Origin of the sequence: Photobacterium rosenbergii (genome assembly GCF_003026455.1) — a bacterium.
Lineage (GTDB): Bacteria > Pseudomonadota > Gammaproteobacteria > Enterobacterales > Vibrionaceae > Photobacterium > Photobacterium rosenbergii.
Window position 1 is genome coordinate 1 of the sequence record NZ_PYMB01000011.1, and the last position, 57,671, is coordinate 57,671.

Annotated in this window: 50 protein-coding genes (1 of these 50 running past the window's edge); 29 read left to right on the top strand and 21 right to left on the bottom strand. The window is 46.4% G+C overall.

The genetic code is table 11. The features are described from left to right. The 10 genes from C9J01_RS18690 to C9J01_RS18735 all read left to right on the top strand — a co-directional run. The coding region (locus tag C9J01_RS18690; protein ID WP_201797839.1) for a 2-keto-3-deoxygluconate permease at positions 1 to 179 on the top strand (179 nt) is incomplete at its 5' end. Beyond that, a complete protein-coding gene (locus tag C9J01_RS18695) occupies positions 172 to 1,410 on the top strand; it encodes a four-carbon acid sugar kinase family protein (RefSeq protein ID WP_107299657.1) in 1,239 nt (412 codons plus the stop codon). The genes C9J01_RS18690 and C9J01_RS18695, both read left to right, overlap by 8 nt. After that, positions 1,407 to 2,387, top strand: a complete 981-nt coding sequence (gene pdxA, locus C9J01_RS18700) for a 4-hydroxythreonine-4-phosphate dehydrogenase PdxA (RefSeq protein WP_170114921.1) — start codon at positions 1,407 to 1,409, stop codon at positions 2,385 to 2,387. The genes C9J01_RS18695 and pdxA overlap by 4 nt, the downstream gene beginning before the upstream one ends. Before the next feature lie 6 nt (positions 2,388 to 2,393). Continuing rightward, positions 2,394 to 3,182 carry a DeoR/GlpR family DNA-binding transcription regulator gene (locus C9J01_RS18705; RefSeq protein ID WP_107299658.1) on the top strand — a complete coding sequence of 263 codons (789 nt, stop codon included), beginning with the start codon at positions 2,394 to 2,396 and terminating at the stop codon, positions 3,180 to 3,182. 348 nt (positions 3,183 to 3,530) lie between these two features. Beyond that, positions 3,531 to 3,845, top strand: coding sequence for a hypothetical protein (locus tag C9J01_RS18710; protein ID WP_107299659.1), 315 nt, complete (start codon positions 3,531 to 3,533; stop codon positions 3,843 to 3,845). Continuing rightward, positions 3,842 to 3,979: a hypothetical protein gene (locus tag C9J01_RS29650; RefSeq protein ID WP_158264562.1), complete on the top strand. Its 138-nt coding sequence runs from the start codon at positions 3,842 to 3,844 to the stop codon at positions 3,977 to 3,979. The genes C9J01_RS18710 and C9J01_RS29650 overlap by 4 nt, the downstream gene beginning before the upstream one ends. 508 nt (positions 3,980 to 4,487) lie before the next feature. Next, positions 4,488 to 5,003, top strand: coding sequence for a type II secretion system protein (locus C9J01_RS18720; protein ID WP_107299661.1), 516 nt, complete (start codon positions 4,488 to 4,490; stop codon positions 5,001 to 5,003). Positions 5,004 to 5,264: 261 nt separating this feature from the next. Continuing rightward, on the top strand, positions 5,265 to 6,647 hold the full coding sequence (gene melB, locus C9J01_RS18725) for a melibiose:sodium transporter MelB (RefSeq protein ID WP_107299662.1): 1,383 nt from the start codon (positions 5,265 to 5,267) through the stop codon (positions 6,645 to 6,647). Positions 6,648 to 6,741: 94 nt separating this feature from the next. Then, positions 6,742 to 8,862 carry an alpha-galactosidase gene (locus C9J01_RS18730; RefSeq protein ID WP_107299663.1) on the top strand — a complete coding sequence of 707 codons (2,121 nt, stop codon included), beginning with the start codon at positions 6,742 to 6,744 and terminating at the stop codon, positions 8,860 to 8,862. Positions 8,863 to 9,177: 315 nt separating this feature from the next. After that, positions 9,178 to 10,515 (top strand): PTS sugar transporter subunit IIC, encoded by a 1,338-nt coding sequence (locus tag C9J01_RS18735; RefSeq protein ID WP_201797840.1) that lies wholly within the window; start codon positions 9,178 to 9,180, stop codon positions 10,513 to 10,515. Positions 10,516 to 10,787: 272 nt separating this feature from the next. On the opposite strand, the gene C9J01_RS18740 is transcribed toward C9J01_RS18735, so the two are convergent. From C9J01_RS18740 to C9J01_RS18755, 4 genes are all read right to left on the bottom strand, one after another. Beyond that, complete coding sequence (locus C9J01_RS18740) at positions 10,788 to 12,776, bottom strand: alpha-amylase family protein (RefSeq protein WP_107299664.1); 1,989 nt, start codon at positions 12,774 to 12,776, stop codon at positions 10,788 to 10,790. A 141-nt stretch (positions 12,777 to 12,917) separates the two neighbouring features. Beyond that, the gene (locus C9J01_RS18745; RefSeq protein WP_107299665.1) at positions 12,918 to 14,213 is read right to left on the bottom strand and encodes a sugar MFS transporter; all 1,296 of its coding nucleotides are present in this window, start codon (positions 14,211 to 14,213) and stop codon (positions 12,918 to 12,920) included. Between the two features lie 129 nt (positions 14,214 to 14,342). Next, positions 14,343 to 15,992 (bottom strand): signal transduction protein, encoded by a 1,650-nt coding sequence (locus tag C9J01_RS18750; RefSeq protein ID WP_107299666.1) that lies wholly within the window; start codon positions 15,990 to 15,992, stop codon positions 14,343 to 14,345. Positions 15,993 to 16,020: 28 nt separating this feature from the next. Continuing rightward, positions 16,021 to 17,619: an FGGY-family carbohydrate kinase gene (locus tag C9J01_RS18755; RefSeq protein WP_107299667.1), complete on the bottom strand. Its 1,599-nt coding sequence runs from the start codon at positions 17,617 to 17,619 to the stop codon at positions 16,021 to 16,023. 209 nt (positions 17,620 to 17,828) lie between these two features. On the opposite strand from C9J01_RS18755, the gene C9J01_RS18760 reads away from it, so the two are divergent. Next, the gene (locus C9J01_RS18760; protein ID WP_107299668.1) at positions 17,829 to 18,806 is read left to right on the top strand and encodes a LacI family DNA-binding transcriptional regulator; all 978 of its coding nucleotides are present in this window, start codon (positions 17,829 to 17,831) and stop codon (positions 18,804 to 18,806) included. A gap of 212 nt (positions 18,807 to 19,018) precedes the next feature. On the opposite strand, the gene C9J01_RS18765 is transcribed toward C9J01_RS18760, so the two are convergent. The 3 genes from C9J01_RS18765 to C9J01_RS18775 all read right to left on the bottom strand — a co-directional run bounded on the left by C9J01_RS18765 (position 19,019) and on the right by C9J01_RS18775 (position 22,905). Continuing rightward, positions 19,019 to 19,828, bottom strand: a complete 810-nt coding sequence (locus tag C9J01_RS18765) for an alpha/beta hydrolase (protein ID WP_107299669.1) — start codon at positions 19,826 to 19,828, stop codon at positions 19,019 to 19,021. 612 nt (positions 19,829 to 20,440) lie between these two features. Further along, positions 20,441 to 21,895, bottom strand: coding sequence for a hypothetical protein (locus C9J01_RS18770; RefSeq protein ID WP_107299670.1), 1,455 nt, complete (start codon positions 21,893 to 21,895; stop codon positions 20,441 to 20,443). 35 nt (positions 21,896 to 21,930) lie between these two features. Then, positions 21,931 to 22,905: a hypothetical protein gene (locus tag C9J01_RS18775; protein ID WP_107299671.1), complete on the bottom strand. Its 975-nt coding sequence runs from the start codon at positions 22,903 to 22,905 to the stop codon at positions 21,931 to 21,933. Positions 22,906 to 23,445: 540 nt separating this feature from the next. Between C9J01_RS18775 and C9J01_RS18780 the strand changes: the two genes are divergently transcribed. Further along, complete coding sequence (locus C9J01_RS18780) at positions 23,446 to 24,018, top strand: tyrosine-type recombinase/integrase (protein WP_107299672.1); 573 nt, start codon at positions 23,446 to 23,448, stop codon at positions 24,016 to 24,018. A 146-nt stretch (positions 24,019 to 24,164) separates the two neighbouring features. Here C9J01_RS18780 and C9J01_RS18785 read toward each other — a convergent pair whose 3' ends face one another. Together C9J01_RS18785 and deoC (C9J01_RS18790) are read right to left on the bottom strand one after the other, a co-directional pair. Continuing rightward, positions 24,165 to 24,800: an alternative oxidase gene (locus C9J01_RS18785; RefSeq protein WP_107299673.1), complete on the bottom strand. Its 636-nt coding sequence runs from the start codon at positions 24,798 to 24,800 to the stop codon at positions 24,165 to 24,167. Positions 24,801 to 24,898: 98 nt separating this feature from the next. After that, a complete protein-coding gene (deoC, locus tag C9J01_RS18790; protein WP_107299674.1) occupies positions 24,899 to 25,675 on the bottom strand; it encodes a deoxyribose-phosphate aldolase in 777 nt (258 codons plus the stop codon). Between the two features lie 234 nt (positions 25,676 to 25,909). Here deoC (C9J01_RS18790) and C9J01_RS18795 point away from each other — a divergent pair, with 234 nt between their 5' ends. Both C9J01_RS18795 and C9J01_RS29655 read left to right on the top strand, forming a co-directional pair. Then, on the top strand, positions 25,910 to 27,325 hold the full coding sequence (locus tag C9J01_RS18795; RefSeq protein WP_107299675.1) for an aminotransferase-like domain-containing protein: 1,416 nt from the start codon (positions 25,910 to 25,912) through the stop codon (positions 27,323 to 27,325). 77 nt (positions 27,326 to 27,402) lie between these two features. Further along, positions 27,403 to 27,543, top strand: coding sequence for a hypothetical protein (locus tag C9J01_RS29655; RefSeq protein WP_158264563.1), 141 nt, complete (start codon positions 27,403 to 27,405; stop codon positions 27,541 to 27,543). 101 nt (positions 27,544 to 27,644) lie between these two features. On the opposite strand, the gene C9J01_RS18800 is transcribed toward C9J01_RS29655, so the two are convergent. Further along, positions 27,645 to 28,214 (bottom strand): TetR/AcrR family transcriptional regulator, encoded by a 570-nt coding sequence (locus C9J01_RS18800; protein WP_107299676.1) that lies wholly within the window; start codon positions 28,212 to 28,214, stop codon positions 27,645 to 27,647. 150 nt (positions 28,215 to 28,364) lie between these two features. Between C9J01_RS18800 and C9J01_RS18805 the strand changes: the two genes are divergently transcribed. After that, positions 28,365 to 28,676: a hypothetical protein gene (locus C9J01_RS18805; protein WP_107299677.1), complete on the top strand. Its 312-nt coding sequence runs from the start codon at positions 28,365 to 28,367 to the stop codon at positions 28,674 to 28,676. Between the two features lie 78 nt (positions 28,677 to 28,754). Here C9J01_RS18805 and C9J01_RS18810 read toward each other — a convergent pair whose 3' ends face one another. After that, the gene (locus C9J01_RS18810; protein ID WP_107299678.1) at positions 28,755 to 30,056 is read right to left on the bottom strand and encodes a hypothetical protein; all 1,302 of its coding nucleotides are present in this window, start codon (positions 30,054 to 30,056) and stop codon (positions 28,755 to 28,757) included. 291 nt (positions 30,057 to 30,347) lie between these two features. Here C9J01_RS18810 and C9J01_RS18815 point away from each other — a divergent pair, with 291 nt between their 5' ends. From C9J01_RS18815 to C9J01_RS18830, 4 genes are all read left to right on the top strand, one after another. Continuing rightward, on the top strand, positions 30,348 to 31,766 hold the full coding sequence (locus C9J01_RS18815) for a hypothetical protein (protein ID WP_107299679.1): 1,419 nt from the start codon (positions 30,348 to 30,350) through the stop codon (positions 31,764 to 31,766). A 313-nt stretch (positions 31,767 to 32,079) separates the two neighbouring features. After that, the gene (locus tag C9J01_RS18820) at positions 32,080 to 32,877 is read left to right on the top strand and encodes a hypothetical protein (RefSeq protein ID WP_107299680.1); all 798 of its coding nucleotides are present in this window, start codon (positions 32,080 to 32,082) and stop codon (positions 32,875 to 32,877) included. A 428-nt stretch (positions 32,878 to 33,305) separates the two neighbouring features. Further along, positions 33,306 to 34,382, top strand: a complete 1,077-nt coding sequence (locus tag C9J01_RS18825; RefSeq protein ID WP_107299681.1) for an alpha/beta hydrolase — start codon at positions 33,306 to 33,308, stop codon at positions 34,380 to 34,382. Beyond that, on the top strand, positions 34,379 to 35,431 hold the full coding sequence (locus tag C9J01_RS18830; protein WP_107299682.1) for a hypothetical protein: 1,053 nt from the start codon (positions 34,379 to 34,381) through the stop codon (positions 35,429 to 35,431). The genes C9J01_RS18825 and C9J01_RS18830 overlap by 4 nt, the downstream gene beginning before the upstream one ends. A 61-nt stretch (positions 35,432 to 35,492) precedes the next feature. Here the strand turns inward: C9J01_RS18830 and C9J01_RS18835 are convergent, their stop codons facing one another. Continuing rightward, positions 35,493 to 35,984 carry a VOC family protein gene (locus C9J01_RS18835; RefSeq protein ID WP_107299683.1) on the bottom strand — a complete coding sequence of 164 codons (492 nt, stop codon included), beginning with the start codon at positions 35,982 to 35,984 and terminating at the stop codon, positions 35,493 to 35,495. Positions 35,985 to 36,365: 381 nt separating this feature from the next. Then, positions 36,366 to 37,307, bottom strand: coding sequence for a DMT family transporter (locus C9J01_RS18840; protein WP_107299684.1), 942 nt, complete (start codon positions 37,305 to 37,307; stop codon positions 36,366 to 36,368). Between the two features lie 195 nt (positions 37,308 to 37,502). Here C9J01_RS18840 and C9J01_RS18845 point away from each other — a divergent pair, with 195 nt between their 5' ends. From C9J01_RS18845 to C9J01_RS18850, 3 genes are all read left to right on the top strand, one after another. Beyond that, complete coding sequence (locus C9J01_RS18845) at positions 37,503 to 38,561, top strand: bifunctional transcriptional activator/DNA repair enzyme AdaA (protein ID WP_107299685.1); 1,059 nt, start codon at positions 37,503 to 37,505, stop codon at positions 38,559 to 38,561. Between the two features lie 242 nt (positions 38,562 to 38,803). Then, positions 38,804 to 38,938, top strand: a complete 135-nt coding sequence (locus C9J01_RS30060) for a hypothetical protein (RefSeq protein ID WP_261397010.1) — start codon at positions 38,804 to 38,806, stop codon at positions 38,936 to 38,938. A 244-nt stretch (positions 38,939 to 39,182) separates the two neighbouring features. Beyond that, entirely contained in the window at positions 39,183 to 39,803 is a 621-nt protein-coding gene (locus tag C9J01_RS18850; protein ID WP_107299686.1) for a TetR/AcrR family transcriptional regulator, read from the top strand. 34 nt (positions 39,804 to 39,837) lie between these two features. Here C9J01_RS18850 and C9J01_RS18855 read toward each other — a convergent pair whose 3' ends face one another. The 3 genes from C9J01_RS18855 to C9J01_RS18865 all read right to left on the bottom strand — a co-directional run bounded on the left by C9J01_RS18855 (position 39,838) and on the right by C9J01_RS18865 (position 42,367). Then, positions 39,838 to 41,145, bottom strand: coding sequence for an ABC1 kinase family protein (locus tag C9J01_RS18855; RefSeq protein WP_107299687.1), 1,308 nt, complete (start codon positions 41,143 to 41,145; stop codon positions 39,838 to 39,840). Positions 41,146 to 41,536: 391 nt separating this feature from the next. After that, entirely contained in the window at positions 41,537 to 41,995 is a 459-nt protein-coding gene (locus tag C9J01_RS18860; protein ID WP_201797841.1) for a hypothetical protein, read from the bottom strand. Between the two features lie 9 nt (positions 41,996 to 42,004). Continuing rightward, the gene (locus tag C9J01_RS18865; RefSeq protein WP_107299688.1) at positions 42,005 to 42,367 is read right to left on the bottom strand and encodes a DUF6152 family protein; all 363 of its coding nucleotides are present in this window, start codon (positions 42,365 to 42,367) and stop codon (positions 42,005 to 42,007) included. A 558-nt stretch (positions 42,368 to 42,925) separates the two neighbouring features. On the opposite strand from C9J01_RS18865, the gene C9J01_RS18870 reads away from it, so the two are divergent. From C9J01_RS18870 to C9J01_RS18885, 4 genes are all read left to right on the top strand, one after another. Then, positions 42,926 to 43,360 carry a TetR/AcrR family transcriptional regulator gene (locus tag C9J01_RS18870; protein ID WP_107299689.1) on the top strand — a complete coding sequence of 145 codons (435 nt, stop codon included), beginning with the start codon at positions 42,926 to 42,928 and terminating at the stop codon, positions 43,358 to 43,360. A gap of 102 nt (positions 43,361 to 43,462) precedes the next feature. Further along, a complete protein-coding gene (locus C9J01_RS18875) occupies positions 43,463 to 43,783 on the top strand; it encodes a hypothetical protein (protein WP_146157094.1) in 321 nt (106 codons plus the stop codon). Between the two features lie 206 nt (positions 43,784 to 43,989). Continuing rightward, positions 43,990 to 46,131 (top strand): glycoside hydrolase family 2 protein, encoded by a 2,142-nt coding sequence (locus C9J01_RS18880; RefSeq protein WP_107299691.1) that lies wholly within the window; start codon positions 43,990 to 43,992, stop codon positions 46,129 to 46,131. Positions 46,132 to 46,295: 164 nt separating this feature from the next. Continuing rightward, on the top strand, positions 46,296 to 48,668 hold the full coding sequence (locus tag C9J01_RS18885) for a GH36-type glycosyl hydrolase domain-containing protein (RefSeq protein WP_158264564.1): 2,373 nt from the start codon (positions 46,296 to 46,298) through the stop codon (positions 48,666 to 48,668). 107 nt (positions 48,669 to 48,775) lie between these two features. On the opposite strand, the gene C9J01_RS18890 is transcribed toward C9J01_RS18885, so the two are convergent. From C9J01_RS18890 to C9J01_RS18910, 5 genes are all read right to left on the bottom strand, one after another. After that, complete coding sequence (locus tag C9J01_RS18890; RefSeq protein ID WP_107299693.1) at positions 48,776 to 50,968, bottom strand: beta-glucosidase; 2,193 nt, start codon at positions 50,966 to 50,968, stop codon at positions 48,776 to 48,778. A 9-nt stretch (positions 50,969 to 50,977) separates the two neighbouring features. Further along, positions 50,978 to 51,496: a hypothetical protein gene (locus tag C9J01_RS18895; protein WP_107299694.1), complete on the bottom strand. Its 519-nt coding sequence runs from the start codon at positions 51,494 to 51,496 to the stop codon at positions 50,978 to 50,980. Between the two features lie 199 nt (positions 51,497 to 51,695). Further along, a complete protein-coding gene (gene xylA / locus C9J01_RS18900; protein ID WP_107299695.1) occupies positions 51,696 to 53,015 on the bottom strand; it encodes a xylose isomerase in 1,320 nt (439 codons plus the stop codon). A gap of 215 nt (positions 53,016 to 53,230) precedes the next feature. Beyond that, positions 53,231 to 54,691 carry a xylulokinase gene (xylB, locus tag C9J01_RS18905; RefSeq protein WP_107299696.1) on the bottom strand — a complete coding sequence of 487 codons (1,461 nt, stop codon included), beginning with the start codon at positions 54,689 to 54,691 and terminating at the stop codon, positions 53,231 to 53,233. A gap of 129 nt (positions 54,692 to 54,820) precedes the next feature. Beyond that, positions 54,821 to 55,672 carry a helix-turn-helix transcriptional regulator gene (locus C9J01_RS18910; RefSeq protein ID WP_107299763.1) on the bottom strand — a complete coding sequence of 284 codons (852 nt, stop codon included), beginning with the start codon at positions 55,670 to 55,672 and terminating at the stop codon, positions 54,821 to 54,823. Positions 55,673 to 55,841: 169 nt separating this feature from the next. Between C9J01_RS18910 and deoC (C9J01_RS18915) the strand changes: the two genes are divergently transcribed. From deoC (C9J01_RS18915) to rbsD, 3 genes are all read left to right on the top strand, one after another. Beyond that, entirely contained in the window at positions 55,842 to 56,543 is a 702-nt protein-coding gene (deoC, locus tag C9J01_RS18915; protein WP_107299697.1) for a deoxyribose-phosphate aldolase, read from the top strand. A gap of 61 nt (positions 56,544 to 56,604) precedes the next feature. Continuing rightward, positions 56,605 to 57,519 carry a ribokinase gene (locus tag C9J01_RS18920; protein ID WP_107299698.1) on the top strand — a complete coding sequence of 305 codons (915 nt, stop codon included), beginning with the start codon at positions 56,605 to 56,607 and terminating at the stop codon, positions 57,517 to 57,519. A 9-nt stretch (positions 57,520 to 57,528) separates the two neighbouring features. After that, a protein-coding gene (rbsD, locus tag C9J01_RS18925; protein ID WP_107299699.1) for a D-ribose pyranase crosses the window boundary here: on the top strand, positions 57,529 to 57,671 show its start. It continues 352 nt past the right edge of the window; the window shows 143 of its 495 coding nt (coding positions 1–143); its start codon is at positions 57,529 to 57,531; the stop codon falls past the right edge of the window.

The following is a 57,671-nucleotide window of genomic DNA, read 5'->3' on the forward strand; positions in this document are numbered from 1 at the left end:
CTATTGCCCTTGCCGATCCGAGTATGGCAGCAGCAGCACAGGCAGCAGCGCCGCTGATCGCAGCTTCAGTGATCACAACCGTTATCCTGACTCCAGTTCTGACTTCGTATGTCGTGAAGAAAAATAGCCAAGGCGGCCAACAGGGCAAGGAAGAGAAAGGAGTAGAAGCCAATGCCTAAGCTCATCGTAATAGCCGATGATTTCACCGGCTCTAATGATACCGGTGTTCAGCTTGCAAAGAGAGGAGCTACTGTTGCAGTCGCCCTCGCCGGTAAGCCTATCACTTGTGATATCCCTGTCATCAATACAGAGAGTAGGGCAACGGCACCAGAAATTTCAGCACAGGCCGTTAAAGCTGCTGTAAGAGGGAATGCCAGCGAAGATACCAAGGTCGTTTTCAAGAAAATTGATTCAACCTTCAGAGGGAACATAGGTGCCGAAATCGAAGCGGCCACAACTGCTTTTGAAGCTGAAATCATCATTGTCGCCGGTGCAATACCTGCGGCAGGCAGAACCACGGTAGGCGGCAAGTGTCTGGTAAACGGTGTTCCGGTCGCAGAAACCGAATTCGCGTCCGATCCCAAAACACCTGTCAAGTCTTCGCTAATCGCCGAGATCATAGCGAGCCAGTCAGCATTGCCATGTCGAAATGTATCACTAGTTCAGATCAGGGCTGGGCAGTTGAATACTGAAATTGAAGGCGCGAGTAACACAGCGGCTCCACAAGTCATCATCGCCGATGCCGAGACAGAAGATGACTTAGCCATTATTGGCAAGGCCATTGAGGCTGCCAACAAGAAAACAGTCCTTGTCGGTGCGGCTGGGATTGCCGGCCAACTACCGCGTTCACTGTTTATGAATACTAACCCATTGCCGGTTTTGGTGCTTGCCGGTTCGATGAGTGAAGTGACGCAGAATCAAGTCCAACACTGCCAACAAAGCGGACTCCAGACGGTGGATATCGACGCACAGGATATCTATCGCCATCACGACAGAACCCTGGCTAATGCCTTAGAGCATGTTGCCTCAGTGATCAAAGCAGGCAAGAGTTGCGCGGTACGTACAGCAGCCGATCAGGCTGAACGACAGCGTGCGCAGGCATTCTGTGAGCAACAGGGGATCAGCGGTACAGAGCTTGGAAATGCCGTCGCCGGTTTCCTTGGCAAACTTGGCAAGTCGTTGATGGAAAGCTACCCGCTATCAGGTGTCCTGTTTACTGGCGGTGATATCGCCACCGCCGTCGCGACAGAAATAGGTGCCGACGGATATGTCATTAAAGGCGAGGTACTCCCGTGCATCCCGCACGGCCATTTTACCGAGCATAGCACTAAGGTGGTCACCAAGGCCGGCGGGTTCGGCTCTATTGACGCCATCGAGAAAATAATCAGCTATCTACAGGAAAAAGAATGAAAGTAATCGGTATTACTATGGGGGATGCGGCTGGCATCTCCCCTGAAATAACGCTCAAAGCCTTCGAGAATGTGGCGACGAAGAACATGCCATTGGTGATTTTTGGCTGTGCAGAAACCTTCCGCCGCCAGAATCAAATAATGGCGATCACCCAAAGACCGTTAGTCTGTATCGATAATATCGCCGATGCTGACTTCTCGAGTGAGAATATCCATATCATCGACGTGCCATTGGCCGACCCAGCAGCCCTGGAAATCGGGATGGTACAGGCACAAGCAGGTGCTGGCGCTTACCGCTGTATAGAAAAAGCGACCGAGTTCGCGATGCGTGGGGAGATCAGCGCGATTGCAACGGCACCGCTTAATAAGGAGGCGCTACACCTGGGCGGATACCACTATGCCGGACACACCGAGATGCTAGCCGAGCTGACCGGTACCGAGGACTTTGCCATGGTCCTTTATACCGACAAGCTTAGGGTTATCCACGCAACTACCCATATATCACTGCGCAAGATGCTCGATACTCTTAATCCGGTGCGGCAGAAAACAGTGGTCAAGATCGCAGAGGACTTCCTCGCCAAGATCGGAGAACAGGGGGCGCCAATTGCTGTCGCGGGGATTAATCCACATGCTGGGGAAAATGGTCTGTTTGGCCAAGAAGAGCTTGAAATTATCAACCCTACCGTTAAGCAGATGAAGGAGGCGGGCAGTAATGTTTATGGCGCTATCCCGCCGGATACTGTTTTCCTACAGGCCTATGAAGGGAAATATGCCATGGTCGTAGCCCAGTACCACGACCAAGGGCACATCCCGCTGAAGCTGATGGGATTCCATGATGGCGTTAATATCACTGCTGGACTGCCGTTTATCAGGACATCAGCCGATCACGGTACAGCGTTTGATATTGCAGGCAAAAATGTAGCAAAATGCGACAGTATTCTTGAGTCAATCAAGCTCGCAGTCAAGCTAGCAGGATAAGCCTACGTGCAACAATCAAAAAGAACGGATGTCATTCTCGAACACGTCAAAAAACACAAGCATGCTACTATCCAGGAGCTGGTCGACATCACCAGCTCCTCTGCAGCAACTATCAGGCGTGATGTAAACAAACTGGCCGAGGACGGGCAAGTATATCGTCATCGCGGCGGTATATCCTTCGGCCGCTCTATTAGTCGGCAGCCGACCACCGCAGAGAAGATGGATGAAAACCTCGCCGCTAAGAAAGCGATTGCTGTTGCGGCACTTGGGCATATCAAGGAGGGAATGACGGTTTTCCTTGATGCGGGCACAACCAGCTTCGAACTGTCCAAACTGCTTATCAATCGCCATGATGTCACAGTGATAACAACAGATCTACGTATCGCCTTTTACCTTTCCGAAGCAGGCAACAACCAGATCATTATCGCCGGCGGCAATATCGATAACTGCAGCCAATCAGTGGTTGGAGACTACAGTGGGTACCTTCTGGACAATATTATTCCAGATATCTGTTTCTGTACCTGCAGCGCCTTTGATACCAACAATGGTGTAACCAGCCCGACGCAGGAAAAAGCATTTCTAAAAAGGAAGCTTGCCACGCTAGGTAAATCCAACATATTGCTGACCGATAGCAGTAAACTCCACTGTGTGGGAACCCATCGTATCGCACCGCTTTCCACCTACGATCTCTTGATTTCAGACTCTGATATGCCTTCACATGTGCAGGCTGACATAGAAGAAGAAGTCGCTATCGAATTAGTGCAGTTCGAAAGACCAGGCTTCGAGAGCAAATAACCCGAGTCAAATCTACCTACACGCTCCAACTCTGTGGACAGCTGATTTATGGAATTGGAGCGTACAAACTTGTCCACTACCGGCCACCGCTTCCCACCGAAGACAAAGTTATACCGACCCGAAAACACTGGGCTGACGATAGATTTCCACAATATCGGTGGATAAAAATCGCTTGGAACATTTTGATGTTAAATATAAATGGACGTTGTATGACGGTTTACTGCGAAATGCAGGCTGCAGTTCTCATGAATAGTCATATTGCAGAGTTGCAAAAATAACATACACTGACCTTTAAAGTGTCTTTGTTAGTTGCTAGTATATGCTCGCAAAATGAACAGAGAGAGCGCGATGAAAGATGCCATTCTTTCTACCCTGAAAGAAAAGTTAACCCATTTACCCGATATCGCTGTCCGAGTTGTCGAGCGCGAGCGTTCTGGAGACTTTATTTACATTACTCACCTGGTACGAAATGGCCAGACGATGAAGGGGCATTGGAATATAAATCACTTTAACTTATGGCACCGCCGTGAAGTGATGACGCAGGAAGGGTTGCAGATCCATGAAACTGCAACGAACTACCAACTTCATAATACCGAGGATGCCGAGCGGTTTTGCGAATGGTTCCTGGCAGGCATACAGCTTCTACCGTCTAGAAAGAAATGAAGAAGCTCATTAATTCAATTAAGTACAAGGTTATCGATGTGGCAGCCTTGGCGACGGTAACTACTTTGCTACTGGTCCTGGTTATTGTGATTAGCCTGACCCTGTCACGGTGGTTAAAAATGCTGGTTGAATGAATCTTGTAATTTCCATAGGGCAACCAGCAGAAGATTCAACATGTTCAAGTAATAGCTTGTTCATGACAAGAGCCCAAGGGTAACGGGAAGTACCCCTTTAAATTTAAGGATGATTATTCACTCTTTAATGACAATAGGTTTACGATTTCCCATGAACACCTTTGAACAACATATAGCGAGAGGGATTAAGCTCCAGTCTTCAACCTTTCAGTCCATGGCTTCTCACCCCACCCAAAAGGCTCAGCTTAATCGGAGTGTTAAAGTTAAGGCGAATACATTATTGGCCTTTACCAAGAGAAACTTCTTAGCCGAGTACAAGGGTAATATACGTGGATAAGCCAAACCATATCGCCAAGTGCGAATGCAACATCAGTGGGATGGTTCGAATCCACCGTAAGTGGTACCACAAGTTGCTTGGTTACCGTTCGTTGTATCAATGCCAAGCCTGCGGAAGAGTGAAGCCACTGAGGCATTCCGGCTAGCACCTAACACTTTTACGGTTATATAGATGAAACAAAAAGGGTTTACACTCATTGAATTAGTCGTTGTTATTCTGATTGTTGGCATACTTTCAGTGACTGCCAGCACAAAATTTCTAGGCGTTTCATCGGATGCCAGAACAGCGACGATGGAAGGCGTTAAAGGGGCAATTCAAAGTGCTGTTGATGTTACCTATGGCAAGCTCGCCACGTTAGGCTACGAGAACAACCCGGCTTTGTTTGCCTATGGTGATAACTATCCGGATCTAACCGAGTGGTGTGAGCTTTGCTATTTCATCTATGGCTACCCTGGCAATATGACTTCAACCTTCCCGAAGATCATGGCCGGGGTCGCACAAGATAATTCAGAAGAAATCCAAGTTGGCACCGGCGGCGAGGGAATGGATGCTGCTTCTATCTATTTCAGTTTTCCAGATAACTTCGAAGGCCATCGGCTTAAAGTTGATAACTGCTATGTACAGTATGTGCCGCCGATCCAAAACAAGACCAAGGAGTATTCGGTGAGGGTGGTGCCTTGTAAGTGATCCTCGGGATTGCGCTGAAAACTTAATAGTTTCAAATTACTTCTACATTCTTCCTTTATCCTCTGACCATCGTTGTCTCCATCCCTGCCTCTATAAGGCATTTTTCAACACTATGGATAAACGTCACAAAAATCACTTCCCCATTGTGGCCATCAATAAAATTTGAGATTGCGCACATACAGCTCAATCTTTAGCTAATACCATTAGCTAACTCGAGTTAGCAAGCAATCAAAAAGAATTACATCCATCAATGGAGTTTTTATGAATAGTACGGAATCTAGTAGCAAGGTCAGTTTAGCAACCAAGCTTTCCTTTGGCTTCGGGGGCTTTGGCAAAGACTTTGGTATGTCGGTCGTCAGTGTCCTACTGCTGTTTTACTACACCGATGTTGCTGGCGTTTCACCAATCTTTGTTGGTACTGTTTTCCTCGTTGCCCGTATCTGGGATGCTGTAAATGATCCGATGCTCGGCTACATCGTCAACAATACCAAGACACGTTGGGGCCGCTATAAGCCCTGGATATTTTTCGGTAACCTGCTGAATGCTGGCTTTACCATTGCACTCTTTTCTGCCCATCACTTCACTGGCACAGCCCAGCTGATCTTTATCGCAATTACCTATATTGGCTGGGGCATGACCTATACCATGCTAGATGCGCCTTTTTGGTCTCTTATCCCGACTATTACCCTCGATAAAAAAGAACGTGAAAGACTGATGCCTTACCCACGTTTGTTTGCATCGGGTGCATACTACTTTGCCAGTGGTATGGGTATTGTGGCTGTTAACAAGCTTGGGCAGGGTGATGATGCACACGGCTTCTTCCTTTATGCGGTCATCAGTGCGGTGCTTGCTATAGCAAGTGCGACAGTCACTTGCCTGTGGACGAAGCAGTCAGTCAAAGATGATCCATCACAACAGAACACTATCAATATTAAAGAGGCCATCAAATACCTGCTTAAGAATGATCAGTTCGTTGCATTACTCTCTGTCGCACTGATATTCAATATTGCAAACGGCTTCTTTAATGGCTTGCACCTTTACTTTTACAAATATGTACTCGGTGATGAGACCTTGTTCTCCACATTCATGGTGCTAACTGGCGTTTTCGGTATTCTCGCGATCATTGCATTCCCTAACCTGGCGTCAAGGTTTGGCAGAGCTAAGCTGTTCTCTGCATCGTTGCTGCTCCCAGCGGCATCGTCAGCCATATTGTTTATCACTGCGAACTTTGCTCAGTCGAGTCAGATCCTGATCACGTTAGCTGGTGCACTGGCTGGGATATCAACGGGGCTGTACTGGCTGATGATTTTCCTAATGATTGCCGATACGGTGGACTATGGCGATTTGAGGCTGGGTAAACGCTGTGAAAGTGTTTGTTACTCGGTCCAAACTTTTGCTGTTAAATGTACCGGCGCCTTCACTGGCTTCTTGGTTGGGGGATCTCTAGCCATCATCAATTACGTGCCGAATGAAGTTCAAACACCAGAAGCCGTTACCGGGTTACAGCTTCTATACCTTGCACCGTCAGCGTTGTGTATCGTGGCTTATATTGCATACCGTAAGTTCTATACACTCAATGGTGCTGTATTGGACTCTGTCCAGCATGAACTCGAAGGCAAGTACAACCCTGCTGCAGCGTCGTGACACCCCGTTAGAAATATCGTTTCCAGCCAGCTTGCTGCTGCAGGCTGGCCTTTCGTTGAAAACCTAAATCTCCCGCATTATGGAGCACACAATAATGAAAAGCGCATTCATTCACCTGGCCAGTCGTCACACTAGCCTGGTTATTAAAAATGACGGCAGAATGCCTGAAGTGATGTATTGGGGGAAACGGCTTCCAGACGAAACTGACTTAGCTCCTTTGGGTATGACCCTTAGCCGTCCGATCCCTGGGGGGCGCATCGATAGCGATACCGCGTTATCACTTTGTCCCGAACTAGCAACTGGCCTATTTACTTCTCCTGGCTTAGAAGGTAGCCGCAATGGCAGTTGTTGGGCACCTTCATTTATGGTTGTTGATGCTGAAATCACGCCGCAGTCAGTAACATTTACCTGCCGAGATAAGATTGCAGAGCTCAGCCTGGTTATCGATATTACCCTCGATGAAGAATCAGATGTCTGCCAGTCTCGCTTACGTCTGCACAATGATGGGCAAACCGAGTATCAGCTACAGAGACTGTCACAAACGCTACCCGTGAAGGCTCAAGCGCGTGAGCTCATGTACTTCCATGGCCGCTGGACACATGAATTCCAGACTAAGCGAATGAACTTAGAACAAGGGGCATTTACTCAGGAAAACAGGCGGGGAAGAACCTCTCACGAACGATTCCCGGCTATTGTGGCCGGCCAGACTGGGTTTAGCGAAACTCACGGTGAGCTATATGGCTTTCATCTGGGCTGGAGCGGCAGCCACCGAATTCATGCAGAAGTGATGAGCGATGGGCGGCGCTTTGTTCAAGCCGGGGAATTATTGATGCCCGGTGAAATGACGATCATGCCTGGTGAGAGTTATGAAACCCCTGTTCTTTACAGTTGCTATAGCCCAGATGGCCTCAATGGGATGAGCCAACGGTTCCACCGCTATGTCCGCCAGAATATCGTGCATTTTGATCACCAGGCAAAACCTCGTCCGGTCCATCTCAATACGTGGGAGGGTATCTACTTCGACCATGACCCCGACTACATTTTGCAAATGGCCGAAACGGCGGCAGATTTAGGCGTCGAGCGATTTATTATTGACGATGGTTGGTTCCGTGGTAGAAATCATGATCGGGCAGGGCTTGGGGATTGGTTCCTTGATCAAAGCAAGTATCCACAGGGGCTGCAGGCTATCGTTGAGTGTGTCAAACAACAGGGAATGGAGTTTGGCCTCTGGTTTGAACCCGAGATGGTAAACCCTGATTCCGATCTATACCGCAGCCATCCTGACTGGGTATTAAAGACCGAAGGCTACGAGCAAGTGACTGTCAGAAATCAGTATGTACTCAATTTACAAAAGCCAGAGGTATTCGATTATCTATATGGCTGCATGAATAGCTTACTCAGCGAGTACGACATACGCTATATCAAGTGGGATATGAACCGCGAATTGGTTCAAGGTACCCACGACCAGCATGCAGCTAACCACGGCCATGTGAAAGCCTTCTACCGGTTGATTGATCAACTCAGAAAAGCCCATCCACAGTTGGAAATTGAGACCTGCTCCGGGGGCGGCGGGCGAATTGACTATCAAGTGCTTAGTAGAACTCATCGATTCTGGGCATCAGATTGCAATGATCCCATTGAGCGCCAGTCGATTCAAAAGGGAGCAAGTTATTTCTTCCCGCTGGAAGTAACCGGTGCGCACATTGGTGCTGGACATTGCCATACAACAGGCCGGACCCACAGTGATGGGTTCCGGGGAATGACTGCACTGTTTGGCCACATGGGGGTAGAGCTGGATCCTGTCAAGGCGACGGAGCAGGAGAAGGCCACAATGAAAAAATACATCTCGCTGCACAAGTCTTTACGTACGCTGCTCCATACCGGAGAGCATTTTAGATGTGATACCGACCACCAGGACACGCAAGCATGGGGGGTGATCAGTTGCGATAAAAAGCAGGCAGTCGTGATGTTTACCCAGATAGCGTTGGCAGAATATGCCCTTGCTGCACCATTAATTATCCCTGGGTTGGATGACGGCCTGAACTACCGAGTGACATTGCTGGAAAATAGCTCGGGTGATCTTTATATGAAACAACTGCCTTTGTGGATGGAAGAGCCGACGATCGTCAATGGTGCACTTCTGGCACAAGCGGGATTGATGATGCCTGCAATACAACCTGAAAGCGCCATCTTAATTAAGCTGGAAGCTGTCTAAGCAATAACATTGACGTGCAGCGGCTTTAGGCTGCTGCACATTCTTCTCTTTTATCTCTCCTCAAATAAGCCTTCAATAGCGGCGCTTGCCAAATTCAAAACACCGCAAACACTCCCTTCTCACAAAATGCATCCTGACAATTCAGGCCTGTATAAAAAATAGACATTGCGCACATAAGGGATTTTAGAATGTTTGTATCATATTGCTAACACGTGTTAGCACTGAGCTTCAGTGTTTGTGGTGAGGTATGCCAATTTTCGAGATCTATTGTTCTCCAGTGGTCAATCCAAAAGACTTAAAATAAAGGGATAGATAATGAGTAGCTCAATTGAAAAGCTCGGTGTGTTTATGGAGCGCCATGTTCAGCCGATAGCCGCTAAGCTTGAAAAACAACCCCATATCGCGTCAATCAGGGATGGTTTTATTTTGGTCCTGCCGTTTTTGATAATCGGTAGCTTCATGTTGATATTGCTGTGCCCCCCATTTAACGAAGATACAACGAATTCATTTGGGCAAGCATGGTGGGCATTTGCAGATAGTGCCGGCCCTGCCATGTGGCGTATCTTTCAGATGTCCTTTAACGCAATAGCAATCTTTGTGTCTGCCAGCATTGCGTACAACCTCGCAAAAAAATATAAGCGGGAGCCGTTACCGGCGGCATTTCTTTCTCTTATGACTTTCTTTCTGATTTGCGGCCCCTATGAAGGTGACCAAATGAGCCTGGCCTTTGTTGGTGGCTCCGGTCTCTTTCCTGCTATCTTTATCGCGTTCTATACCGTAGAGATCACCCGTTTACTGGAACGGCTTGGCCTATACATTCGTTTGCCAAAAGAAGTGCCGTCAGCCGTTGCTGAGTCACTCAATATCATCATCCCGGTATTGGCTGTACTTTTAACTCTTTACCCAGTAACGCTGTGGATTGAAACCTCCACGGGTTTGCCCGTTCCACAACTTATCATGGATGCAATGGCACCGTTGATCCAAGCTTCAGACTCACTCGTCGCCATTGTACTGGTCGTGCTAGCGACGCATTTACTTTGGTTTGCTGGGATTAACGGTTCACTGGTGCTCATGCAGTTATGGACTCCCTTCCTGCTTTCGAATATGGCAGCAAACTTCGCCGCCCGTGAAGCGGGAGAAGCCATGCCATTTGTAATTACTAACTCGTTTTGGGATTTTTATGTTGTGCACGGGGCAACCGGTGGCTTGCTGGCCCTGGTGATCTTGTTGATGCGCAGTCGGTCGGTACATATGCGCTCTATTGGTAAGATCGGCGCTGTCCCAGCATTTTTCTCCATTGGCGAGCCTGTCGTCTATGGTTTACCTATTGTGATGAACCCGTTGTTATTTGTCCCATTGATCTTATGTCCGTTGGCAAATGCTGTCATAGCCTACCTGGTTGTTGATTTTGGTATCGTTGGCAAGATGTTCTTGATGGCACCTTGGACGACGCCAGCACCTATTGGCGCCTTCCTTGCCACTGGCGGGGATGGTGGAGCCATCATACTCAGCCTTGGCCTGATTGTGCTCAACGTCTTTATTTACTACCCGTTCTTCAAAGTCTTTGAGAAGCAGTGCCTGGAAAGAGAGAAGGCACAAGCCGAAGAAGAGCAAGGTAAAGAGGATACAAAAGGTAAGCTTGCCATCAACTAACACATAAGCAGCGGCCCGAGGGCCGCTGCGTGATCCCTTCTCATTTCTCGCTTTATTCTGTCCCCCAATGATTAACCACGCTAGACCTTCCCCCAAACTGCCATACACGAGCTATTGCGAGTTGCACTCATAAGGCGTTGTCACGTCTGAACTTATTCAGCTTAGAGAGAGGTTAGGTCGAACCTGAATTGATCTTGGGAAGGCGATACAGAGAAGGGCACGTACAAAAAAGCCTTGGCACTTATGCCAAGGCTTTCATCTATGGTGTGTGTTTATTTGTAGGCAAGTTCAATCATTTGGTGGCCTTCGAGTTTTGGCACTGTGAAGACCAGCCTGCTATCTACATAATTGAATGTTATTTCATTGTTTTCAGGGATCAGTCGTACAGATTTCACCTCTTGGTTCACTTTAACTGACACGTCTAGTTGGTGAAGCGGGATGATGTCTTCAATGATCAGGGTTTCGTCCGACTTGCTTTCCGGGATGTAATGCAACAGGTGAACAACTGCTCGGTTAAGCTCGCTTTGCTCGTTGACGGCACTGATCACGCTCTTAGGGCCGTTATGTTTGAGAATTGGCTGCGGTAGCAATGTATCGATAGCATTCAGTACCAAGCGCTTCACCCAGTATGGTGCGTTCTGGATGTACTGGCTAAAGACAGGGTGCATGAAGTAGATAACATTGTCATTTTTTACGATTCCCGGATAGCCGACCTCGCCTGTCGATGGGGCATGCATGTGAGAGCAGTAGTGCTCCCACGTACGGTTAAAGTAAGGCGTGTAGGTTTCGCATAACACTTCACTGCCAGGCAAAGCGTCAACTTGAAGGCCTTTCTGGTACATAACGTGTTCTGTCTGGCGCAACCCCTGGCCGATATAACCTTCTGGTTTCAGGAAGTCCGGGGAGAAGGGGGCGTCACCGACAAGCTTGACGCCAAATAAGTCACTCGCAAAGCTGTCACCGGCAGGTGTCAAACCACCTTTGTATGTCGCAAGGATTTTGCCACCATGGTTACAGTAGTTTTCTAGTCTTTGGCTAAGTGCTTCGTCTAAAGGCAATTCATCTGGCAGGATAATTAATTTGTAATTCTCCAGCTCTGACTGGGTATCGATAATATCGAACTGCTGACCGCCCTCAACCAGTATCTTGGTGACCCCTCGCAGTGAATCAGCTTGATCATCAAAACGGGTTGCCTGATTGAACTCCTCGGGGTTCAGCACGCCAATATCCGTGATCGCTTTGGCACCTTCACACCATGGTTCTTTCTGTTCAACCTGCGAGTAAACGTTGCCGATCAGTTCATAGGTCTCGGGCGAAATTAGGCCGTTAGGGTGCAGCTGATCACCAATTGAACACTTCACGTTCATGGCTAGCATGTGGAAAATTTCATATTCCAGTGAAGGTTGGTTCTTGAAGGAGTGGAAATCTGCCCAAGAGGTGTGAAACTTACCTGTCATGCCAAGTAGCTCTTTATCCAAGGTACGGGCATAACGAACGACAACCGGGAAGTGGTCATAGCCCCACTCACCACTTGGCAAGGACTCAGCTTCTAGGTGGTTATAGCTATCTAGGCTGCTGCGGGAGCTTGGTGCAATATGGCCGGCATTGTAGAAGATTTCGCATTCCGGGCCCAGATCGCGGATAAATGCACTGAGATCGCGCTTAAACTCATCCATCATTTCAAAGGCAAACTGAAGGCGCTGCGTTTTATCCGACGCATCGATACCGCGCTGCTGCATATCCGCACGGCACCAACGGCAAGAACAATCGTGAACATGGACGATGTCGAGGAAGAGGCCATCTACTGGGACGTGATCAAAAATATCGGCAATGTGTGCCTTAAGGAAATCCCGGTAAGGAGTATTCACACACAGGGTGTGACGGAATGTCGCATCATAAGGGCCCGCGGTAGGCTTGCCTTCGCTATCGACGACAAGCCATTCAGGATGTTGTTTGGAAGTGAACTCATCCCATTGGATAGAGGTGTAGATGTTGGCGCGGATACCGCGTTTGTGCAGCTCTGAGACCTGTTCGGAAAGCAGGTTGGGGTTGGTGAGGTTCGGGTGAATTCGCTCAGGGTGAACCGTGGAATCAAAGTACATCAGGCCATGATGGCAACGTGAGAAGCAGCAGACGGAATTGACTCTTGCATTCTCTAATGTATCAGCGAAAGTTTTGGCATCGAACTGAGAAGCGATAGCCGGAATTTTTCCGCTTGTATGGAAATCAAGGTGAATCTGGCGAAAAGGTAAGTGTCCCATGGGATCTCCTTGTTATAATTTCACTGTTACCAACTAACTCGACTTAGCAAGTTGATTGTAAGTTTTTATAGCTGAGAGTCTATGATGTAGCTCTCTGTTTTCTGTTTAGCTAAGGGCGAAATGACCTAGGCGTAATATTCATCACAGCTTTGGATATAAGCGCTGGATAAACATTGAAAATTGGTGTTTAAGCGGTAAGTAAACTTTTCGAATGGCGGTAATGTTTGCCAGCGTCCACTGTTTAGGTTTGTGGCCGAAGATGCCGAAGTAAGTAATAACCAAATATCCGAACATCGGCGCAATAAACGATAGCTGTAACCCTATTTGGTCGGCGACGATAGCTTGCAGCATCGGCCAGGCCGCACCACCGATCCCCGCCATCACCAAAATTGCAGAGGCTTTAGCGATAAGAGGGCCAAGGTGTTTTAAGGCCAGCGAAAAGATCACCGGGTACATTATTGAGTTACAGATGCCAATAGCGATCAGTGCTGCGGCACCGACATAGCCGGGCAGCATGATAGCTATAGTCAGAAATCCAATGGCAAAGATGGCGTTTATGACCAGTAGGTGGCGTGGATTGAACCAACGGAAAAGCTGGCTACCCAGTAGCCTGAAAATCATTGAGCCAGCCCAATAGAGCGCGACCAACTTGCCAGCAGACTCTAGGCCTACACTGCTAACAGACGGGTCTGAGATATAGCCCACAATAAAAGTACCGATACTGACTTCTACTCCGACATAGCAGAAAATAGTCGCCACACCGAGTATGAAATGACGGTATGTCCAAAGAGAGCCCGCCGCTTTATCTGATTTTTCCTCTACGGCTGGTCCCTTTTCAGGAAGGTTCACCCGGCTAATCAAGATGGCGAGCACAATGGTGATGGCTGCACATGCGAGGTAGGGGATCTGCAGTTGGCGAATTGACGCTTCTGCCGAATTATGGATGACACTAAAGAGTGTGATAGTGGCAATATATGGAGCCAGGGTTGTACCTGCTGAGTTAATCGCCGATGACAGGGTGAGCCTGGATGCCGCCATTTTGGGGGCGCCAAGCATCACCACGCAGGGATTGGCAACCACTTGCAGTGAAGCGACACCGAGGGCGGTAATAAAGATAGCCACCAAGACCGCCGCGTAGGAGAAAGCTTCGGTTGCTGGGACGAAGATCAGGCAACCGGAAAATATAACGAGCAGGCCGCGAAACAAAGTGTGTTTATAACCCCAGCGGCGGATAAAGTATGCCGTTGGTAAACAAGCAATAAATGGAGCCAAATAAAACGCCAACTGGATTAGCATGGCCTGGGTATAACTGAGGTTAAAGTGCTGCTGCAAGTAGGGCACTAATAAACTATTGAGTGAGGTCAGGAACCCCCAAAGGAAATACACACAACTCAGTAAAATAAAGCTTCTAGTGAAAGCTTGGTGTGGCGTTTTCATGGCTACTTGCCTTAATCAAAAGCGGTCGAACATTAAATACAGTTGCAACCGCTAATTCAGGCACTGCCTAAATTAGCGGTATGGCATTGGTTTCCAACGCCATCATTGCGATGGCATCAATAAGTTGGGTTAGTCAAGGTTGATACCGCCAGCCACGTGAACGCGCATATTTTGAGTCAGTGACTGAGCAACAAAGGCTTTCACGACGTTATCAATATCCTGTTCAGGAACATAAGCGACTGAAATGTGGTTGCTTTGGTGACCGGCCATAAGATCATCACGGCCAACACCGTCAAGAACACAGTTCATTAGTGGCCACTCTTTATTGGTGCTATTTAAGCGGCGGTGGAACTCTTCATGTGGCAGTTCGAAAGCTGTACCGGTGCCAATATGCATATGAACATCCGTACCTTCATAGTGTGCGCGTGCCCAAATAAATCGACCGGCTTTACATTGCCCGCTGACGGTTGAGCCTCCAAGTGGGAAGAACATGGGTGGTTGGCGATGGCCGATGGCGCCTGCGATGCCACCTTTGATATGTTCGAATGGTACCGACCCGGAGATCTCGAAGTCCCAGTAGAAGGTTCCCTCATATTCACTGCCCCAGCGGATGTCATGCAGGGTCGTCTCTGATGGTAGGTTGAAACTATCAAGCAGGCGGTAAAGCATGGTCTGCGGAATAGCTGTTCCCATATCTACCTCATTGATACAAGGGATCGGCTTGCCAGGTTGAATGACTTCGCCATGGTCATTGCTGATTGGAAAGCGTTCGCTGGAGCCGATCGCACCTTCAGCAAAATCAGAAGCCGGGCAGCAATCTTTAAGCCCTTGCTGGTACTGGACACCAACACTCGTTAAACCAAAGCGATCGGTAAATTTCACCATTGCAATTAGCATTGCACACTGCTCAAGCACCTGCTCGCGTGTCAATTCGACGGCAGGATCTTCGCCAAAGTTGAATGTCATGCCCTTGTCGATGTACCACTGCAAGCATGCTTCTTTCATTGCTTGTGGTACTAAGCTCATTTCATGCAATAGCGCTGATTGAGACAGCGCTTCGATAGGCATACCCACCTTGGCCAGTGACTCCTGCGGGAACACGCCATTCATCATGCCCATGCAGAACATATCGAACAGGCCCATGATCTCTTTGTTCTTCAGGATATGCTCACCAACCTGTTGCCCCTGCTGCCCAGCAACTGTCTGCATTACCGGATGGTCTTTGGTGATCTCTTGCAGGTAACTGGTGTCGTGTTTCAGCTCGCCGCACTCCAACCACGTTTGCAGGCCAGTATAAAAGAAATCATCGTCGAAGTTTTCGGACCAAAGGCGGCTGTAAGTTTTACCTAGGCTATTTAGCGTGCCTGCCATACAGAGCGCACCGACCAGGCCGGGCCATGTGCCATCAAAGTTAGCCAGCAGTAGAACTGGGCCCTTGTGGTGAACAAGCGATGGCGCAATATGGTGGGAGTATTGCCAGGCAGTCATCAGCACAATGATAGGGGCCGTCGGGTCGATCCCTGCAATGATATCTGAACCCTCACGTTGGCTGCTGATAAAACCATGGCCGGATTCTTTGACCGGATGGGCTCGGCGCATACGGTAACCAAATTGAGTTTCCAGCACATTGGCTAACTTTGCTTCGAATTTTGCTTGGACTGGCCAACAGTTCTGGTTGGCGCTATCCCTCAAGTCTCCATTGGCAATAACAAAGACTTCTCTCTCGGCCAATGACTTTGGTGTTTGGGCTTGTGGTAGCTGCAAGGTTAAAGCGGACATATTGTATCTCCAGGCTTATTTATTGGTTTTAGAGGACATTCAAATCATTCATGATCGCGTCGTAACGTAATTGGTCTTCATACATCGCATGAAAAACTTGGTATTTTGCTTCGTGGAACGAGCGCGTCTCGGGCTGCGGTTGAATCACTCTTCCTTCCGATGACATCGCGGCCATTGCGTCAGTTAACTTTGTGTATTCACCGCTAGCTGTGGCTGCCAGCATCGCTGAGCCAAGGATCACGGCTTCGTCTTCAGTACTCAGGACAATGGGGCAGCCAGTTGCATTGGCATGCTCACGCAGCCAGAGGGGATTTTTAGTTCCTCCACCACACATATGGATACGTTTGATGCCATGGCCGGCCTTGTTCATGGTTTCAATGATGTGGCGAGTTCCATACGACACCGATTGAATTGCAGCCATATATTGGATTGCCAGATCGCTGAGCCCGGCATTCATCGTTAGGCCACAAATCATTCCCTTGAGGTTTGGGTTCGCTCTTGGTGAACGGTTACCGTGGTAGTAGCCGAGCATATGGAAGTTGCTCATAAAGTGGGGATCACTTTGTTCAAGGCGGAACACCTCGTTATTGAGCACCTCATATTCACTGCATCCTTGCTCTCCAGTTACCTTAAGTAATTCACCATAGAAGGAATGATTACGGATCACATGATCAATCAAAGCGCCAGCAGCAGATTGCCCGCCCTCGCTTAACCACATGCCGGGTACCATGGCGTCCCAGTATGGGCCCCATACGCCTTTGACGTAGATAGGCTCGCGGCTAACTGCCATGTGACACGAGGAGGTCCCGCCAATAATCGCCAATGTTGATTCAGGCTGTTTGCCAATGATGCCTACACCGCCTGCATGCGCGTCGATCATCCCTACGGCAACGACGGTGTTTGGTGTTAAGCCCAGCTCTTTAGCGGCAATAGGAGATAGGTTCCCTGCAGGTGTACCAGGCTGGGCAATAGACTGGCCGATTTTGCCCTCGTCCAGAAGATCAATAAGGCCAAGCTGCATAAAAAGAGAGCGGTCCCATTGCTTTTCATGGGCTAGGTAAGTCCACTTACAGGCTTTGGTACAAGTGCTCCGGATATCTTCGCCGGTAGAGCGGTAGACGAGAAAGTCGGCAAGATCGAAAAAGCGTGAGACTTGCTCATACTGTTGCGGCAGGTGGCGCTTCAACCATTTCAGCTTTGGTAGCTCCATTTCAGGGCTTACCTCGCCGCCTACAAAATCCAATACCTTGCTGTTAGTTGCATTGATCTCCTTGGTTTCAGCGAGTGCTCGATGATCCATCCACATAATGATGTTCTGCTGAGGATCTCCCGTCGGAGACAGGGAAACAGGCTTGTCATCAGCGCCGAGTGCAACGAGAGAGCAAGTCGCATCAAAGCCAATGCCTTTGATTTGTTCAGGTTTAGCGTTAGCTAGCTGGATGACAGCATTCACGACATGGCAGACCTGTGCCCAAATATCATCAGATGACTGCTCAACAAAATTTTCCTGCGGACGAAATTGCAAGATAGCACTGGTGCTTTGGGCCAGTTTATTTCCTTTTTTGTCGAAGAGCCCTGCACGTGCACTGCCAGAACCAATATCGACACCAATGTATAAGTTTTCCATTGCTAAGACCTTTGCTAACACGACTTAGCAAAAGCTATCACGTTGTTTGTGATGACTTCAATATTGAACTGACAAGAATGGTGAAAAATGCTGGAGAAGGTCAAAAATTTAGTAATCAGATAGACGGGGGGGTAGAGAAGTCGCTAAGATACTTTTCTTCCGGCGATCATTACTGAATCAAAGTATTAGATAGAAAAAAGAGAACAGGTATGGCCAAAACGGTTGATGAAATTGCAAAGCTCGCGGGGGTCTCGGTAACCACTGTTCGCTTAGTTATAAACGGGCAAGATGAAAAATACCGGATTAGTGAAAAGACCCGAAACAAAGTTAAGGACATTATTCACGAACATGGTTACGTACTGAACCAAACAGCCAGAAACTTAAAGCTGAAGAAAACACAAACCTTGGGATTGGTTGTTCCTAGCCTGACGAACCCATTCTTTTCCGCTTTGGTTGAAGAATTAGAACGAAAAAGCCGTGACCTTGGATATCAACTTATTACTGCATGTACAAGCGATGACGAAAAGCTAGAAGAACAAGTTGTTCAGAATTTCCTCAGCCGTGATGTCGATGGGCTATTTGTAACGCCCTGTTCTGCAGAAAGGCAGAAGGTACTGGCAAATAAGAAAACGCCTATCGTATTCCTTGACCGTGATTTTTATACCTCTGAACATCCTGTGGTAGCGACCGATAATGACGAAGGGGGCAGGCTACTGGCCACTGAGTTGTCAAAGCTTGCTTCTGAATTGTACATTTTGGGATCTGACAGTTACCTACCGACAGTTCAAGCCCGTATTCGCGGCTTTAAGTCTGTATTCCCTATTGACGATGAAGCTATCTTGATTGAAGGGAAAACCGAACGTGCAACTGGGTATCGGCTTATGGAGTCTCTGTATAATCAGCATGGTGGAGCCCCATCAGGTTTGGTGACGATTTCGCTACCTATCCTAGAAGGCGCAATGGAATTCTTGCGTAAGCATTATCAAAAAATTCCCAATGACATTATCGTCGGTTCTTTTGATGACCACTCAATGCTTGGGTTATTACATAACCCTGTTGTAGCGGTGCAGCAGGATATTCCGGCTCTGTCATCGCAAGCATTAGAAGTTATGCAGACCTTAATCAAGGGCGGTAAGGTTGAACAGAGGCAATACCTCCTTCCACCAAAACTCGTTGTCAGAACATAGCTGGTAGAAATCACCAAGTAGTAATCATCTATTGCATCGAATAAATAGCAAAAAACCCCGCATAGGCGGGGTTTTTCTTACCACGACGCATAGGCGACCGTAGTGCGTCACAGCGCGCATAGGCGACATCTGCAACTGATTAACCGCACTCTAGAAATACAGCTAACTTGCTGGAAACTATAAGCCTTTTTCTCGCCAAAAGTAACAAGCCACTAATTCGCATTGCCTGCAACGATAGACTTGGACGCTAACCAATCCACAATGTCATGGCAAATACCTTCTGCTTCCGGCTCAAGCATCATGCTGTGACTCAGCCCGCTATAAATGATGCAATCGCCATTGAGGATATCAGCGGCATGTTCAACCTCAGAAGGGGGAATAAGCGTGTCGTCTTCTGCCCCTAATACAAGGATATTGCTGGTTAAGTTGGTGTGGTGGAATTCGGGCGGAATATTAAGTTGCAACATTGCCAGTAAAGGCTCGGCCTTCATCATTCTGCTACGTTGGGCAATCTCTCTTTTACTGATTGATTTGGAATATAAGCCTTTTGGCGGCGGGAAAAATCGAGAGACAAAAGGAAAAACGCTAAAACCGAGCATTTTCGTTGCCCCGTAGGGCCTGGTAACCAGGAAAGAGACAAAACTCGCAAAGACACCGTCAGCAGGGACCGGAGAAATCAAAACACAAGCTGGCAGTTTCATTGATTGGCACACATGGGCTGTGACAAACCCTCCCATGCTGTGGGCAATTACTATGGGAGGGGACGGTAATAACCCAATTGCCTGTTTCAGATCTTCAAAATAATGGGACAGCCTGACCCCGAACTTGGCAAGATACGATCGGTGGTGGCCTCTAAAGGACATGCTGTAACAGTCAAACCCCAAACGGTTCAGCATTGGTATTAGATTGTTGTCATAGTAATCGGCACCGGAATAGGCGCCGCTGACGAGCAATATCGGAGGATGTTTTGGGGACGACTCTATATGAGTTGGGTGGTAAATTAACTCTATTCCATGAGCCATGATTGTTATCCTGCTTAAGTATGCCCTCTTAACTTACTCCAAGCAGAGTGCAATAAAATGCTTATAGTTAAAAGTTGAGAGCTAAGTGGCTATCGTAAAAGCAATTATTCTGACTCTGGCACCCTATCTGGATATATCTTAGGAAAATCAACGGTCATGCCGTACACATAGCGCTCAATCACGACAGAGATCTCAGAAGGAAAATAAAAGCATTCGTACTCTATTTGTTATTGATGTAGTCGGTTACAATGCCGCTGCAAATGCAGGTTGGGTACGCTGAACAAGCTTTCTTTCGGTGGAACGGAGTTAAGGACTTGTAGGACATACAGCGGCTCGATCCAGGATTGCACCTATAAAATCCCCTGGCTGGATGCTAGGGTATTTGAACACCAACACCGCCTCTTTGTTTGAAGCAATACCAGTGTATACCTTCAACAATAATGCACCCTGATACCTCTTTAGGTTCAAAACTAAGTTAGTTAAAAACGTTGCTCTAAGATTATTCAAACTGATGCCCTGAAAGAACATAGAAAGAGATGTGGTCAATGTAAATTGACCACTAGAGTACTTTGAAGTTTGGGTGCCGGTTCTAAGTAAATTAATCGTCTAAACCTAGCCCCATACAAAGAAAGGTTGCTGAACAGCTACGATCGTATTTCCATTCATATGCACCAAGCGCGCTTGTTGTAATTCAGAAAGAATTGAAGGTATACGCGTTTCATCTACTAGTGAAAATTGTGCAATATCAGGGATTGTATACATACGTCCAATGCTCTGCATTGTATTAAGAGCCAGGTAAACACTTCGGTGTTCTTGCGTTTCTTCATTAAACAATTTTTTATTTGTAGTCATTTCACTCTTACTTCCGTCATCTATTTTAATTGATGAAACAGACTCATTATTGTCTGTCATGTTTATCGGTTTTTGGTCAATAACAGCTTCTGGCTCCATGACAGAAGGTTTCGGGCTCTCTGGTTGTTTTATTGGTTTCCCCCACTCAGGAATGAGTGGTTTAGGAGATGGCTTCGCTCTTACACCAGACGAGTACTCTGACTTACGAAGGTAGTTGTACATGCCAGAGTAGTACTTCCTTGATGCTGAATCTAAGTCTTTATAACCCGCGGCATTAGCTTCTCTGCATAATGCTGAATGTGAGCGGCGACCGTAATGAACTTCTTTTTCCGCTGATTTAATAAACTGCATTGAAAAACGAAATTCCGGCTTATCTAATTCATCTGTAACTTTATACATACGAATAAGAAAGGGTGAGAGCATCATTTGTTCAAGATCTGATTTCAGGCCTATTTTGCAAATCTTTTCGATTGTTTCCGCAAGACGTGAGTCATTCTTCGCAAAAAGAAGGATGTTTAAAAATTCCTGCTTCCCTATATAGCCTTTACCAAAGAAGCCCGTTATTCGTCCATCAATATCGACATCAATGGCTGATCCTGCGTCACCATTTAACAATTTTGATGAACGAACCTGGTTCTCCCCCCATAGACGAACACCAAGCTCATGGATATTGTTTTTAGCCATTGGGTTTTTAGATGCCTCTAAATACATCATATACACCCAAAGAAGCCAGTAGGAAGCTATTGAACCATTGTCTTTAATACTGCGAGCATAAAGAGGGTGGTTCTTGTACATCATGTACTCTTCATCCACTGGTCTCTTCTCATCCAAGGCCTCTAATACAGTGCGGAATTTAGTTTTTGTCTCTTGCTGAGGTTTAATATAGCTTTCAGTCTCCACTACACCTGACACATCTGCTGTGTCCTCTACTGGTAAATCACTACATGCTTCTATCAGTAAAGCATTACGTAACTCTTCAATTTCATTATCAAAGTCGGTTATTACGCATTCCGCTGCTTCTTCCTGATCGTCACCAGTTGATGAAGTGACCAAATCAATCGCTTCATTTATAAATAGCCGAGCTTCATCATCAGTTTCGTTAGCTAGATCTTCCAAATCATCAAAAAACACCGACTTGTCACCGGCGGTATTTTTGATGCGAATGAATAAATTTCTACAACGCGTATAGTCTTCTAATCTACGTGCTTTATACATATATCAAGAGGGGAGGGTGCCCTTTCCTTACTATATTACTGGCCCAAGAAATCTTTTATCGCTTTTGCGCTCGGTGCGGTTAGTTGATTCGTGTTTTCACCAGAACGAACCTTCAAGCCTGCAGCTTTACCAATGGCTTTTGCTCCATCAAGAGCAACAGCATTCCAGACTTTAAAGCAGACCTGAACACGATCAGCCATAACGATTTTTTCGCTACGCGCCCTATGAAGAAACTGATTTAAGAAATATAAAGTCTCTTGACCAGTTAAATTCAATCCAGCAAAGGCTTGACGGAAATATGCTTTCGTGTATTCCTCATGGTGTCGAGCACCAATGTGGAACATAAACATCATCTGAGATGCTGGCATCACATTATTCTGATACCCGACAATTTCTCGAAGTTGCTCATGATGACGCAGTAATTGATCTAAGTTGGCATCCATATATGCCTCAACATCACTCTGAGTAATGTTAACTTTACTTGTATTGTGCGGTTTTAAACCTGATTTCTGTGACAAATTAGCATCATGAATAAGAACACGCTGTACTGCATTGGTAATCGTTGACGCGGTACCAGAATTATCGATCCGGTCGCGGAAGGTACGACCAACGAGCTGAGTCTGAGTACGTTTTCGTCCAACATCGATCGTATCGAAGGTATTGGGCTCTAGCCCGAGGATAATATTGGCTTTGATGGTTTTTCCAGATTTGATGATAGCTTTACATCTGTTCTGTCCATCCAACATACTTGCGTAGGCACTTCCGCCATCAATGGTTTTAGGACGTGAAAAACGAAAGCTATCACCATTGTAAAGCCAACGACCTTCTTCCATTGCCTGAGCATACTCAGTGATCTTGCCCTTTGCTTCCGTAATGTTTTCACGATTGAAAGACAACATAATTGCAGCTAGTTGCGGTGTGATTTCAATTTCCTGATAGCTCTCAACTTTTTCCGCCTTAAATTGGCGTCGAGCTAAGTCCATACCAGTGATTTTGTTATATTTCTTCATACTTCCTCAGACCCACTTATCGGTTGGGCTACCTTCGAGTTAGTGATCATTACAGTGAGATTATAAAGGATGCCATCCATTATATAAACAATCAGTTTTATGACTGATTTCGTCATCAGCGAAGTAGATCACCATCCTTCACCCTTTACAGTATACACAACCGTAAATAGATATAAAGGGTATTTGGTACCCATTAAGGGTGAATAGTCCTCATTTTTATGAAGTGATCAATAGAAGAAGGGGCAAGTATCTAATTAAAGCAGAATTTCGAAATCAAAAAATAAAACCAAGTAGGGCGCTAGATTTTCATGCCTAAACCCAAAAACAAAATGTGACGCTGTGACTTTATGGTTTTCCACCTCACCGTGACGATTTACCTTGGCGAGTTGAAAATTTTGCCAACTCATCGTTTTAATGACCCAAAAGGATATTATGGGGTATTGCAAGCCCGCATTTTACCGTTGGATTTTATTGCCTAAGTACAAGAAATAGCACACAATACCCCTTTATATAAAAAATATACGATATGGGGTATTAAGGTTGAGAGAGGTATCACCCGTTAAAGATTTGGTCGTTGTCGGCCAGGTTTCGCGACTTCTCGACAAACACTATGGCAGGCAGATGGCGCGGATCTGGGATCTGGGGATCAACCTCGCTCTGCGTATCACAGATTTGCTCAATTTAAAGTTTGAAGACCTAATTACCGAGCGTGGTGAGCGTTACATTGTCACTCGAGAGAAGAAGACGGGCAAAACAGCCAAGATCAAGCTCAACTCCAAAGCCGCTGATATCGTCGATGCGATCCGTGCCGAATTCCCGCACCATGTGTATATATTCCAGAGCTACCGATCACCGCGGGTGAAAAACAAACCGCCAGCGCCGCTTGATAGGGGAAATGTCAGAAAGGCGTTTGCTGCCATCGGTGATATTGTCGATGTCCACCTGGGTACCCACAGTATGAGGAAGACGAGGGGCTACCACATGTACCAGCAGATAGGCCGGATTGAACCGGTACAGAAAATGCTGCGCCATAGTTCACCGGGCGTTACTTTGCGCTATATAGGGATTGAGCAGAGTGATGTGGATAGAACGTTTGATGAGTTGGTGTTGTAGTTAACACATAGTATTGAAGGGTATGTAGTACTTACCCTTAGTTAGATAATTGTATATCTGTCTATCGAGCAAGCACTACATCAACCTATGGGTAACACCTTGAGGGTGATCTTGAAAACTACGTGCCTTTATACCCTACGGAGTTATCAATGCTGATGCGCAGGGAGTTCTTGGCGTTCATATGCATCAGCAAAAGAATGGTTACGATCGCGGTGTTTGGCTTCATCTTCACGGATTTTTACGATCACATCTCGTAATTTAGCGTTTGGCGCTAGTTGGTAATAATCGACGGCGATTTTGGGTGCAGCGACGTTTTCTACTTCACCACAGTCAATTTTGCCCAGATATTCAGTGTAACTCTTGCAGGCTTCCTCTTCGAAATAGCCCACAACACGGTGTGCAATCTTAGAAGAGAGCACATAGATCATGCTATACACGACAATAAAAGCCCCTTGGCCAAGTAACACTAACGTTCGCTCTACCCAACTAGGTTTGGCAATATCCAAGAAAATCATCAGGTGCATTCTTTCATTCTCAGCTTCATCCAGTAATTCACGGATCCAGCCTTCATCATCTTTCATCCTGCGTAGGGCTTTTAAGTGATTGAACATACCTGCCACCATTCCTGGTACTGCTGCAATGGTTTCCAAAATAACGGCGCGTTTAGCATATTTTCTTCCATAGAAGATATTCAATAGGAACTTAAGACACTGGGTTATTTTATATGCCACGTGCTCTGAGAGTTTGGCGGCGGTTTTGTGTTTTAACTCAAAATCTGACATAGGTGAGCCTTTACTTTCTCCGAGTGGGTGTGATTTAAAACAGCCGTAAACTGCTCATCTCACACCCCGAATTTATCTTTATTTATAAACAGGTTACATTAGTATTCGTTAGTTACTGATGCACGTTCCTCACCCAATGTACAAAGCAGATTTGATAACAAACTCGACGCCCCAAATCGATAATTCATGCTGTTGTTTGCCCATTCTGTACCAAACATACTATCTACCATATCCAAGTATTTTTTCGCCTCTTCAGCCGTTTGGACACCGCCTGACGCTTTGAAGCCAACCCGGTGCTCTACACCCAACTCTTTGATAACGGATAACATCGTTTCTGCTGCTTCAAGGGTTGCATTGACTGGTACTTTGCCTGTCGAGGTCTTGATAATGTCAGCCCCGGCTTTGATTGAAATCTCTGAGGCTTTTTTGATTAGCAAAGGCGTTTTCAGCTCGCCAGATTCAATAATGACTTTCAATGGTGTACCGCCACAGGCCGCTTTACATTGCTTCACAAGTTCAAAACCAACCTTTTCATTTCCGGCCATCAGCGCACGGTATGGGAAGGTGACATCCACTTCATCTGCGCCATACATAATGGCTGCTTTCGTTTCGGCAACAGCGATTTCGATGTCGTCGTTCCCATGCGGGAAGTTCGTCACAGTGACTACGCGAATATCAGGCGTGCCTTGCTGGCGTAATTGCTTTTTGGCAACGGGAATGAACCGGGGATAGATACATACCGCTGTCGTATTGCCTACCGCTGTTTTGGCGCTTTTGCATAACTCGATGATTTTTTCATCTGTGTCATCATCGTTGAGCGTCGTTAGATCCATTAACTGAAGTGCACGGAGTGCGGCAGTTTTAATATTGCTCATAGGTATCTCCCGTTGAGTTACTTCTATTTAAATTCATATGCTTGTGCAGAGTTGGCGTTGTGCAATAAGTGCCAACTCTGCACAAGTTTTGAAATATTCTGTTGAAGTGGAAAGTAGGGGGATTATAGGAATGGAATCGAGACTATAATAGATACAGAAAACTGACTTTTATATATAACAGATTTAGTGCTGTGCTATATTCCAGCCAGTTGTTACTTGAAGGGCACATTTACGTTGGCCAAGTATGAAAAGCTCGTAGAGCAAATCCGTAATCAGATTCAAAATGACATTTGGGCTGTCGGTGACAAACTGCCTTCTCTTCGCAAGCAGACTGAAACGACAGGCATGAGCTTGATGACAGTGCTGCATGCTTATCAGGTGTTAGAGAGCCAAGGGTGGATCGTCTCACATGCAAGGTCTGGGTATTTTGTCGCACCCAAAATTCAATATGCGAGTACAACAGAGTCAGATGTAACAGTTCAAACAACAGAAACTATTGATATCAATGATTTTATCTTTGATGTGCTGCAGGCCAGCCGTAAGCCACATATCATTGATTTTGGCTCTGTTTATCCCGATCCAACGCTGTACCCCCGACAACAAATAAACAAATCATTGATCGCTGCAGCACGCACTATGCCAACTTCTAGTGCGTTGGATAACCGGCCTCCGGGAAATAAAGAACTACGACAACTTATTGCCAAGCGTTATGCAGCACAAGGGATCAGTGTGAGCCCGGATGAAATTGTGATCACTGCAGGTGCCCTTGAGGCACTAAATTTAAGTCTTCAAGCAGTTACCCAGCCTGGCGACTGGGTGATCGTGGAATCACCGACCTTCTACGGTGCATTACAATCCCTGCAAAGGCTGAATTTACGAGCGCTGTCAGTCAGAACCCACCCGCGAGAGGGGATTGATCTTGAATCACTCGAGAAAGCATTACAGTCTCATCCAGTAAAAGCTTGCTGGTTAATGACCAATCACCAGAACCCTTTGGGCTGTACGTTAACAGAAGCGAAGAAGGAACGTTTGATTGAGTTGCTTTCACAATACAACGTCTTTTTGATTGAAGATGATGTTTACAATGAACTGTATTTTGGTGCTAACAAGCCACTTCCAGCCAAAGCATTTGATCAAGATGGCCTTGCGCTACATTGTTCGTCGTTTTCAAAAACGCTGGTTGCAGGTTTTCGGATCGGTTGGGTGGCAGCAGGAAAAATGGCCCTGCCGATTCAAAAACTGCAGATGATGAGTACTCTGTCAGCCAGTGCTCCGATACAACTGGCCCTCGCAAATTATTTATCTACCCGAAATTATGAAAACCACCTGCGCAAATTACGAAGGACATTGGAACAGCGCAAATTCGCCACTTGGCAGATGCTACGTGCTCACCTGCCTACTAGTGTCAGTGTCAACTATTCAGAAGGTGGGTATTTTTTATGGATTGAATTGCCTCAGCACATCGATGCCATGGTGCTTTATCAACTTGCATTAAAAGATAATATCAGCCTTGCACCGGGTAAAATGTTTTCTGTTAGCGATCAGTTCAATCATTGCCTTCGCCTTAATGCATCGTTTGATTGTGCAACGACAGAAGAGAGAGCGATAAAGCGGTTAGCCGAGTTAGTCCGAGCTATGTTGGATGAATAAAGCGAAGAAAATCGCTATATACAAAGCGATAATTAGCCACCCTTAACCCTCATACTGTTATCTTACTCGCATTATTAATGGGAGATAGCATCAATGACGTTCCGATATTCACTGGCTTGACTGATGTTGCTCGGTCTGGCCGGGTTGATCAAACACCGCCAGTGCTGGGGAGCCAGCACGCCCCTAATCTGATCACCGATCTGATCAATGTGCCTTAGAGATAGAGCGATACAAGAAACTCAGAGCCTTTCTCTCTAGGCTCTGAGTGTTGAGTTTCCTAGTGTCTAAGGGTAGAAGTTGTCATTCATTACCCGCCGAACTAAGACGCCGTTAACTGCAGTTGCTCAAAGTACATTTGTTTGGCGAGTGACATTAGCTTTGGATCTGCTCCCATTTCCAGCGAGGCTAGCAAGCCGTTAAACACCAACTCGGCTCGGGTAGCCTTTTCCTTGGCTTGTTTAATATCGTGGGCCAGCAGCAATTCGGTGACCAGACGGATCCGCTCTTGTTTATATGAGACACACACATCGGCAATGCGATCATCTTCGTTGCGATACTCGTTAAAGGCTTGCTGGTAGATGCAGCCATTGAAATCTCTGGCTTCGACCAGGGCCTCTAATGTCGTAAAACGGGCCGTTAACTTCTCTTCCAGCGACAGGTCAGGATCATCAAACAACTGAGTTAAATGGGAAAGTGTTTGCTCGCTGTAGAGTGCCAAAGCTTCGGCGATTAACGCTTCTTTGGAGCCAAAATGACGGTAAATAGTGGCTTTGGACATACCGGTAGCAGCCGTAATGGTATCCATGCTGGTACCGTGGTAACTGTGTTTCACACATAGCGACAACGTGGCTTCAATCGCCCGGCGCTTCTTCTCTTCTTGACGGCTCATACCTTTCACCCTCCGAACCAGAAATAAAAAACGAAACTAATTAGTTTTACACCCTTGACAGTTTCAATAATCAATTCTAGATTTAAAAACAACAAAACGAAACAGTTTAGTTTCGAAGTTAAGAAGAGTCAGCCATAGAAGGAATACACCATGCTTAAGTCAATCGCGCTATCAACTTTACTTGTCGTTTCAATGTCAGCCTCTGCCGTTGAGCTTAACATCACCGACTCAGCGTCAGGTATTCATGTCAAAGCGACAGACCAATCTGCACCAGCAGCAGGGCTAACAGTCAATGTTACCAATGTCCCTCAGCTTAATGGCACTTCATTTACCACTGACGAGCGCGGCCGAGTCTTTATCCCGCTGTCATTGAACGCCAGCCGCTCGGTCAACATTGTCGCTTCGGATGATATGGACATGTCAGTGGCATCAACAACGGTATTCCATAGCCGCTCGCGTTAACCGCAGGTTGTGAATGTCACCCCGGTAACCCTATAGCTAAGAACCCTGCAACTGGTTCAGGTTGCAGGGTAAGCAATATCATCCAAGCGCAACAAGCTCGGTTTCAAACGCCTGATATATGCTCTCGATGAAATTAGCCAAAGGTGAGATGTCATCTTTCGTCGTATCTATTTCGGCAAGCTGTTTAAATGGAATTTGAATCCAAGCCTCATAGCCAAAAGACATGTTTAACTGTGTCCTGTTTGAATTGATGAGCTTGCCTTCCCAATTACATTTACCCTTCCAGTCAAGATTCAGGTGCTCAGTAAGCAAGTTTTCTATAGCAGGCCATTGGTCTCTTTTGGTTCGGCCTGTATGTTTATGGAAATTTTGGGATGTATACAGTTTTTTACTGAAATCAGATTCTTCTAGCCATAATCCAGAAATGTAACTTTGGCCGGTAAACTTAATGTGATAATTCAAATTAACTGGGTAAGGTTGATTGTTTATCACTAGTTGCCTATTGAATTCATGATCCTTTTTGAACAGGTGGTAGCCTTGGCCTTTTGTGTTGCCTGGGTATATATCGACAATTAAGTCCCCAGTCTCCTTATCTACATCAAAAAGCAACTCGTCAGCCCAAGGCCTTCCGAAAGTCGTTCCTAACCTGTCTTTGTATGAGAGCTTACTTAAAGATTCAACCTGGTTACTGGCATGCAAAATGGCTGATTCAACCCTCCTGAAAATCGCCTTAGTACTTTGATTGTGTAAAGAGCCAATCGGCGTTTCAGGGAGCCACGTAAAATTATGATCTTTGACGAGTTGAATGAAGTCAGTAAGAAACCGGTTGGTGTTGCCTGACATTTTTTCAAAACTGGCCACTTTGACGGCGATGGCCATGAGTTTTTTCCAGTTTAAATCGTAGGGAGTTATCAGCTCTTTACAGCTTTCAATTGTCTTGCCCTGGCTGTGGCAAGTATTGTGTATTTGGTTGTACAACTGAGCGGTGCAATTGATATTGTCCCGTTTAGCCTCGATGATGATCAAGATGTTATCTATGGTTATAACCAAGTCACATATCGGGTCATATTGGGCATCGTGTGTTTGGTGCCAGAAATCAACCATAGGGCTTTCGCTAAGTGATACCGCAAACACCCGGTCAAAATCAGGCATTGCTGTGGTTTTTTTCTGGATCTCTATTTCTGTGGTTGTCTCACGGTCTGGGTCTTCGAATAGTTGGTTGAAAAAGCCCGTATTGCCCAAGATCGATTTTAACACTTCATGGAAAAACAGGGTGTCTTCCTGCATACATATAGCCAGTGCACGAGTTAAGTCATTCTCAAGCTGATAACGGCGGTTGTCTTTGGCATATGTCCTAAAAATATTGAGGTGTTTATTCATGTATTTAATTCAGTCTAATGATTTTTATCGTTTTAGGTACCTATTCAATTCGATAGCTATCTAATGCAATATGTATATGAGTTAATTTGAATATCGAGAATAACACCTTTGAGGCGAGCTTAAAATGCTGCTATAGCCACCGTACATTCCCATCATTCCGTCGCACTTTTTCGCTACATAATTGATATTAAATAATTATTTACATATGCAACATTGTGATCTGTATGATTTTTGAGCAGGTTGCTTTTGGTAGGCTTTGTGTAGTTACAGGGATGTAGAGTGGAGGAATAAATGAAAGGAATGAAAAGTGTCATGATTCTAGCTTTGTCGCTGCTGGTCGCTTGCGGTGGCAGTGGAGATGGTGGCGGTAAAGGAGGTGGGGCAGGCAGCACAACACCTGCACCACTTTCGCTTGATGTCGATGATCAATGGGTTGAACAGTCTGGCCATGTGACACTCTCCGTCAATGTCCGTTCTCTCTCCAACAGTCCTGTTGAGCTGCGTTGGACCCAGGTTTCAGGTCCTAATGTTGAAATCGCCGATCCGGCGTCAGATACCATTTCGTTTGACGTCGATGCGAGTGACGAAAGCAATGATGTTATTTTCGTATTTAATGTGGCTGCCAGCGGCGAAGAAGGCCACACCGCATCAGAGGAGGTCAACGTTCACGTGAACAAGGCGTTTGAACACAATATTATGCTGCGTGTGGTCAGAGTAACGCCGGACTGGATGGGGTATGACGGGGTTGCCTGGACAACCGCTGTGCCCACCGGTGCCAAAACGTCAACGGGCCTGAAATACTATGAGGCTGCGATATGGGATAATGATGTCAAGGCCGTTCACCTGTACGCTTTTGACAATGATTATGCTCCTTATAGCTCAGAAGGGTGGGCTATGACTCCCGAAGAACGGATTGCCTACCGCGAGAGCTACAGGGTGATGAAGTTCAGCAACATGCCTTCTTATGAGTCTGGGAAGCGCGGTACCTTTCTTCGCGATGCTTTCAGTGAGATAGGTGCATACCTAGCTGCAGCCTACCCAGATTCCGACCACCACTTGATGTATTCAGGCCATGGTGGCCCCGGGGGAGCATTGTTTGAAGGGTTACTTGGTTATCAAGATGCGGCAGATTTTCTGGCAGCCTGGTCAGGCTCTCTTGGCCGAAACCTCGGTGTTGTTGATATGGGCGGGCCGTGTAATAAAGGAGCCTACACTGATACCAAAAACTTCTGCCAATATGCCGATTACTATATAGCGAGTGATTTGCCTAACGGTGGGTATCAGCTTGATGATCATGACAATTATCGTTCGGTCAATCCAGAATACCGCTATCACGATATTTTCGCAGATTCTGGCACTTTGAAAGAAGCGCTCACCAAGCGTATTGATTTGAAACGGCAAGCTTACCTCTTCGCCTATAACTACATGGTGGAGCATGAGGTGGAGCAAGCCAACTACCTTTATAGTTGCCATGAATTTAACACATCATTCGCCCCACATTTTGAGGAGTTGGCTTTATCCAAGAATAATTACTTACTTGATGACATGATGACTTACCTAGCTGATAACGGGGCTGGTGACGATTTGGTGAGCCGGTATCAGAAGGTCATTACCCATAGGGCTGATAATCGGGATTTCTTTCCATGGGCTTTCCCGTGGTCAGGGATGATGACGCCACTGCCAGGTGACTTTGACTTATACTCGCGCTAGTTTAATGATATCTGTGGGGGCTAGTTTTACACAGCTCCCCTTTTTTACCCAGATGGCTCTCTCATAATAAGTAATCATTTAGGACCGCAATATGGGGCGTTGTCCCAACTTTCCTACATTTCTTGTTTATGTTGTAGAAAATTATCATTTCGTATTTGACAAATATGCCTTGTAGATATTATGTGTTTAGATGCGAGTGGAGTTGAATATTAAACACCACAAACTGATTATCATAGCTAGGACTTTGTAATTAATTTAAATGAAATAATTGCAACTAATAATCATTTACTTATTGCCTTTTGGGAGGTGAACAGTGGAAGAGAATCGTAGCGCTGGAGAAGAAAAGAAAAGTATCGGAGAAAAAGTTGTTCTTTATGCTACCTTTGTCATCGCAGTAATGTCATTTACATATAATGTGTATGATATCTATCAGAAGCAGCGTTCAATCAATTCATTATCGATATTTAGTGACAAGACTAACCAGGTTTATGTAGAAGATAACGACTATAATGCTCTTAATTCAAGATTCGTATTCTCAAATACTGGGAATAGAAAGATCCATATTCTTGATGCATGGTTAACTGCTGAGGTTAACGAGCAATATATTGACAGTTTGAAAGAAATTGGTAAGCATAGTGAAATTATTGATAGTTACAAATCGCTAGCTAATGCAGGAGAGTTTAGTCGGGACTCTTCTGAGTGGAAAGTCATCCAACTAAATGTTGGTGAAGTTGTAGAGGCAAGAGTGAAGGGGGCTATGCACTTCAATCCTAGTGATATCTATCAGATACTGGTTTCTGTACCAAAAAATGAAAAAATAAGAAGTAGAGCACGAGAAATTTATGAAATTACTAAAAACTCAAGAAAGCCAATAAAAAACTACGAAGATCTACGGCAATTAAAGATTTTAGCTACTAGGAATAGCAGATATATCAACCTTTACCTTTCTGTTATTGTGCAGTTTGATGATGATAAGTTTATAACAAAAAAAGTTTTATACGACCATGTACTATATTATAAAAAGCTTGGTGTGCCTGATTCTCCTTTTTATTCAATGCAGTTGAACTCCTTTTTTACTCGTCAAAACAAACATATTGAACTCACACTATAAACAAATTAAAACGAACCTCATAGAAGCTGGCGAGAGTATAGAGGTAGATGAGGATTTTATTATAGAATTGTATTCGCTAGTAAAAGTTTCTGGTTGCATTCAATATCGAGAATGTTGAATGCAAAGCGTAATATTGGCCTGGAATCTTCTGTAAAAACAAGTGGCACATAATTCCCTTCCTTTTCTGTGTTTGTTAGCTTATTGCTTAAAGTCCAGTTTACCTATACACGCTCACCGATTAGTCAATTGTCGAAAAGAAAGGACGCATACCGCTCCTGAAAATAAATCCGAATGAGTATCACAAATCGGTATTGCTTTGAGTGTTTATTGACCTACGAAGAGTAGGGTTATGTTAGGTGTTGAAATTTACCCCGCAGTTTGAATCCGCAAGATAATTCTCAATAACCCTGAAAAGCAAGGAGACGGTTATGAGTAACAGAGAACACATTATCCTCGTCGTGCATGGTATGGGTACACATCCTGAGGGTGCTACCAGACAGCGATTTATAGAGGGATTCAACGAAGGATTAGGTTTCTTTGGTATTGAAGATTGGAATTTAGAAAAGGTAGCAGAGATCCGTGAGTTTAATTACTCCGAGTTTATTGATGATCAACAGAAGAATGATGCTGAATATGCAAAGAGTTTAGCTAATGTAAAAACCATGCTTAAAGGGAGAGGGTTCACTGAAAAATTCGCGAAAAGCATGATTGATGAATTCGGGAAGTTTGAAGACAAAGACCAGTTTTTTTACTCGAGCTGGCTGGATGTGATCTATTACTCCCTACTACTTCAAGGCGTCTATATAAGGGTACAGCTTGCAAAAACAATCGCACAAACTCTTAAGGATGCAAATGTAAATCAAAAAGTTCATATAGTTGCACATAGTCTTGGTACTGCAGTTGTCCATGATACCTTGGCACAGTTGTTCGTTAAGGACTCATTGGCTAGCTATGACCATCGAATTACTAAAATAGATACAGCTAGAACTAAAATTGACTCGGTATGGATGGTAGCGAACGTAAGTCGACTTGTTAACTTATTGAATGGAATAGCAGACCCAAATCATTCAATCGTACATTCAGATAGTGGTGGGTGTACTAAATATTTTTTTAATGTCGCCCATGAGCTGGACCCTTTTACATGGTTTAAAGAATACAAGCGAAGCATTATGAGGTCTCGCGGTAGCCACATTAACACAAGCGTGATCCATCAAGTAAATACCCATGACCTAAAAGAGTATGTTAGAGATCCGCTATTTATCCAACCATTTATGTTCCTATTAAAAGGAGTGGTATTGACCAGGGAAAACCTCGTCGAAGCACGTAAATTGCACAAACAAAACAGCGTTCAAGATGATCTGCATGAAATCAAAGCCCAAGCTCAGGTTATTAAAGATGTTGGCGGTGTTATTGATGGCGTTCAGTCGGTGTACACGGCAGTTAAATCATCGCATGAGTTCTATGAGCGTGTTCGTGGAATGATTGAGAAGGAGCTTGACTTATGAACATGTTATTTAGTGTGCTGTTGGCCTTGCTGCTTGTTATATCCTCTGGGCTCCATGCTGAGACGGACAATGAAGGAAGCAATAAATACGCCGACCTTACGGAAGCTGCCAATACCCTTGGGTTGAGCTTAGTAAGCTATAACCGTGAGCTAAACAAGGAAGATAGGTCAGAAAAAGAATTAAATAAGCAAGCAGCATCTTTGGTCGAATCATTGAATCAATTCTTGGCATTATCAGATAAAGCGTACAAGGAAGGTGTACCTTATGATGTATTTCCAGGTTTTTGGCAAATGGTTGATGATTGGCAAACCTTAGCTAAGAGTTTTGCTAGAGGCCCTGATTACCTTGCTAAAATCCAGGTAACACCAATGTATTATCCCAATGACAGTGAGACTGTTTTCAGCTTTGAGATACTGTCTACTGGCGAAGTCATCGAGATCCCTGTTAAAGATAGTCAGATCAATAAATGCGGGCCCTTAAGAAATGAAGACTGTAGAGAGGTGTTGTCAGACATAACGGATGCAGTAGAAGGGGCGTATAAGCCAATTGCAGATGTTTACCTTGGACCTGTCGTATTGCATTACACCAGTCTTGAAGCCGAGTGGAAGCAATTTTACAGAGAAGCACGCTACCAGACACCACTTGATAGCTGGTTTTCTGCGAATGTTGTTCAAGTTGACTATTTCAAAGGACTTGATCTTACCGGCCCACCAAAGATCCAGGTTTTCTTCTTACGTCCTACGCTAGTCTTTGAGCATCTTTATGATGCTGAAAAAGGCGATAAAGATGACGTCAGCATTGCCTTAGAAGTAATTGGCTTTAACCGATGGAAAGAGGGCTTCGGTGCCTCGATAACGACGGTTTACAATGATAGGAAAGATGCTGATGCAATTGGTATTGGTGCTTCCATTCACATTAAGAACAAATTCACTATTGGTTATGCATATAGGGATGATGATAAGAGCAGTGTTTTCGTAAACTTAGATTTGCTTGAATGGTTTGGCGATAATAAGGAAACGTACAGCCGTTATCTGGGGTATTTGAATTAGTACCAATGAGTGTGCTCAAAAAAGGGTTGGTATCAATACCAACCCTTTTTACTTCTAACTATTACTCGTAATCAGTTGCGTAAGTTTCTTCGTAAGTGTGCGAGTAAAGCTCAAATAGATTACCAAACGGGTCTTCCATGTAGATCATTTGTGCTTGTTTAGTCTCGTCATCTGGGTGGTAACGCATGATGTCCATGCGAGTTTTACCGCCGTGCTCTTCAATACGCGCGATGGTCTGTGGGAATTGCTCTTTAGCAACTTGCAGGCAGAAGTGGAAGATACCCAAACGAGAGAAATCGACTTCATGACGTTCCTGGCGCTCTTTCATTTCGAACAGTTCAACGCCGATACCGTCTGACGTTACTAGGTGCGCAATGTTAAAGCCTTTGAAGCCTTCACCGAAGACGGCAATACACATACGGCCGATTGCCGTTTCACGCTCTTCGATAACTTTAGTGTTGTTCATTACAACACGAAGGCCTAGCGCTTTAGTGTAGAACTCAACCGCTTTGTCCATATCGCCAACCATGATACCAACGTGATTCATCTTCATAACTTTCTCCAAATACTTTTTAATTTGTTTCGTGTGTCGCTTCGATGGAGAGAAGTATAGGGCCGCAGATCAATCAATAGAAATTATCAAAAATTATACATTTAATAATATTAAGTTATCAGTGGTGATTCTATGATTGAACCCCATTGATGTGGCTCCGAAAGTATTCTTCGAATAATTGGGTACGCTTGGGTAAAAGTTGCCTTTTGGGGTAGAGGATATACCAAGGCAATATCGCTTGCGTTTCCCAGCCAAGTAAGAGAGGAATGACTTCCTTGCGGCAACTTAGATAAGGCAACTCTTCTCTGGACTTCTTTTTCAAAAACGTCCAGTTATCCAATGTAAATGCGGTATCTTTATAAAGAATATGGCTGAGCTTAGTCAGTTCCGAGGGATGCTATTCTCTAATATAACTTTCATTCGATGCCATAAGCGGCCATCGATAGCGGATAACCCAAACGCTATTAACACCATGCCCAATATATGAATCATTTCCAGAGATTCATTCAGGAATAATGAGCCGAGCAGAACAGCAGAGACTGGCACAAGTAGTGTTACCAGCAGTACGTTTGTTGCGCCTGCCAGTTCAAGTATTCTGAAATAGAGAACATACGCTATCGCTGTGGATGCAACTGCCAATCCAACTATAGCTATCCATGTGTTCATGCTTGTATTGTCCGCATCGATAGTACCGTCTACAAATAACGCGATAGGCAGTAATATGAGCGTTGAAGCCGTTACCTGTCCCGCTGCTGTAATTACAGGGTTTACCCCCAGTTTTTTGAACCTGCGCCCGTATACTCCCGCGAATGCGTAAGATATGGCTGCGCCAACAATGGCAAGTTGCGCCAACAAATTACTTTCATTACCTAACGCGGGTACGCCAATCATTACCGCAACACCCACGAAACCGAGAACAACGCCGATTAGTTTTAACGGTGTTGGCCGTTCATCAGGCAGCAGAATGCCTGCCACTACTACTGTAAATATTGGTGTTGCAGCATTTAGAATTGAGGCCAAGCCTGACGCAATCTGTGTTTGCCCCCAGACAATCAAAGCAAAGGGGATAACATTATTCAGTAACCCCATCCCCAAGAATGAAGTCCAGACTTTCAGGCTTTTGGGAGGACGCAAGCCAATCATCATAGCTATACCCCATAGTGTAAATGCCGCAATTCCTACTCTAAGTGTCACTATGGTTAATGGAGGAAGGTCATTGACCGCTACGCCTACAAAGAAGAAAGATCCGCCCCATAAGATGGAGAGCATAATGAGCATAGCCCATACTTTTGAGTTCATAGAGTGATTAATGGTCGGTGTCATGGTCGGGACAATCCGTGTTATTCATCTTTAACTGCATACTAGCTACAGCGTGGACCTTAAAACATCCGAAAATTGCGCCACATTAAAAACAGAGAGTGAATCTACAATCACCAATTAGCCAGCAAGAATCGGATGGTATCAGCAGGCTTGGTGTGATGAGATAGTCATGCAACCCGTTAGACAGTGAGCGCAGCTATGTCAAAGTTATCTGAAAATGAAATGAAAAATGCGGTAGCGCAGAGAGATAGCTCTTTCGACGGAAATTTTTACTATGGCGTTATAACCACAGGCGTATTCTGTATGCCTTCCTGTTCGACCAAAGCAGCAAATCCAGAAAATCTGAGGTTCTTCTTTGATATCGAATCAGCAATGCAAGCAGGGTTTCGTCCTTGCAAGCGCTGCAATCCAGCAGGTCAGGACGATCGAACCCTTAAGCTCATTGAAGTCGCTCGCTATCTAGAGCGTCATGCGGAAGATAAAATAACACTTACTCAATTAGGTGATATCGCGGGTCTTTCACCTTCCCGATTACAACGCATTTTTAAAGAAATGTTTGGTGTGTCACCCAAGCATTATCAAGATGCAGTACGCATGCGAAAGTTTAAATGTTCGTTGAAAGAGGGTGAAGGTGTGACCGATGCTATTTATTCATCAGGTTATGGTTCAATAAGTCGGGTATATGGTGAGGCAACCCGAAATATTGGCATGACACCGAAAGCGTATAGGGCAGGAGGAAAAGGTGAAACTATCCATTATGCGTGTCGAGAGACTGCACTTGGGTACATGATAATGGCTGCGACAGATAAAGGGGTATGCTCAGTACAGTTTGGTGACGACAAAGCTTCTCTGCTAAGCCTGTTATCTGATGAATTTCCTAAAGCTCAATTTGAGCTTTCTGCGGCACAAGATGCACCAGAGCTGGATAGCTGGATGCTGGCTTTAGATAAGCATATTAGTCAGGGCGCTCCCAGGCCCGAAGTACCACTTGATATCAGAGGTACGGCATTCCAAATCAAAGTATGGCAATTTCTCCTAAGCATCAAAGAAGGCGACGTGATGAGTTATGGTGAGGTTGCAGAGCATATTGATAATCCGAAAGCAGTTCGCGCTGTAGGAACCGCTTGTGGCAAAAACCCAGTTGGTATTCTTATCCCCTGCCACCGAGTATTACGTAGCGACGGTTCTTTAGGCGGCTACCGTTGGGGGTTAGAACGTAAACGAACTCTGTTGGATATGGAAAGAGCAAGGCGTTAACGTGTGTGTTTAACTCAGATAGTCACTAGGGTAAAGGGCGTGTTGAATACTTTCTGGTAATTCCTGCATCAAATAAACCTAGTGGTGTTGATTGATTACAAACATCACAGAGCTGGACAAATCTTTATCAAAATCGCTGACATTAGTTAAGATAAAATTATAACTGCAGGAAATATCATTATTCATATGTGCTGTGTAAGATACTGTTTAAATAGTTTTTTGTTTTTAAGTTGGTGGGTATCATGGGTACAGTTATAGGTATGTTGGTCTTGGCATTCATCGCGTACTTGATAAGGAAAAATACAGGGCTGCACTTACACCAGTGGTTTTCTAAGAAATACCAAGAGCACCTAGATGCGAAAGAAATGAACAAATAATCAGCATGACTCACGATAAGATGTTATCTCTATTCATCATACGAAATTGTCTATATTCGAGTTAACAAGGCACTCTCCTGTTAACTCACTTTTGTCCGTCTTCGATCTAGCTGATGTGGCTAGCTCAGAACTGCCCTAAAGCTTTTTAGCCTCTGAGCTGACCTATACTTACAAACGATGCTTAAAAGCTAGGAGAAAGCTTACAAGACTATCAACATCAACTTCTCTTACTTAGGGCGGTGTAATGGCTACAGGTTCGCAAAATGAAGGGCAGATCCCTAAAGCTTTGGAATTTGATCGCATACTCGATGCTGCGCTGGAAATGGCGACTGAGCGGGATGACTGGTCCAACCTTAGCTTTGTGGAACTGGCGAAATACTGCGGCACCTCCGTTAACCATATACGTCACTACTACGCGGACACCAATGCTATAGCTAATGCTTGGTTTTTACGTGCGCTTGAAGCCATGCTGGCTGCGGATCTTGAGGGCCTTGAGGTGTTGCCGGTCAAAGAGAGGCTGGAGTATATTATTTGGCGCTGGTTTGAGGCTCTCGCCCCCCGTCACCGGGTAACTACTCAGATGTTGGGAGCCAAACTTCATCTACCTCACGTTCACCATTGGGTACCCATGATCTTTGATTTGTCACGCCTGGTTCAATTTTGGCGTGAAGCGGCCGGACTGCATTCAGGCGGTCGGCGCAGACAGATCGAAGAAGTTGTCCTGACGGGTATTTTTATAGCGACTTTGCGATCATGGTGCCGGGATGAAAGCCTCCAACAATCTCAAGCGCATGCTCGACTTTTGGCCCTTCTAACAAGAGCGGAAAGGTCTGTGCCCTTCTGGTTCTCAACGGATCCCCATTGAAGTTATATCTATTGTTGTATAAGTGATGCAAATCTTACTGGATGTAAGGCGCGACCAAACGGTTTACGTTGACCTGTGCCCGTAGACGGGCGCACAGTAGATAAGTCCCTCCGATCTTTCGGTGTAGAAACAGCATATCAGTAGGCGGCAGGTGCATATAACGCTGATTCAGCCGTAGGGAGACGGCTGATTCCACGACCCGCCGTGACAGGTCGGAGGTGCCGAAATCAAATCTCCCCTGGTATCGAACCGGTTCGGCAACCGCACAGATCATCTCGTATAACCCCTGGCGATACGGTATGGACTCACCTTTACGCAGATAACCCAACTCTACAGCAGTGTTCTCAATGGCAGAAACATCGCCTTTTGTAGCCGCCTTCATCAAACGGCGGAAAGCGTCAACCAAATCATCGGAATAGTGTCGGGTGGCACCGAAGTCGAGGAGCCCTATACGGTCCTGCTCTGCCTGGTACCGGTAATTGCCAAATTGAGCGTCGGTCTGTACCAGACCCCACTCAAACACCTCCTTCAGCACCAAAGACAGCAGTCGCGTCGCAACACGGTTCCTCACATCGATCGGTGTATTCACTAGAGTTTCGATAGGAGCCCCGGTGACGAAAGACATTGTGAGCACATCAGAAGTGGTTCGTGATCTGTCCACAGCCGGAAGATCGAAATCGGAATCCTCGCCAATAAAACGCCTGTATTCGGCGATACTATCTGCCTCGGCGCAGTAATCGGCTTCTTGGTGGAGTTGCTGTTTGGCTTCTTTAAGCAGTGTCGTGATGTCGTAGTCCCTTGGAATCAGGCGCAATAGATTGAACAGCGCCGCAACATTGTCAACGTCACTATCGATACTTTTTCGAATTCCGGGGTACTGCACCTTGATCGCCAGATGCCGACCATCCTTGGTGGTGGCTTCGTGCACCTGTCCGATGGAAGCTGCAGCGAGAGGTGTGAATGAAAACTGCTTAAAATCATCTTCCCACTTCTTACCCCAGGCACCTTCCAGCACCTGTGCCACCTGATCCTGCGGCATGGGATGTGCGTTCTCACGCAGGGTCGCCAGAATCTCGGTCAGCATCGGAGGAAGATACTCACCCGCCTCCATCGAGAGCAGTTGGCCGACCTTCATCGCTGCGCCGCGCATCTCAGACAACCTGTCCGCCAGCAGCATGGCATTGGCCGGTGTCAGCAGTAAATCATTTGCTTTGAGTGGTTTGCTATCAGTCAAGGCCGATGCGCCATCCCTGAGTACCTGCACGGCAACCCCTCCGAGCAGACGGCCGATCTTCAGCAAGCGGCTGGCTCGGTTTATCGGAATCGGTATCTCTCTAGCCATACCGTTACATGACCCCCAACATTAGAAATATCCCCTTCTTCTAATATTAGAGGATCTAAAATTAGGAGATCTATGAGTAGGGCCGCTTGCTCAACAACAGAACAATGCAGAGCAACATCCGCGAACTGTCGGTTGGAGTTCAAGCTGTTGGATAAGTAGGTGAGGAATGGGCCCTTGAAGTTAATCTGATAATGCTTTGTTCTGTTTCTTAGCCACACAATCATTCTGTGCAATGATAAGTTTGCAGCTCAGTGTGAGTAGAAGCTGGCTCAGTTCTGCCCCAAAATGAGTTGTAGCTGATGCAAAATCGATTGGTAAAGTTTGGGACTTAGGAAACTTCAGATAATGGGGGCAAAAGGTAAGAGCTGACCCCGTTACTTTTTCGCAACCATTAAACATAAGCGATAAATCGACCTGCTACTAATACGCAAAGCCACAGTATTAACGATACAAAACCGACGAGGCGCTGCTGGTTGAAAGGGACGGCATAACCCATACGCCAATGAAAGTTGACCGCATTTGCCACCGCGAAAGCGATGCACAGCAACTTGAACAGAAAAATACTTAGCGCGAAGTAATCGCTTGGACCAGCCATAAAAAGCAACACACCTGAGATAACCGCAATAACGAATCCGCTAACAGCGACAGGAACGAGCACATGAGCAAGCTGTTCGAGTGTTATACACCGCCACAGGCCGATGCGTTTTAAATCTAACGGGATGATCGCGCCTACTAACAGAGCGATACCAAGAACATGCAGGGTATTGATTACCGCATAACTCCAACGAGAAAACCGAATCCACTGGGCGACAGGCGTTAGCGCTAAGGCTTCGAGCCAGGCTTCCAACATCGCACTGCTCTAATCGCGGTTTGGATAAAGATCGTAGAGCACACCGTCAATCCAAATACGCTCCGCCTTCATTAATTTTTGTTCTATATCGGCTGAAGGTTCCCCCTCAATTTTTACCTCAACATCTTTGGCCAAATCTCCCGGCATTAAACCAGCACGTTCATTGCGGTAAGGTTGGCCAACTTCTACCGTCCAGATATCGTCTTCAGACTTTACCGTTAACTCCCCATGCGGGTTGCCCAGCTTAAGCTCGACGATAATGCCGGTTAGTTCAATGTTATTACCCGTCGTCCAACGCCAGCCATGATGCGCCGCCGCGAAAGACACCAACACAAAAGATATAAGAGTAAAAAAGAAAGTACGCTTTAACATATTCCCTCCTAGGAGTGGGTTAACCGAAGTCATCCTTCAATAGTACGAGAGTCAGTGAGTCACCTTTTTGTTACAGCGAACAATCAATAATTTTTTATTTATTAGCTGTAGTAGCTCAAATCTAAGCTGACAAAGCACCCTAAAAACAGGTAGCTGTCAGAGCAAGTTTGAGCCACTACAAATTATAGCTAACAATTTTTGCCTCTTAACGTGGTGTTACCTTCTACTCACCCAGATTTAAGCCAATGCAGCAGACTTATGCGCAGGCGAACTTTCAAACGTACTTCTGTACAACTCCTTCATAGCGGGCACTTCTGCTCAGAAATGTCCAAAACCTTGTTACCCATCCACACGCACCGCGTAGGTAGTGGCTGAAAGGGCGCTCTACCGAGAACGTGCACTCTTCGGCCTTGTTGGTGTTTACCCGTCTAGAGAAGTACAGAGCTTCCAAACAGAAAATAGAAGACTGGTGTATGCTATATGCAAACGGTATACTGTCCGAAGTTCGAAAAATGCCAGAGTTACAAGCAATTGTGCTTCAGATAGGATTAACGCAAAATGCCAAGAGTCAGCCAGGCGGTAGCAAGACAAACGCGACAGAAAATTATTGATACAGCTTATGAACTGCTGTTGGAAGAAGGGATAGAGCAACTTACTTTCACCAACATTGCCAAGAAGGCCGGTATCAGTCGCTCTGGCATTAATGCGCACTTCAAACGCAAAGACGACCTCTTTAACGAATTGAAAAGTAAGATAGTAGATAGGTTGGTATCTACGTTTAACTTCAATTCTCCACAAGAGTTTTATGAAAGCTGGATCACTAACTTTAATTCGGACGCTGAGTTCAGAAGGATCATCGTCGGTGCCGGTGCCTTTTTCTCTATGGATGATGGGATTAACGGCTTAAAAGACGCTATCAAGGGCAATCCCGTTGAAGTTGATATGTATATCAAAATGGCTGTTGGCCACTCTGTGATCAATACGATGAAGTAGGTATACATTAAAGAAAAATAGCGGTCATCATCCGTTATGTGTCATAATCATTTGAGTGAAAGTTGCTCATTGGATTACGACACCGGTAAAGCTATGAAAGCAGTGGAAATACACATTTTTAAGTCAAAGTCTCTTGGCGTTTTCTTAGCGACAGCTGCCCAAGGCATTCAAGGTCGAGCAGGGAAAAGGGCTATTGAACGCGCGATGTCTTACATTGGCTCAACAGATGGGCTCGAGACGTTATTACGTGCTGATGACTTAGAGCATGAAGTCATTCCGACATCCATCTTTGGTGAAAACCGATCGGTATTTCGCCAGCTTCGGCATAAAGAAGGGTTGATGATGATTGGTGCAACACCACGCATCGAAGTGTCCCGGCTGATCTCCTACAGTGGCGAGCGGATGCAGTTGAATGAGAGTTAGAGGTTGAGTTTAATTGCTCTTTGTGCGTATTTAACATAATTAATACAATGCGTACTGGGTATGCAAAGTATTCAATCAGCCAAACCCATTTTAAGGGACATAATCTCAAAAAACACATCCCTGTGCTTACTTACTAAATATCGTAATTGTTGTGATTTATTGCTTGTAGGAGTCTGACGGTAATTTTAATACTGTTGGACTTTACCATGGATAAATTGAAACAAAAGATCCGAATGATAATGGCGATTGCCTATATCATCGCGATTGTTTTAGCCTTCTTGGGCAATTATCTCGACGGCTGGCTTGCGATAGCTGCCCTTGTTATTGCCGTCATTCCTACCTTTGTCGCTCTGCTTTTAACGACCATAGGCCTGCTTGCCAAGTTTCATCCTGTACTGTTATCGAAAATGTGGAATAAGTTTATCCAGCGCAGCGAGTTGCCTGAGGTCAAACAGCCAGACCATACGTCCAGTGATTGGCAGCAGTGGTTTGCTGATCAGTCAGTGAACGGCTGGAAAGTGACTATTACAGATAATCACAAAACGCCTTGGAGTGATGAAGCGATAGACCAAGATTGTCCGCTCCCGGAGTACCCTCGTCCGCAGCTCGAGCGTGAACGCTGGTTGAACCTCAACGGTCTTTGGCAATTTAACGTCCTGCCAAAGGAAGAGGAAGTAAACAGAGACTTCCCTGGGCTTATCCAGGTGCCTTACCCGATAGAGTCGGCTTTGTCGGGGGTCGGTCGCCCTGTGTATGGCGGTGAGAAAATATGGTACAAGCGCCTGTTCTCGGTGCCAGCAGACTGGAGTGGCGAACGTATCATCCTTCATTTCGGTGCTGTTGATTGGCAGGCGAACGTTTACGTCAATGGCCAATTCCAAGTTGAGCACACCGGTGGCTATACCCCGTTTTCGGTTGATATCACGGATGTGGTTAACCTTGATGGTGAGAACGAAATTGTTGTCGTCGTCTATGACCCAACAGATTCGAATGAACGAGAAGATGAAGCGCGTCAGAAAGGGAAGCAGACTCTGTGCCCGACCGATATCTCTTATACCGCAAGCTCAGGTATCTGGCAGACAGTATGGCTTGAGCCGGTATCCCAGTGCCATGTCAAAAGTGTTATCGCCAATGCCAACGTAAAGGCAGGTTATGCGGTGATCGAGACGAAGACAACTGGAAACACTGCCGGTATTACAGCCCGCATCACCACGCTTTGCGATGGCAAAACGTTCGTCGGCAAACCTGGTTTACCTATTACGGTGATCACCGAAGACAAGAAATTGTGGAGCCCGGAAGATCCGTACCTCTACCAAATCCGGGTAGAATTGTTGGACGGTGAGAAGGTTATCGACAGCGTTAACAGCTACTTTGCCCTGCGTGAAGTTGGCAAAGAGCGTATTAATGGCGAAGTTGTGCTGACGCTCAACGGCAAGCCTATCTTCCATCACGGTCCGTTGGATCAGGGCTTCTGGCCTGATGGCCTCTACACCCACTCGTCTGACAGAGCGCTGGTCTTTGATATCGAGCAAATCAAAGCGATGGGCTTCAATATGGCACGCAAGCACATCAAAGTTGAGTCTGCGCGTTGGTACTACCATGCCGATCGCCTGGGCCTGATGGTATGGCAGGACATGCCAAGCGCAGGGAGCTTCACTTCGGGTTCTTACTCAATGTGGCTGGATTACATTCAACACTTGGCCCCGTTTGGCGTTAAGCACGTTATGGTTCGCGATGATGACTATGAAGGTTGGAACCGAACCGAGCACTCGAAAGCCCTGTATTACAAAGAACTGGAAGAGATGATGGATGCGCTTCGCGTGAACCCTTCCGTTGTCTGTTGGATCCCATTTAATGAAAACTGGGGTCAGTTCGATGCGATTGCGGCAACCGACTTTATCAAGAACAAAGATGCGACCCGGCTTATCAACAATGTCTCTGGTGAACAAGATCAGGGCGTTGGGGATGTGTTTGACTGCCATATCTACATGCAGGATCTATGGTTGCCGATTGACCGGTCGAATTACCGGGCGAGCGTAATCGGCGAGTATGGCGGCAAGACCTGGAAGGTCCAGGAGCAAGCTTGGTCAGACGGTAAGATTTTCAGCTACGGTGAAACCGAATCTATCGAGGACTTCCGCGGCCAGTATCGGGAGTTAATGATGAGTGAGGTTAAGCCTTTGATCGAAAGAGGTCTGGCTGCGACCGTCTACACTCAGATCACTGACGTGGAAGGTGAGATAAACGGCCTTATCACCTATAACCGCAAGGTGACCAAAGTCATTCCGGAAGACATGCGTGACACTCACGAAACCTTGTACAAGGCATTTGAAAAGCGCCTTGGCTAGTTGAAACAACATCTGCCCCCTGTAAAGGGGGCGGTAAGTCCCCTCTCCCGCTTTATGATATTTACCAAACCCTACCTATTATTTTGCAAAGCAGACGGGGGTCGATTATTTGAATTATCAAATACGCCATTGTTTCCATGAGCATGAAATATAAAGGGAAATACATGGACACAATATTTAACTCAGATTCAAAACTGTTCAAAGGCTATAGCATTTATGGTGAATGGATTGTCAAGCACGGCTTACCTACATTCAACTACACGGCAAACCCGCTAACGCTGAAGCAAGCTGAGTGGGACCCTATCGTGTTGCCAAAAACTCGCCGCCATCCTCATGTCATAGGTAACACGGCAATCAAAGCCGTCGTTGATAACATGGGTACGGCTTCTATCTTCACCGAAACGGAAGTGATGCGCTACATCGTCTCTGCAGATCATGACAAAGGGGGCTCCGGCCTGACGTTGATTGACGAAGCTGACGGGACAACATGGGGTACCAGCATGTACACGGCCCCAGAAGGTGTCGTTAGCCAGCGTCAGTTCGGTCCCCAATTCTTTTCGGTGCTACTGGAGAACAAGGGCATCACGGTCGAGCGTGAGTTGATCATGCCGGAAGGCGATACTCCGTGGGTCTTTGTCCGTGTTCGGGTGTCAGCGCAGGAAGCGAAATCATTCAAGCTTAATGAAGAATGGGCGGTGAGCCCGCTCTATTTGCAGTCTTTAACCCGTAATACAGTGCGCAAGAAGATTGCAGAGATGGCGGTGAGCTACGACGTTGAGCTTGGTCGTCAGATCGCTCGTGCACAAGAGATCATCAACAATGATGATATTGATGATGACGAGGTGGATGGCGAGTTTGCCGGCTCACCGGTTGAACTCATGTTGGAGTCTTTGGGTAGCGCTCCCGTCGATGTGAAGGCATCGGATGATAAACACCCCGTTTTGTCTATCAGCACAGATGTTGAATTAGCGGCAGGCGAAACAAAAGCGTTTTATTTCCGTTTCGGTCTGTTTGATGACCAGCCTCTCGAGGCACCAGAAACCTTCTTCGAGAGTACAATCGAAGTGGCGAAATCGCGTATGGTCAAGGCTGAATCTGATCTTGCGCCTGAAGTGGCAAAAGAGCTCATGTGGCACTCGGCTACTGCTTACGGGCTGGTTAACCGAGATGATGTCTTGGGGGGATATACGCTTAACCAAGCCGGTAACTATGGTTTCCACTTTGGTATCAACGCAGCCGCCCGTGACCCATTCCTCGATTCGATCCCGATGATGTATGTGGAGCCCAAACTAGGCTTGCAAGTGCTGCGCAATACATGCTCTTGGGCTGATGAAGAAGGCGCACTGCCCTTTGGCCTGCAAAGTGACAAGACGCCGGAAGGTTTTGGTGCCAAGCCCTCTGACATGAATCTCTATGCATTATGGTCGGCTTCTGAATATGCTGCTGTGACGGGCGATTTGCAGGCATTTGACGAGATGCTGCCCTCCCACCCGGAATATGCCATAGCACCTCTGACTCTAAAGGGTAACTTAATCCGTCAATATAACTATTTCCACAACGTGGTAGGCCGCGGCCTGAAAAGCCATGTCCGTGTGATGACTGGTGATTGGCAAGACGTTGCTCTTTTGGTTGCCGGTGATCACGCAAAAGAGATGATTGAAGTCGGTACATCTGTGCTGAATACGGCTGCAGCTGCCTTCATTCTGCCTCGATGGGCTGCATTGCTCGAGAAGCTCGGCGAAGCAGATCTGGCGAAGCAGGCCCGTGATGATGCCGAAGACCTAGCAAAGGTGCTCCGTGAGGGCTTTAACGGTAAGTGGTTCGATCGTATTTACGGACCGGAAGAGCTTGTTGCAGGTCGGGATGAAATTTGGTCTGACGTTAACGGCATGGCGCTTAATTCAGGTGCTCCGACAGCCGAGCAAGCCAAATCGGTCATTGATGCATGGAAGGAAGTGGCAGAAAACAGCCCGCTTGGTGTTCGTGCGATGTGGCCTCACAACCTTAATGGCGAAGAAGCTTATGGTGGTATCTGGGTTATCTTAAACATGTTTGTGACAACCGGTGCCTTGAAGTACGATACGGATTTCGCGCTAGAGAACTTCCGCAAAAATGCCCTCACAAGCCATGCGCGCGCTTATCCCTCTCTTTGGGAAGGGGTACTTTCTGGCCCTGATTGCTGGAATGCACCAGAGTCTCGTCGTGCCGGTCGTACATGGGGAGCATGGGGGGAAGATCTTGCCGGCCAGGATATCGAAGATGATGATCCAGAAGCGGGCATGTCCATGATGTCTGCACAGAGCTTCCCTGTCGGTAACCCGCATACCCATACCGCTTTGATACTGTCTTACATTCGATTGGCAGGTATCGACGTGGACAATGAGGGCTGCTTGTTGATCAATCCGGGAATTGGCTCATTTGAGTCCAAGATCATGAAAGTGAACAAAGACGGCTCAGGTTGGATCCAGGCAGAGCACACATTAACGGTGAAATCGGTCAATGGCACCTTCACCGGCAAGGGACTGATTGAGTTCTAGTTTGGTTAGGTCGATGTAAAAGAAAGCCCCTTTTTCAAGGGGCTTTGTTGATACTCAAGAAAGCAAGCGCCAAATTAGCGCTTGGTCTTGGTCTTGATATAAGGCAATTAGGCTGATTTCTTATCGCAAGAGCCAACAGCCGCATCAATCATGATCAGACTGTCTGCATTGGAAGAGTTGCCCACATAGAGCTCGTAATCCATATCTTCGAAGACAAACTCCTGCCTTTCCGGTGAGAAGTACTCCAGCTCTTTGAGCATGACATCAACTGCCACCGTTTGTGTCTCGCCGGCTTTGACGAATACTTTCTCGAAACCCTTGAGCTCTTTCTTGTGACGCTCGACCGATGAGCGGGCGTAGCCAACGTAAACCTGGACCACTTCCTTACCGTCAATATTACCGGTGTTGGAGACCTTGGTCGTCACCCGAATGCGATCATCATAAAGTTCGTATTGCGGCTCGCTGAGTTCAAACGAGGTGTAACTCAACCCATGGCCGAATGGATACATCGGCTTGATACCTTTCTTATCGAGCAGGTAGTAACCGTGGTAGTAATCGTAGGTAAACGACTCACAATTTGCCTCAAAGTGCGGCAGGTGGTTTTCACTATAAGGTACGGTGAATGGCAGTTTACCGCTCGGGTTAACGTCACCAAACAGGATGCGTGTCAGTGCCTTCCCGCCTTTCTCACCGGCGTACCAGTTCATTAGGATTGCAGGGACTTGGTCGTCCCAGTCGGCAGTCATGATCATAGAGCCCGATACAATATTCACCACAGTGTTTGGATTAATTCTGCCGATTTCACGGATCATTTTGCTCTGGGACGTTCGTACACCCAACTGTGCACGATCACCCCCTACCCCCTTGCCTTCTTCGTTTGAAGCGGCGATGTGCTTAGACGCCTTATTACCGCTCCACTCAAGGAATTTGGCCTTGTAAGGCATACCTTTGTTTTCGAAACCTTTGCGCATCAAAGGTCCCAGCGCCACATCCTTATCTGGGACAAGGTACTCACCCTCGTCGGTATGGTCACAGCCGGCAAAAATAAGGACCGCATCTACCTTGTTCGCGTATTGTTTAGCTTTGGTCACTTCAGTGTCACTGCAGTGAATAATCTCTACAGTATCGCCGAAGTAATCCTTCAGTGCTTGCAGTGGTGCGCTGGTTCTGCCATTGCCGATTTGGCTACTGCCCCTGTCGCCGGTATTGGCGGTGAGTGCAAAATTACCGACCACGAGTAGTTTCTTGATATTCTTGCGAAGAGGAAGCACATTGCCTTCGTTCTTGATAAGCGCCATTGACTCTTCCGCAGCCCGCTGGGAAAGTGCGATATGATCCGGGTTATTGAGCAGGTGGGGACCGTAGTTCATCTGGTCTTCTTTGTCGGTAAATGACATCACCGTTCGAATAACTCGCTCACAGGAAAGGTCAACATAACTGACGTCGATTTCGCCTGACTCCACTTTTTCTTTCAGTACTTTGTGATAGTGGATCGGCATTGGCATCTCGACATCCATGCCCGACTCAATGGCTTTTTTGGTATCGCGGGCGCCAAAAAAGAAATCGGTAGAGATAAAGCCTTCGAAGCCCCACATGTCGCGAAGGATAGTTGTATTTAGCTCCTTGCTTTCACAGACATGGCTACCGCGGAATTTATTGTAAGCGCCCATCAAAGAGGCCGCACCGCCATCAACGACCGCCTTTTTGAAGTGCGGCAAGTAAATTTCGTGAAGCGAGCGGTCATCGACTTGAATATCAACCTTGAAGCGTGAGTTTTCGATGTTGTTCATGGCATAGTGCTTGATACATGCCATCACCCCATGCTTCTGAACCTCTTCGGTCAGCTGCAAGCCAAACTCACCGACATGGTATGGGTCTTCACCGTACGTTTCCTGAGCGCGTCCCCAAGCAGGATGGCGCAGCAGGTTGATACAAATCCCGGCAAAGTAGTTCCCTTTCTTGTAGGCTCGCACTTCTTTGCCTATTGCATTCCCAATTTCGGCTTCTAGCTCTCGGTCAAATGATGCACCACGCGCCATTGAAACAGGGAAGCAAGTACCGCCATCCATTACAACACCACGAGGACCGTCAGAAAATCCGAGCGGTGGGATACCAAGCCGATCACAGCCGAAGGTTTCGATTGGTTTAGGGTTGTAGGGATTGCCTAGCTTGGTATTGCCAAATACATCCCAATCGCCCGATAGGAGAAGACACTTTTCTTCCAGTGTCATTTGTTGAACCAGCTTGTTAGCTAGCGATTCATAATGCCCTTGATCAGCGCCAATTTTGTTGTAAAACATGATTCACCCTTAGATTTGTGCCAATTTGATACTTGTTTGATCGATAGAGCCCAGGCGGCCACCCAATGTCGCCACCTTATTTGCGAGGAAGACAGAGTAGATACCTTTGATAAAGACAAAATGCGCAGCAGGGATCCCGGAGTCAGCATAAATGAGGCTGCACAGGACGACTGCAGGGATCGTCATGGTGATGCTGTAACGAATAAAAAGTAGCGCGAAGTTTTTGAAGAAGCCGTTATTGAGATACTTCTTGAGATCTTTGTGTTTGTTTTCTTTATACCAAACGCCACGCGCGTTGTTTTTCTTACTCCATTTTTCTACTTCATTGCGGGTGAAAAACAGCACAAAGAAAATCAGGAAGAAATTCATGATTATGAAGTCCATTATCATGCTATTACTGCCGCTGATTGCCACATAGGCCGTACTAATCGAAAGTGCTCCAACAATACTGTTGATCACCGCATTGATAATCACTTGAAATTTTGCGCCCTTCAAGACGAGGGCGTCGTATTTGTCTGTCATGTCCATTTGATAATGTCTCAGATCGAGGTGGATAGAAATTGTGTGTTCAACTCATAATTTGCGCTTATTTTGTCAATGACAAAATTACGATATTTGACAAAATATACCCGCCAGATGTTTTGTGTGTTTTATGTCTCGTTTAATTTCGAATTAAAAGAAAGCCCCTGCAAGGAGGGGCTTAACGTAATATTCCAAGAGACAACGGTTATTTAAATAAAACCTGGTTGATTTTATTCTCTAGCATTTCTTGCTGACCTGAAACATGCTGCGGATTGATATTGGCTTCAGTTGCGTGATGGGCAAGTTCCTCTAGGGTAAAGTTACCGCTCATGATTTTTGAGCCCAATGTACCGTTCCAGTGCTTGTAACGTTGTGCGACATTTTCGGCCAAGAAGTCGTGTTCCAGCATGTCTACCGCTCTCTCTAGCGACTTGGCCATGGTATCCATACCGCCGATATGGCCATGGAATAGATCTGCGCCATCGATAGACTGGCGGCGTAGTTTAGTATCGAAGTTGAAACCACCGGTCGTGAAGCCGCCGGCTTTTAGGATTTCGTAAATAACCAGTGAGTTTTCTTCTACTGAGTTAGGGAACTGATCGGTATCCCAGCCTAGTTGGGCATCGCCACGGTTGGCATCGATAGAGCCAAAGATACCCAATGATGTTGCTGTTGCAACTTCATGTTGGAAACTGTGGCCAGATAGCGTGGCATGGTTGGCTTCGATGTTGACCTTGATTTCGTTCTCAAGGCCGAATTGTTTAAGGAAGCCGTACACAGTGGCTGTATCGTAGTCATACTGGTGCTTGGTAGGCTCCTGAGGTTTAGGCTCAATCAAGATGGTACCGCCGAAGCCGATTTTGTGTTTATGCTCAACGACCATCTGCATGAAGCGCCCTAACTGAGCACGCTCTTGACGAAGATCTGTGTTCAGCAGCGTTTCGTATCCTTCGCGGCCTCCCCACAGTACGTAGTTTTCACCGCCAAGACGTTTTGTTGCTCCCATTGCATTGAAAACCTGGGCTGCCGCATAAGCGAACACTTCTGGGTTTGGGTTGGATGCGGCTCCTGACATATAACGTGGGTGTGAGAATGCGTTCACAGTCCCCCAAAGCAGCTTCATACCTGTTTCGCTTTGCTTTTGCTCAAGTACATCAACCATCTGAGAGAAGTTGTTAATGTACTCTTTAAGGTTTGCCCCCTCTGGTGCAACGTCAGTATCGTGGAAGCAGTAATAAGGGACACCTAGCTTTGAAAAGAACTCAAAGGCTGCGTCAGCTTTCATCTTGGCCACTTCCATAGGATCATGGCTTTTCAGCCAGGCGCGATCATAGGTTGCCATCCCAAATGGGTCTGTTCCCTCCCAACAGAAGTTGTGCCAATAACAAGCCGCAAATCGTAGGTGCTCGGCCATTGTTTTGCCATGGATAACCTTGTTTGCGTCATAGTGTTTGAAAGAGAGTGGATTTGTAGAGTCGGTACCTTCGAATTTAATGTTCTCAATACCTTTGAAATATTCAGCCACGATAAGCTCCATATAAGATAATTAGGATTGCTCAACAGTGATACCGATTGGATATGTTCGTAACAATTACGATATTTCTCAAAACACCTTGAAAATAAAATTTGTGTGCCGTAAGTCTCGTTAAAATAATAAACAACGCAGCAGGTAAACCAAATATACGATTAGGTTTTGCCTGCTGCCAGAGTTATAGATTTGAACGAAATGAAATAACGCCTTTAAAGGCTAAAACCTTTAAGCCTTAGGTAAAGCTCCTTAAACGCCTTACGTTTTTTGGCATAGTCCTCCGTTTTTTCACCATGCGGAAGGTGGAATTGAACGATGTCGGGAACCGGACAAATGTCTTCGAGGTTGGCATTTGGTTTCAACCCAAGGTGGGCAAGCCGGGCAGCGCCGAGTGCTGGGCCAACCTCCCCACCCTCACGGTATGTGACCTGGTAACCGAAGATGTCCGTCAGCATCTGACGCCAATAGGGGCTTCGGGCACCACCGCCAATAAGTGTAATTTCGTCTGGTACACCGCTGGCATCATGGAGTACGTCCACCCCATCAGCAAGCGCAAAGCCGACACCTTCGAGTACCGCGTGCGCTATTTCTGCCCGGGTCGTTGCCGGTGTCATCCCGAAGAACACTCCCTTGGCATTGGGATCATTATGCGGCGTTCGCTCACCAGAGAGATAAGGCAGGAAAAGGACCTGTGAATCCTGGAGTGACAGATCGTTTGCTTCAACATCATCAATCATCGTTTGCACCGAGCTATAGCCAGCCATATCTGCATACCAAGCCAGGCAAGATGCCGCACTCAGCGTTACTGACATTGTGTGCCAGGTGTTAGGAATAGCATGACAAAAACTGTGGAGTGCAGATTCTGGTGCAGATCCAAAATGGTCGCAAACCGCAAAGTAAACCCCTGATGTTCCTAGTGACACCATGGCCTGGCCCGGTTTAACAACGCCCACTCCAACGGCTCCCGCTGCGTTGTCTCCAGCGCCCGCCACTACGGCAACATCAGACATGCCCCAGCGCTCTGCGACCTCAGGGGAAAGGGTGCCGGTGACTTCAGTACCTTCATACAGTTTCGGCATGTGCTCCAATGACAGCCCCGTTGCCGTCAGCATCTCACGGCTCCAATTACGGCCTGAGACATCCAGCCACATTGTGCCTGCCGCATCTGACATGTCGGATGCGAAGTCGCCAGTCAGCTTGTAGCGGAGGTAATCTTTAGGTAGCAACACCTTATCGACTCTGTCAAAGAGTTCGGGCTCGTTGTGCTTGACCCATAACAGCTTCGGGGCGGTGAAACCGGGCATCATCAGGTTGCCGGTGATGTTACGGCTGTTCGGGACGCTTGCTTCCAATTGCTCGCACTCTTGCTGGCATCGCCCGTCGTTCCATAGAATGGCAGGACGAAGGATTTCCCCGTTTTTATCCAGCAGTGTCGCCCCATGCATTTGCCCAGCCAGGCCAATAGCTTTGACCTTCGATAGATCTTGCTGTGCGCTCAAACCGTCAATTGCTTCGCAGGTCGCCTGCCACCAGTGCGCTGGGTTTTGCTCTGACCACAATGGCTTGGGTCGAGAAACGGTGAGTGCCACTGTTTTTGACGCTAAGATTTTCCCGCTTTCATCGAGAACAATCGCTTTAACTCCTGATGTGCCTAAGTCGATACCGATAAACATAATGTGTCCCTAAGTTGACCAATTTATCGTTACTATTCATGCCAGTGCAGGCTGCTACAATTACGATTTTTCACATTAAAATAGAAGATGGTGTTTTGTGTGGGTATGGTCTCGAAAGCGTTCAAATGCTTATCCCCACGCTTCTCTCTTCCTAAATTCTGATGGACTGATCCCGACAATGTTTCGAAAGTCACGGGAGAAGTGCAGCGGATCCTTGTAGCCTATCAGGTAAGCTACCTCGGAAATACTGTCGTCACTTTCTACCAGCATTCTGCGTGCCTGCGAGATCCGATAATGCTTGAGCCATTTCAGTGGCGATTGATTAAATGTGGACTGAAAAAGCCGAAACAGCTGGGACTTACTCACCTGGCAATGGGCAGCGAACTTCTCAACGGTCCAGTCTTCGGCGTAATGACTATGAATTTCGTAGATTAGGCTGGTTAACCCGCGATGCTTGACTGGGTCTTGGGTAATTTTGTCCGGCTCGCTTCTGCTCTCTAGTAACATGACGAGTAATTCTGAAATGAGCTGATCGCAGGTAATGTCAGAGAGCAGAGAGTGCTGCTGCATGTGTTCAAACACCTGCTGGAAGATTTCTACTGTACGCTTGTTATCTTCCAATAGGAAAGTAGGCTGCTGATGTACCTGTAGAAATTCCATTATCTTTGTCAGCTTTCCCCCTTCGGCGCGAAACCAGTAAATTTCCCAGGGACGCTTGGGATCAGGGAAGTGCACATGACTGCCATAAACGGGGAGCCAAACCAACTGACCTTTGTGTACATAATGACGCTTGCCGCCAAAAACAACCCATCCGGCCCCGTTCAGGCAATAGATAAACTCATGCCCGCTAACTGATTTCCTGCTTACTTTGTAATCTGGGGTGGTTTCGATATGCCCTCCCCTCAGTATCTGGTGGGTACAAAGCGCGGAAAAGCCTAATGACTCGCGATAAAAGGATTGTTTGATTACCGAGTTTGACATCCTGTCCTCACCATTTCCCAAAATAGGCCTCCATCACAGCAGCGGCAAATTGCGATTTTTATCCATGTTATAAGTAGCCACGTGTATTAATCGGCAACTAGCTAGCGGATAAATTAGAGACAAGATTAGGGACGCTGTCCAGTATTAAATCCGTGTAGGAGTATTATCCATGATCGACTTTAACGATCCTAAGCAGGTTGCCAAAGCCATTCAGTTCACCAATGTAAATCCTGAGCTAACCAAAGATGAGTTAATCGCCCATCTTGAGATTTGTAAGGAGTATGGTTTCGATGCAGCAATGATCGCACCATGCTGGGTTAAAGTTGCAAAGGAATACCTGAAAGGGACGGGTATCCGCGTGGCTACCACGCTTAACTTCCCACAAGCTAATGATACAACGGCAATGAAGGTTGCCCTTGTTCATCAACTAGGCACTGAAGGTGCTGATGAATTCGATTTCCCACCTAACCCTGGTTTCCTGTTGAGCGGGATGGAAGAAGAGTACTACCAGGAAATTAAGCAGGTTACGGAAGCGGCCCACAGCTACGGCATGAAAGTAAAAGTGATGCTTGAATTTGGCTTCCTTCCAACGGATGAACTGAAAATCAAAGCGACTCAATTATCAATGAAGGCCGGTGTTGATTGGGTTAAGCAGTCTTCAGGTTGGGGTAAAGGTGGGTGTGCTGCTACAGAGCACGATGTTCGTATCCTGAAAGAAAATATCCAAGCACCTTGTAAAGTCAAAGTCTCTGGCAAGGTCAATACCATCGAAAAAATGCAGGCGATGTTTGAAGCCGGTGCCGAACTAGTTGGCACCTCTTCTGGCCCAGAAATCGTCAAGCGCATGGTTGGCGATATCAACGCTTACTAATTGGTTAAGCCGCACGGTTGCTTTGAGCCGTGCGGCATTTTCTATGTTAAAGGATGAGTAAATGAGCGTATTCATTTTAGGCAGTTATGCCAAAGCATTGGTTATGACCACTGAGCGTATCCCTTTGGTGGGTGAAACCCTGATCGGAGAGGACTTTCGTCAAACATATGGGGGTAAGGGGTCAGATATGGCTGTCCAGGCTGCTCGTCTGGGTGCGACAGTAATTTACTCCGGTGTGGTGGGTGATGATGCTTTTGGCCATGAGTTCCAATCCCTTATGAAAGAAGAAGGTGTCGACATCGAAGCGTTGCGAGTTACGACGGAACTTGCCACCGGAGCAGGTCTTATCGTGAAGGACCGCAATGCACAGAACGTGATTGTTGTTGATATGGGGGCGAACAAGCTATACAGCAAAGAAGATGTGTTCGAAGCCAAGCCTTTAATGAACGACTGCGACGTCGCGCTTGCTCAGCTAGAAATTCCGCTAGAGACCGCCCTGTATGGAATGAAGATAGCTAAGTCCTTGGGCAAAAAAACGGTTCTAAACCCGGCGCCCGCCCGTGATCTGCGTGGTCTCGATTTGTCTGATGTTGACTACCTGACACCTAATGAAACAGAGGCCCGTGTCGCACTCGGTCTCGAGCCTGATGCTGACTTTACTGATCGTGAAGTCGCTGACATGTTACTGGAAACCGGTTGCAAGTATGTTGTTATGACTCTTGGGGAAAAAGGTTCAGCTGTCTTTACCAAAGACAGTACGCAAATTGTCCCTCCTTGCAAGGTTGAGGTGGTTGACAGCAATGGTGCCGGTGATAGCTTCAATGCCGGCCTTTCCGTTGCGCTGGCAGAAGGCAAACCAATAGAAGAGGCGGTTTTATTTGCCAACGCAACCGCCGCGACATGCTGTACCGACTGGGAAACCGTACCGTCATATAAAGATCGGGCAACGGTTGAAGCTTTTTTAGCCGCGCAATAAGGAAATGAAATGATCCCCAATACCATTCTTCATCCTGAACTGGCCAAGGCTCTCGCCACCCTTGGACATGGTGATACTGTGCTGGTCACTGATGCTGGCTTCCCTATTCCAGCAGGCGCCAATCGTATCGACCTAGGGGTCTTCCCTGGTAC

What these genes read in the sequence shown, in the direction of transcription:
- C9J01_RS18695 (WP_107299657.1), top strand. Translation starts at nt 172, where the DNA reads ATGCCTAAGCTCATCGTAATAGCCGATGATTTCACCGGCTCTAATGAT.
- pdxA (WP_170114921.1), top strand. Translation starts at nt 1,407, where the DNA reads ATGAAAGTAATCGGTATTACTATGGGGGATGCGGCTGGCATCTCCCCT.
- C9J01_RS18710 (WP_107299659.1), top strand. Translation starts at nt 3,531, where the DNA reads ATGAAAGATGCCATTCTTTCTACCCTGAAAGAAAAGTTAACCCATTTA.
- C9J01_RS29650 (WP_158264562.1), top strand. Translation starts at nt 3,842, where the DNA reads ATGAAGAAGCTCATTAATTCAATTAAGTACAAGGTTATCGATGTGGCA.
- C9J01_RS18720 (WP_107299661.1), top strand. Translation starts at nt 4,488, where the DNA reads ATGAAACAAAAAGGGTTTACACTCATTGAATTAGTCGTTGTTATTCTG.
- melB (WP_107299662.1), top strand. Translation starts at nt 5,265, where the DNA reads ATGAATAGTACGGAATCTAGTAGCAAGGTCAGTTTAGCAACCAAGCTT.
- C9J01_RS18730 (WP_107299663.1), top strand. Translation starts at nt 6,742, where the DNA reads ATGAAAAGCGCATTCATTCACCTGGCCAGTCGTCACACTAGCCTGGTT.
- C9J01_RS18735 (WP_201797840.1), top strand. Translation starts at nt 9,178, where the DNA reads ATGAGTAGCTCAATTGAAAAGCTCGGTGTGTTTATGGAGCGCCATGTT.
- C9J01_RS18740 (WP_107299664.1), bottom strand. Translation starts at nt 12,776, where the DNA reads ATGGGACACTTACCTTTTCGCCAGATTCACCTTGATTTCCATACAAGC.
- C9J01_RS18745 (WP_107299665.1), bottom strand. Translation starts at nt 14,213, where the DNA reads ATGAAAACGCCACACCAAGCTTTCACTAGAAGCTTTATTTTACTGAGT.
- C9J01_RS18750 (WP_107299666.1), bottom strand. Translation starts at nt 15,992, where the DNA reads ATGTCCGCTTTAACCTTGCAGCTACCACAAGCCCAAACACCAAAGTCA.
- C9J01_RS18755 (WP_107299667.1), bottom strand. Translation starts at nt 17,619, where the DNA reads ATGGAAAACTTATACATTGGTGTCGATATTGGTTCTGGCAGTGCACGT.
- C9J01_RS18760 (WP_107299668.1), top strand. Translation starts at nt 17,829, where the DNA reads ATGGCCAAAACGGTTGATGAAATTGCAAAGCTCGCGGGGGTCTCGGTA.
- C9J01_RS18765 (WP_107299669.1), bottom strand. Translation starts at nt 19,828, where the DNA reads ATGGCTCATGGAATAGAGTTAATTTACCACCCAACTCATATAGAGTCG.
- C9J01_RS18770 (WP_107299670.1), bottom strand. Translation starts at nt 21,895, where the DNA reads ATGTATAAAGCACGTAGATTAGAAGACTATACGCGTTGTAGAAATTTA.
- C9J01_RS18775 (WP_107299671.1), bottom strand. Translation starts at nt 22,905, where the DNA reads ATGAAGAAATATAACAAAATCACTGGTATGGACTTAGCTCGACGCCAA.
- C9J01_RS18785 (WP_107299673.1), bottom strand. Translation starts at nt 24,800, where the DNA reads ATGTCAGATTTTGAGTTAAAACACAAAACCGCCGCCAAACTCTCAGAG.
- deoC (WP_107299674.1), bottom strand. Translation starts at nt 25,675, where the DNA reads ATGAGCAATATTAAAACTGCCGCACTCCGTGCACTTCAGTTAATGGAT.
- C9J01_RS29655 (WP_158264563.1), top strand. Translation starts at nt 27,403, where the DNA reads ATGGGAGATAGCATCAATGACGTTCCGATATTCACTGGCTTGACTGAT.
- C9J01_RS18800 (WP_107299676.1), bottom strand. Translation starts at nt 28,214, where the DNA reads ATGAGCCGTCAAGAAGAGAAGAAGCGCCGGGCGATTGAAGCCACGTTG.
- C9J01_RS18805 (WP_107299677.1), top strand. Translation starts at nt 28,365, where the DNA reads ATGCTTAAGTCAATCGCGCTATCAACTTTACTTGTCGTTTCAATGTCA.
- C9J01_RS18810 (WP_107299678.1), bottom strand. Translation starts at nt 30,056, where the DNA reads ATGAATAAACACCTCAATATTTTTAGGACATATGCCAAAGACAACCGC.
- C9J01_RS18815 (WP_107299679.1), top strand. Translation starts at nt 30,348, where the DNA reads ATGAAAGGAATGAAAAGTGTCATGATTCTAGCTTTGTCGCTGCTGGTC.
- C9J01_RS18825 (WP_107299681.1), top strand. Translation starts at nt 33,306, where the DNA reads ATGAGTAACAGAGAACACATTATCCTCGTCGTGCATGGTATGGGTACA.
- C9J01_RS18830 (WP_107299682.1), top strand. Translation starts at nt 34,379, where the DNA reads ATGAACATGTTATTTAGTGTGCTGTTGGCCTTGCTGCTTGTTATATCC.
- C9J01_RS18835 (WP_107299683.1), bottom strand. Translation starts at nt 35,984, where the DNA reads ATGAAGATGAATCACGTTGGTATCATGGTTGGCGATATGGACAAAGCG.
- C9J01_RS18840 (WP_107299684.1), bottom strand. Translation starts at nt 37,307, where the DNA reads ATGACACCGACCATTAATCACTCTATGAACTCAAAAGTATGGGCTATG.
- C9J01_RS18845 (WP_107299685.1), top strand. Translation starts at nt 37,503, where the DNA reads ATGTCAAAGTTATCTGAAAATGAAATGAAAAATGCGGTAGCGCAGAGA.
- C9J01_RS30060 (WP_261397010.1), top strand. Translation starts at nt 38,804, where the DNA reads ATGGGTACAGTTATAGGTATGTTGGTCTTGGCATTCATCGCGTACTTG.
- C9J01_RS18850 (WP_107299686.1), top strand. Translation starts at nt 39,183, where the DNA reads ATGGCTACAGGTTCGCAAAATGAAGGGCAGATCCCTAAAGCTTTGGAA.
- C9J01_RS18855 (WP_107299687.1), bottom strand. Translation starts at nt 41,145, where the DNA reads ATGGCTAGAGAGATACCGATTCCGATAAACCGAGCCAGCCGCTTGCTG.
- C9J01_RS18860 (WP_201797841.1), bottom strand. Translation starts at nt 41,995, where the DNA reads ATGTTGGAAGCCTGGCTCGAAGCCTTAGCGCTAACGCCTGTCGCCCAG.
- C9J01_RS18865 (WP_107299688.1), bottom strand. Translation starts at nt 42,367, where the DNA reads ATGTTAAAGCGTACTTTCTTTTTTACTCTTATATCTTTTGTGTTGGTG.
- C9J01_RS18870 (WP_107299689.1), top strand. Translation starts at nt 42,926, where the DNA reads ATGCCAAGAGTCAGCCAGGCGGTAGCAAGACAAACGCGACAGAAAATT.
- C9J01_RS18880 (WP_107299691.1), top strand. Translation starts at nt 43,990, where the DNA reads ATGGATAAATTGAAACAAAAGATCCGAATGATAATGGCGATTGCCTAT.
- C9J01_RS18885 (WP_158264564.1), top strand. Translation starts at nt 46,296, where the DNA reads ATGGACACAATATTTAACTCAGATTCAAAACTGTTCAAAGGCTATAGC.
- C9J01_RS18890 (WP_107299693.1), bottom strand. Translation starts at nt 50,968, where the DNA reads ATGTTTTACAACAAAATTGGCGCTGATCAAGGGCATTATGAATCGCTA.
- C9J01_RS18895 (WP_107299694.1), bottom strand. Translation starts at nt 51,496, where the DNA reads ATGGACATGACAGACAAATACGACGCCCTCGTCTTGAAGGGCGCAAAA.
- xylB (WP_107299696.1), bottom strand. Translation starts at nt 54,691, where the DNA reads ATGTTTATCGGTATCGACTTAGGCACATCAGGAGTTAAAGCGATTGTT.
- C9J01_RS18910 (WP_107299763.1), bottom strand. Translation starts at nt 55,672, where the DNA reads ATGTCAAACTCGGTAATCAAACAATCCTTTTATCGCGAGTCATTAGGC.
- deoC (WP_107299697.1), top strand. Translation starts at nt 55,842, where the DNA reads ATGATCGACTTTAACGATCCTAAGCAGGTTGCCAAAGCCATTCAGTTC.
- C9J01_RS18920 (WP_107299698.1), top strand. Translation starts at nt 56,605, where the DNA reads ATGAGCGTATTCATTTTAGGCAGTTATGCCAAAGCATTGGTTATGACC.